This is a genomic window from Nocardia sp. NPDC052112, from assembly GCF_040680135.1.
Taxonomy (GTDB): domain Bacteria; phylum Actinomycetota; class Actinomycetes; order Mycobacteriales; family Mycobacteriaceae; genus Nocardia.
This window is the reverse complement of record NZ_JBFAWD010000002.1, coordinates 448,309-505,979: the sequence shown is the minus strand read 5'-3', so window position 1 is coordinate 505,979 and position 57,671 is coordinate 448,309. Positions and strand designations below refer to the sequence as shown.

The window sequence follows — 57,671 nt, the reverse complement described above, 5'->3', positions numbered from 1 at the left end:
CCGGGCTCGGAGTAGCCCTGGCACCACAGCTCGGTCACATTCCGGACGCCCGGCAGGAACCGCTCCTTCTGCGCCTGGGTGCCGAAGGCCAATACCGTCGGACCGAGCAGTTCCTCACCGACATGGGAAACCCGCGCAGGCGCATTCGCTTTGGCGTATTCCTCATGGAAGATCACCTGCTGGCGCACCGAAGCCGCGCGCCCGCCCCACTCCTTGGGCCAGCCGAGGCAGGTCCAGCCGGCGGCGGCCAGATGCCGGTCCCAGGCGAGGCGTTCCTCGAATGCCTCGTGTTCGCGGCCGGGCCCGCCGAGTCCGCGCAACGCACGGAACTCGCCGTCGAGGTTCTCGGCCAACCACTCGCGCACTTCTGCGGAAAACCGCGCGTCCTGTGCGGCAGTGTCGGAATCTGAGGTCTGGATAGCAACCACGCCGGTAGGATAACCTACCAAGCACTTGCTTTGTTAGAGTCCGACCGCTTTTATCGAGCAAGAGCAGCAAAAGACCCCGCCGACGGTGAGGACAACCGTGACAACCCCTGCACAAACGACACCCATGGCACTGCACGATGCCGCGCGCATCTTCGGCACCGCGCCCGCCCTCGGCGACGGCGCGACGCGGCTGGACTGGGCGCAGTTGCTGACGGCGGTGCAGGAGGTGGCGCGAGCACTGATCGCTCGCGGCGTGCAGTCGGGCGATCGGGTCGCCATGTGGGCGCCGAATACCTACCACTGGGTGGTCGCCGCGCTGGGCGCCCACTACGCCGGCGCCGCCTTGGTGCCGCTGAATACCCGCTACGTCGCAGATGAGGCCGCCGACGTACTGGAGCGGGTCGAGGCCAAGGCACTGTTCATAGCCGGCACCTTCCTCGGCCGGGACCGGCTGGCCGAATTACGCGCCGCCGCACCGGAATTGCAGATCGACACAGTGGTGATCATTCCGGTCGAGTCGGATACCGCCGATCCCACCGTGCTGAACTGGTCGCAGCTGGCGGAAATAGCCGAATCCGTCCCGATGGCCGATGCCGTCAAACGCGCCGAAGCCGTTGACCCCGAGGATATTTCCGACATCCTGTTCACCTCCGGCACCACCGGACGCAGCAAGGGCACATTGGTGGCGCATCGGCAGGCGCTGTCGGTGGTGCGGGCGTGGGCCGAATGCACCACGCTGCACGGCTCCGATCGATATCTCGTGGTCAGCCCGTTCTTCCACAACTTCGGTTACAAGGCGGGCATTCTCGCGTGCCTGGTGACCGGCGCGACGATCATTCCGCAGGCGACCTTCGATGTGCCGGTGACCATGCGATTGGTCGGCGAAGAGCAGGTCACGGTACTGCCCGGACCGCCGACCATCTACCAGACGATCCTGGACTTCCCGGACCGGGACAGCTATGACCTGAGCACCTTGCGAGTGGCCGTCACCGGCGCCGCGACCGTACCGGTGGTGCTGGTCGAGCGCATGCGTTCGGAACTCGACTTCGACGTCGTCATCACCGGCTACGGACTGTCCGAGGCCGCCGGATTCGGCACCATGTGCCGCGCGGACGACGATGCCGAGACCATCGCGGGCACCTGCGGCCGACCGATCGCCGATTTCGAACTGCAACTGAGCCCGCAGGGCGAAGTGCTGCTGCGCGGCCCGAATGTCATGCTCGGCTACCTCAACGATCCGGAGAGCACCTCCGAAACCATCGATACCGAAGGCTGGCTGCACACCGGCGATATCGGCACGATCGACGAGCGCGGCTATCTGAAGATCACCGATCGACTCAAGGATATGTATATCTCCGGCGGATTCAATGTGTATCCGGCGGAGGTGGAACAGGCGCTGGCCCGGCTCGACGGGGTGGCCGAATCCGCGGTCATCGGGGTGCCGGATACCCGAATGGGCGAAGTGGGCAAGGCATTCGTGGTGCGCAAGCCCGGTGCGGCGCTCACCGAGGAGCAGGTGCGCGCGCATGCGAGCACCGTGCTCGCGAATTTCAAGGTGCCCCGCTCCATCGAATTCCGCGACCAATTGCCCTATAGCGCCGCCGGGAAAGTGCTGAAACGTGAACTACGTGAGGAGAAGTCGTAATGTCCGAGGAAGCCGGGATCCCCTACGAGGCGGACGTGGTCACGTACGAGCGGCGGGGCCGGGTCGCCATCGTGACGCTCAACCGGCCCGACTACCGCAATGCGCAGAATTCGGTGATGACCTACGCCCTCGATGCCGCCTTCGAGCGCGCGGTCGAGGATTCCGAGGTCGGCGTAATCGTGCTGGCGGGCAACGGAAAACACTTCAGCGCCGGACACGATATCGGCACTCCCGGCCGTGATCACCATGTGCGCTACCAGAACAAGGCCGCGCTCTGGTGGGATCACGTCGACAAGGTCGGCGGCGACCAGCGTTTCGCGCGCGAGGTCGAGGTATACCTCGGCATGTGCCGACGCTGGCGCGAAATCCCCAAGCCGACCATTGCCATGGTGCAGGGTGCCTGCATCGCGGGCGGGCTCATGCTGGCCTGGGTCTGTGATCTGATCATCGCCTCCGATGACGCGTTTTTCTCCGATCCCGTGGTGCGCATGGGTATTCCGGGCGTGGAGTACTTCGCGCATCCATGGGTGATGGGTCCGCGCGCGGCGAAGGAGTTCCTGTTCACCGGTGACCGCTTCGATGCGGCGCAGGCCAAGGAATGGGGCATGGTCAATCGCGTCGTACCGCGCGACCAGCTCGAGACCGAAACCCTCGCACTGGCCGAAAAGATCGCCACCATGCCGCGATTCGGGCTCGCGCTGACCAAGAAGGCGGTCAATCAGGCCGAGGATCTGATGGGCATGCGGGCGGGTATGGATTCGGTATTCGGCCTGCACCACTTCGCGCATGCGCACAATGCCGAGGTCGGCGCGGATTCGCTCGGCGGTATGAACGCCAAGTCGATGAAGGCCACCGCGACGGCGGCCGCCGAGTCGACGTCCGAGCAGAACGGGACAACGTAGTGGATCTGGATCTCGATCAGGCGACTCAGGAATTCCAGCGGGAAGTTCGCGAATTCCTCACCGCCAATAGGCCCGCCGAACCGCTGCCATCGATGGATACCAAGGCCGGGTTCGAGGCGCATCGCGAATGGGAGCGCAGGCTCGCCGAGGCACGGCTGTCGGTCGTCTCCTGGCCGCAGGAGTACGGCGGGCGCGATGCCTCGCTGCTGGAGTGGGTGCTCTTCGAGCAGGAGTACTACGCCGCGGGTGCGCCGGGGCGGGTCAGCCAGAACGGCATCTTCCTTTTGGCGCCAACACTTTTCGAGCACGGTACGCCGGAGCAGCTGGATCGGATCATGCCGCGGATGGCACGCGGCGACGATATCTGGGCGCAGGCCTGGTCCGAACCGGAGGCGGGCAGCGATCTGGCCGGTATCCGCTCGACCGCGCGGCGCACCACCGGTGGCTGGCTGTTGAGCGGTCAGAAGACCTGGAGTTCGCGAGCATCGTTCGCGGACTGGGCATTCGGGCTGTTCCGCAGCGATCCCGAGGCCGAGCGACACCGCGGACTAACCTACGTCATGTTCCCACTGTCCGCGGATGGTGTTTCGGTACGGCCGATTCCACAATTGGACGGGGAGCCCGGATTCGCGGAGATCTTCCTCGACGATGTCTTCGTGCCGGATCGCGATGTGATCGGCGCACCCGGTGACGGCTGGCGGGTCGCGATGAGCACGTCGAGCAATGAGCGCGGACTGTCGCTGCGGGCCCCCGGCCGCTTCAGCGCCACCGCGCAGCGGCTCATCGATCTGTGGCTGGATACCGGCGACCGCACAAATACCGCGCAGCGGGATGCGGTGGTGGACGCCTGGATCGGCAGCGAGGCCTACCGGCTGCATACCTTCGGCACGGTCACCCGGTTGAACGAGGGCGGCAAGCTGGGCGCGGAATCCTCGATCACCAAGGTGTTCTGGTCCGAACTGGATATCGCCATGCACGAGACCGCGCTGGAGGTGCTCGGTGGTGCGGCCGAACGGTCGGGGCCGTGGACCGACGGCTATCTGTTCTCGCTATCCGGCCCGATCTACGCCGGTACCAATGAGATCCAGCGCAATATCATCGCCGAGCGGCTGCTCGGACTACCGAGAGGGACCAGCCGATGAGATTCGCGCTCAGCCCGGAACAACTCGACTTCGGCGCCAGCCTGCGCAAGCTGCTCGACGCCGGACGGACGCCCGCCGCCGTACGCACCTGGGCCACGGGCGATCCCGAGCCCGGTCGCGCGCTCATCCGGCAGCTGGCCGGTGCCGGTGCGCTGGGTCTTGCTGTCGAGGAGCAGCACGGCGGGATCGGCGCGGAGCCGATCGATCTGGTCGTCGCATTCCAGGAGATCGGCCGGGCCGCCGCGCCCGGACCGCTGGTCGAGACGGCGGCCGCGATACCCGCACTGCTGCAGGCCCTTCCGGACACCGCACCGGCCGCACGCTGGCTGCCCGGTTTCGCGGAGGGGGCAGCGCTCGGCACGCTGGCATTCACCTCCCCCGAGCAGGGCACGGTCGCATTGGATGCCGACACCGCCGAGGTGGTGTTGATCGCCGACGGTAATCGGCTCCGCACCGGACATCGCGCGGGATCGGTGCGATCGGTCGATCCGGCGCGGCGGCTGTTCGCGGTCGAATCCGATGCCGTTGTCGCCGAGGGTGAGCAGGTACTCGAGGCCGTCGCGGCCGCGTTCGATGCCGGTGCGCTGGCCAATGCGGCGCAGCTGCTCGGTGCGGGACGGGCGCTGCTGGCCGCGGCGACCGAATATGCCAAGCAGCGCAAGCAGTTCGGTAAGCCGATCGGCGAATTCCAGGCCGTCAAGCAGAAGTTGGCCGATGTGCTGATCGGCCTGGATCTGGCCGAGCCGCTGCTCTACCGGGCGGCATTGACAATGGGGGAGGTCACCCGCGGCCGTGATGTTTCGGCGGCCGTGATCGCCTGCGGTGATGCGGCCTATCGGGCGGCGCGGGCGGCGCTGCAGGTACACGGTGCGATCGGGTACACCGCCGAATACGACCTGTCGCTGTGGTTGACCAGGGTGACCGCGCTGCGGTCGGCCTGGGGCACACCGGATCTGCATCGTTCCCGGATTGCCCGCGCGCTGCGCGACGAGGCGGTTCGGGACCGGGCCCTGCGAGGTGCGAAATGACCACATCGCGTAGCGATTCGATGCGGGGTAGCGGTCCGGCGACGGGTGGGCTGAGCACCGAACATCAGGAATTTGTCGCCTCGGTCCGAGCGCTGCTCACCAAGCACGCCGGATCCGCCGCGGTGCGCGCGGCAATGGATACCGAGCTCGGCTATGACGAGACGCTGTGGCGGCTGTTGTGCGAGCAGGTCGGCGTCGCCGCGCTCGCGATTCCAGAGGAATACGGCGGGTTCGGTGCGAGCCTGGTCGAATCCCTGTTGGTGGTAACCGAATTGGGACGCGTACTGGCCGGGGTGCCGATGCTGGGCTCGGCCGTGCTCGGTGCGCAGGCGGTGCTGCTGTCCGGTCACGACGAGGCCTGCCAGCGGCTGCTGCCCGAGGTTGCCGAAGGCACTCGCACGATCGCGGTGTGCTGGGCCGGCACCGCCGGCTGGGATCAGCCCGGTGTGCGGGCAGAGGACGGAATACTTTCCGGCACAGCGCATTACGTGCTCGACGGGTTGCACGCCGACACACTTGTCGTGGTGACTTCGGACGGCCTGTTCGAGGTCGAGTCGGGCGCCGCGGGCGTCACCCGGCGTGCCGTCTCGACCATGGATCCCACTCGCAAGCTCGCCGAAATCTCGTTCGCGGCGGTCGCGGCGCGGCGGCTCGGTTCGGCGGATCCGGCGCAAATCGCCCGCTTGCATGAGATCGCTTGGGCCGCAGTGGCTGCCGAACAGGTCGGGGCCGCGCAACGGTGTCTGGAAATGACGGTCGAGTATGCCAAGTCCCGCGTGCAGTTCGGACGGCCGATCGGCAGTTTTCAGGCGCTCAAGCACCGCATGGCGGACATGTATGTGCTGGTGGAGTCGGCTGAATCCGCATCGTATGCGGCGACGGTCGCCGTGGCGGAGCACCGTCCTTCCGCCGCGGAGGATGTCTGGGTGGCGCGGACGCACTGTTCGGAGACGTTCACGACCATCGTGGCCGAGATGGTGCAGTTACACGGCGGCATCGCCATTACCTGGGAACACGACGCGCATTTGTTCTTCAAGCGCGCACACGGTGATGCCCAGTTGTTCGGGCAACCCCGCAGGCCGCGCACGCAATCCACCTGACAGTCGCACGCCCCGGCGGAGTCCCGCTCCCCCGGGGCGCTATCGTTCGCGCAGTTCGATGGCTCGCGTGCCCGCCCTGGCATATATAGTTAGCGTATGCAATAATATTGTGTGCAGCATGCTCAGGTGGCAACAGCAGATGACATCGTGGTCAACCTTCTCGTCACCGCGGGCCGGCTGACCCGGCTGGCCGGGGTGATCAGCGGCGACGATCTGCCGCGAGCCGTGATGCGCGCACTTGCGGTGCTCGACGAACACGGCGCGGTGCGCGTCAGCGAATTCGCTCGCATCGATCGATGTTCACAGCCGGCGGCAACGGCGCTGATCGGCAAGCTCGTCGCGGATGGATACGCCTCCCGGCGCAAGGATCCGGATGATTCCCGGGCCGTCGTCGTCGAACTCACCCCGGCCGGACGCACCCGCTTGACCCGCGCCCGCGGCGCCTTCGGCGAAGCGATGGCGGCGGGGCTCGCCGGTTTCGACATCGAACGGCTGGCTCGGATGGAAAGCGATATGAAGGAGCTGCTGGACGCGCTGAAGCAGTCGGTGCCACAGCAGCTGCCCACGTCGCGGTAGCCGAATCGGCCGGCCGGATCGCGGAGTACGGTCGGAGAGTATGACCGATGAGAACCGTGGCCGGGTCAAGCTAGCGACCAGCCAGAAGCGAGTCCGGGTCTACCTCGGCGGCCAGTTGGTCGCCGATACCGTCCGGCCGGTCCTGGTCTGGGAAAGTCCGTACTACCCGACCTACTATCTGCCCGTCGCGGATCTGCACGCGAAACTGGAGCCGAACGGCACCAGCGCGCATTCTCCGAGCCGCGGCACCGCGACCGGATACGACGTGGTCGTCGACGGCACCACCGCGGCCGGAGCCGCGGTGCGCTATCACGACTCCCCGTTCACCGAACTGAACGACCTGGTCCGCCTGGACTGGAACGCCATGGACGAATGGTTCGAAGAGGACGAGCCCGTCTACGTCCACCCGCGCGATCCCTACACCCGCGTCGATATCCTGGCCAGCTCCCGCCATATCCGGGTTGAAATCGACGGCACCACCATCGCCGACTCGCACTCACCCCGCATCCTCTTCGAAACCGGCCTCCCCGCACGGTATTACCTCCCCATGACCGATGTGCGCCTGGATCTACTGAAACCGTCCGAGACCCACACCAGCTGCCCCTACAAAGGCACCGCCGAATACTGGACTGTCCACATCGACGGCAAGGAATACCCGGACATTGTCTGGGGCTACCGCACCCCGCACCCGGAGAGCCAGAAGATCGCGGGCCTGGCCTGCTTCTACAACGAGAAGGTCGACATCTACCTCGACGGCGAACTCCAGGACCGCCCCAAAACCCCCTTCAGCTGAACCCCCAGCCGCACCGGCCCGCGGCCGGCTGGGCACCCTTTGTGTGAGCCGGGCACCCCGTGTGTGGGGTGCCCAGCTCCGACACAGGGTGCCCGGTTCCGTACCGGACCTATCGGTGCTGGGGTCGAGTGGGGTTAGACGGCGATCAGTGGGGGGTGGTCGGCGGCGCGGCGGTATTGGCCCGGGGGTTGACCGTATTCGCGTTTGAAGGCCTTGGCGAAGGCGAATTCGGAGGTGTAGCCGACCTTTCGGGCGACGGTGCCGAGTGGGCTATCGGTGTCGCGGAGTAGGCGGGCAGCGGTGAGCATGCGCCAGCGGGTGACGTAGGCCAGGGGTGGTTCGCCGACGGTGGCGGTGAAGCGGCGGGCCAGGGTGGCGCGGGAGACGCCCGCGATATCGCTGAGGTCGGGGACCGTCCAGGGACGGGCGGGTTCCTCATGTACAGCACGCAGTGCTGCCGCCACCGCGGGATCGGCGAAGGCACCCGCCCAACCGGTGGCGGGTTCGCCGACGGCCTGCTCATCGAACCAGGCACGCAGGATGAACAGCAGCAGCGTCTCCAGGATGGCGGGGACGGCGGCATCGCTGCCCTGTTTCGGTTCCGCGACTTCGGCGGCGAGCAGGTCCACGGCGGCACGCAAGGACGGGTGCCGACCGGGACGTGCTGGGAGATGGATGAATTCGGGGAGTTCGTCGAGCAGCGGGTGGCTGCGCTGCCTGCCCAGTTCGTATGCGCCGCAGAGCAGCGCCGTGCGGGCGCCGGGTCCGGTGATCTCGCGCGGCTCCCCCGGCTGTGCCTTCTCGGTGACCGGGCTGTCGAGGCGGTCGAGCAGATCGTGGTCGGCGCCACGCGGCATGAACAAGACGTCGCCGACTCCGAGGGCGATCGGTTCGCCGCCGGTCGGCACCACCAGGCACGACCCCTGCAGCACCACATGGAAACCCGCGCCGGGAACGACCGGATAGGCGCGGCCCCACGGTGCGTGCCGGATGAACAGGCCGGAGGTCGGGTTGCCGGTGCGGATGGCGGCGATGGTTTCGCTGAGGATATCCACATATTCACCATACCTCTCGAATCGTGAGCGTTTCAGGCATCAAACTGCGGCAATCAGCCATTTTTTTACTCATGATCCAGCCATAGCATCTTATTCATGACAACGACGAAGATTGCCGTCTACGGCGCGACCGGCCACACCGGCAGCTACCTGCTCACCGAGCTGCATCGACGCGGGATTACCCCGATCCTGGTGGGTCGCAGTACATCTCGGATGCGGGCGGCGGCCGTAGCCGCGGGCGTGCCGGATGCCGAGATCCGAGTCGCGGCACTCACCGACCACGACGCACTGGTGGCCGCATTCGAAGGCGCGGACGTCGTCATCAGCAGCCTCTCCGCGTATGTGGACAATGGCGAGCCGGTGCTCGCGGCAGCCATCGCGGCCGGGGCGCATTACACGGATCTGTCCGGCGAACAGCTTTTCCTGAAGCGGGTTTTCGACGAATACGGCGCGCAAGCCGAGGCCGCGGGCGTGACGGTGATCCCCGGCGTCACCGATAACAATGTGGCGGGCGATCTGCTCGCCCACCTCAGCGCGCGCCGACTGACCGGGCCGGTCGAGATCGTGCTCAGCCACCTGAGCAAAAGCGGCGGCAACGGTTCCAAGGGCAGCGCGAAAACGGTGTTCGCCAGCCTCGACTGGTTCCGCAGCGGCGGCTGGCACTTCCAGGACGGCGAACTGCGCACCGGCCCCACGGCACGTCATGCCGAGATGACATTCCCGGGTCACACCGCGCCCACCGCCGTGGCGAAATTCCCACAGCCACCGGTGCTCACGATCCCCAGACACACCGATGTGTCCTGTGTGGCAGGCGTGCTGGACACCGCCATCCTCGACCTGCTCGGTTCGTTCACCGAGGAGATCATCGAATCGCTCCCCGACGATCCGAGCTCCGACCTCCGCTACGACGTAGTCGTGGATGCCTATGACGCCAACGGACATTCGGCGCGCGGCGTCGTGAGCGGGGTCGATTCCTATCGCGATTCAGCTCTGGCAGCGATAGAAATCGCACTCCGACTGGCGAAGGGAACCACCGAACCCGGCACCTTGTCGGTAGCCGAAGCCTTCGATGCCGAAGAACTCCTCGATGCCCTCGCCCGCTTCGACATCACCTGGCACATCACCGATCAACATCGCCATCCCGCTCCGACCGACTGAACTACGCCCGCCCTGCTTCGACCCGAAGGAGCGCGCGGCAGGCCCTCGGATTCGGCCGCGGCGCAACGCGGGTGTGCTCGTACCGCCACAGGCCGGGGCGAGAAGGTTCGCGGCGGCCGCGGATTCGAGGAGACGGCGGCGGTACCCACGCATTCATGCGTGGATGCGACATCAGTCCTGAGACCATGGCACCGACGTCGGCGCGGCGGTCCCCCACGCGTTCATGCGCGGATGCGACATCAGCCGCCGAGACCATGGCACCGACGAGCTCATGTCCTCGCGGATAAGTCCGCGACGGATCAACTGGCCCCGTCGGAGGAGTCACCGCGCATCAGCGCGCCGAGGGACTCGCGGTCGGTGACATCCATCTTGATGCAGGCGCGGTAGAGGTGGCCTTCGACCGTACGGACCGAGACGGTGAGGCGGTCGGCGATCTGGCGGTTGGACAGGCCTGCCGCAACAAGATTCGCGATTTCACGTTCGCGGGCGGTCAGCGGCAGGGGCTGGGCCGCCTGGCGCAAAGCGGGCGTGCTCGCACCGCCGCAGGCCGCGGCGAGACGGTTCGCGGTCGCCGCGGATTCGAGGAGACGGCGGCGGTCACCGGCGCGTTCATGGGCGGATGCCGCCTGGGCGGCGGCATCGGCTGCCGAGAGCATGGCGCCGATGCGCTCGAATTCGGCTGCGGCCGCGTCGAGACCGGGTCCGTCGTGGGCGGCGAGTGCCACCGCGTGGCGGGCCTGGACCTGCACCAGACGGCCGTCGACCCTGGCCGCCAGATCGGCGAGTCGACCTGCCACGGAATGGTCGCCGAAGCGGGCCGCCGCGTGCAGCGCCATGGCCTCGATGGCGTGCTGATGTGCGCGCGCCGCCGCGTCGGCGGCACCCATGGCAAGTCGGATGGCGGGAGTGACGGTGCCCTCCGCGGCGGCCGCGCAGGCGCGCGCGACCTCCAACTGCGGGTCGTAGACCGCGCTGTGTCTGCCTCCGCGCGCGACCGCCTCGGCAATGGATTCGGCCGCCTCCGCGGCCCGACCGAGTGCCGAATACGCCTCGGCCAGCCGGATTCGCGCCGGAATGTGCCATGCGGCGGCACCCTCGGCGGTGAGCGCGGCCAATGCCTGTTCGAGATGTTCGATCCCGTCCAGGAAGCGCCCCTGTGCCACGTCGACGGTGCCCTGCAAGATCTTCGACATGCCCCACGCCAGATACTGGCCCGGCGCGGAGTAGCCGAAATACCCTGAGGCGCAACGGCGTGCGGCCTCGAGATCACCCGTACAGATCAGTGCGAGGACTTCGGCGTGGGTCGAGATGAACCGGTTGAGCCCGTCGATATGCGACTCCACCTGATGCCCGCGGGCCGCGTACTGGCGCGCCGCCTCACCCTTACCCATCAGCGCCAGCGCCAAGCCGCCGCCGAAGGCTGCCCACCAAATCGCCCACGGTGGCGCGCCTTCGGTCTCCATCACCGCCTCGGCCCCGGAAAACGCGTCATCGAGGCGATTTTCATTGACAGCACACGCCGAAGCCAATCCATCGAAGGTCGCGATGATCTTCGGATGATGCACCTTGTTCCGCAGCATCGTGAGCACCTCGTCGGCGCGCTCGGCATCGCCCATGGCCCAGAACAGATTCGACACCCGGGTAGTGCCCCAGCGGGCCAGCTGCACCTCGTTCATCTGATCCGGATCGAAGCTGGCCAGGGTGCGTTCGGCTTCGATGCGATGGCCCTGCCACAGTAACGCCCGAGCCAGCAGATCCGCGGCCTCCACCCCGCCGCGACGTTCCACCGCGGCCCGAGCGAACCGCTCGCCGAGCGGCAGATTGGCCAGTCCGATCGCATCCGCGGCGGCGGCCTCGAAGAGTTCGAGGTCGGCGGATTTGTCACTGTCCAAAGCCAATTCGGCCAGCCGGATGCGGTCCGGCGCGGAATTGACCGGCCGTTCCCTGAGCGAGGAGTACAGCCGCCCGCGCAGCCGCCGGGCCGAGGCGATGCCGAGCCTGCGCCGGATGACCTCACCGAACAGCGGATGGTTGTAGCGCACGGTCAGCTGGTGGGTGTTCTCGACAACCCTGATGAGACCTCGGGTTTCGGCGGCCTCCACGGCCTCCTCGCCCGCCAGTTCGGCAAGTACGTCGAGATCGATGGGTTCGCAGAAGGTGAGCAGTTCGAGCACCCGCAGCACCGGCTCGGGCAGCTGCTCGACCCGATCCTCCAGTAGCGCAGCCAATTCCGAGGTAACTGCCGCCCGACCGCGCAACTGCCAGACGCCGTTCACTTGCCGCAGCGCACCCGCCTCCTGCGCGCCCTCCACCAAATGCCGAAGGAACAGGGCGTTTCCGCCGGAGGACTCCCACATCAGGTTGGCCGTGAAGCCTTCCAACTGCCCGCCGAGCATCGACTCCACCAGATCGACGCTCTGCCGCTGCGTGAACGGAGTGAGATCGATCCGCAGCAGATGGCCGTCTTTCCATAACGAGGTGACCGCGTCGGGCACCTGCACCCCGCTGCGCACGGTCGCGACGATATGCGCGGCCTTGTCGATGGCCAGCTGCAACAGCAGTGTGGCCGAGAGTTGGTCGAGCAGATGCGCGTCGTCGACACCGATGATCGCGTGCCCGTCGGCGAGCAGCGCCTCGCGGGCGGCGGACATGAATGTCACTGGATCGTGCGCCGTATAAACGCCGACCATATGGGCGAATACGCCCAAGGGGATGCTGCGGGCCGATTCCGTGCCCGCCACCCACCGGATATTGCCGCCTACCGCGGCCGTCGCCTGTCTCGCCAGCGTCGTCTTCCCGACTCCGGCGTCGCCCGTCAATACCGCACCGACATATTCAGTTCCGGTGAGTGCCGCGCGGATCGCTTCGAACTCGGTCTCGCGCTCGATCATCGGCCAGTTCCGAGCCATAGCTCTTACTTTAGTTCGTCACGGATCATGATCGACGACAACGAACGATGAACGGCCGCACCGGCTCAGCTGTTTCGGCTCCTAACCGAGCACGTCGTGGCGGACAATGGTCTGGTCACGCCCCGGTCCGACGCCGATACAGGAGATGCGGGCGCCGGATAGCTCCTCCAGGCGCAAGACGTAGGCCTGGGCGTTGGCGGGCAACTCCTCGAACGTCTTGACATGTGAAATGTCTTCCCACCAACCGGGCATCTCTTCGTAAATCGGCTTGGCGTGGTGGAATTCGGTCTGTGTGGTCGGCATCTGCTCGACCCGCTTGCCATCGATGTCGTAGGCGACGCAGATCGGCACCCGCTGCAGACTCGACAGGACGTCCAGTTTGGTGAGGAAGTAGTCGGTGATGCCGTTCACGCGGGTCGCGTAGCGCGCGATGACCGCGTCGAACCAGCCGCAGCGCCGGGCCCGGCCGGTGGTCACACCGACCTCACCGCCCTGCTTGGCCAGGAATTCACCGAAGTTGTCGAATAGTTCGGTCGGGAACGGACCCGAACCGACGCGGGTGGTGTAGCACTTCAGGATGCCGAGCACCGTCGTGATCTTGTTGGGGCCGACGCCAGCGCCGACCGCCGCACCACCCGAGGTCGGGTTGGACGAGGTCACATACGGGTAGGTGCCGTGGTCCACATCGAGCAGGGTGCCCTGCGAACCCTCCAGCAGGACGGTCTCACCGCGCTCCAGCGCCAGATTCAGTTCCAGGCGGGTGTCGGCGATGCGATGCTTGAAGCTGTCCGCCTGTCCGAGTACCTCATCCACCACCTGCTGCGGATCCAATGCGCGACGGTTGTAGATCTTCACCAGGACCTGGTTCTTGAACTCCAGCGCCGCCTCGACCTTCTGGGTCAGGATCTTCTCGTCGAGGACATCGGCGACGCGCACACCGACCCGGGCGACCTTGTCCTGATAGCACGGGCCGATGCCGCGGCCGGTGGTGCCGATCTTCTTATTGCCGAGAAAGCGTTCAGTGACCTTATCGATGGCCACGTGGTACGGCATGATCAGATGCGCGTCGGCCGAGAGCAGCAGTCGGGAGGTGTCGACGCCGCGCTCCTCGAGTCCGGCCAGCTCGGCGAGCAGGACGCCGGGATCGACCACGACACCATTGCCGATGACGTTCGTCACGCCCGGGGTGAGGATGCCGGACGGAATCAGATGCAGAGCGAACTTGTCGCCACTGGGCAGGACGACCGTGTGACCGGCATTATTACCACCTTGGTACCGGACCACCCACTGCAACCTGCCACCGAGCAGATCGGTTGCTTTGCCCTTACCCTCGTCGCCCCACTGGGCGCCGATCAGGACGATTGCCGGCATGGTCGTGTCTCCTACGGTTCGACGCGCAACAGTCATCTGTTGCAGCTACCTGCCGTATTGAGGCGGTGGCCGGAAGCACAGTCTACCCAATGCCCAGTTGTGTTCCGGCCTGCGTCCGGATCGCAGGTGACGGTCGATGTGTAGGCACCCACAACGGAGCGAGTCTTACGAGCGACGTTCGCGGCCCGTCTCGCGGCCGAGTGGCCGAAGCGCATGCGCCGCAGGCGCTGCCGATCAAACACAGCTATGGTTGCGTGGCACTGGCGGACCGGCTGGGGGTCCGCCGACACGTGGCGAGGGTGACCGACGGGTTGTCGGCCGAACCGAGGAGGGTGTACGGCAGTTTGAGTACCCACGTTCTCCGTTGCGACGGCGCACCGGTACCCATCGCCCTCGCGCCGCTGCCGCTCTCGCAGACGACCGCAATCCCCGAAAACAGCGTCATCGATGAGCTACTGCCCATTCTCGCCGCCGACAGCCTGCCCCGGCTGATCGTGCTCGGCGACGATGCGGCCCTGGCCTCGGTACTGACCCACCTGATGCGGACCGAGCGACTGCATGTGGAGATCGGGTACGTACCCGTAGACAAGACCTACGGCTCGCGCGCCTACCAGACCGGCACCGGCAATGCCGCCGCCAAACGGGCGGTGGAGGGCAGGGCCGTCGCAACCCCGCTGATACGCGACGACACCGGAACCGTACTGGTCGGACGGGCTGAGATCACCGGCCCCAGTGGCGAGAAGCTCGAGGGCGAGGCCTATGTGGATGACGCCCTGCTGTTCTCCGGCAGGGTCAACGCGATGGTCGTCTCCCCCATGTTGGAAATGCCGGGAGTCCGGGCGAGCGTGCAGAAGAACATCATTCGCAGGCGGCGCTGGCTGGAAGGGCGGGCCGCACAACTCGGTACGCCGGGGGCCGTGGTGACCAGGGACGGCATCGCCAACGATCGAGTGCTACCGCGATCGTCGTTCTATCGGCATCACGAAGACTGGCTGCTGGTGCGTTGACGATGCGGTTCCCGAGAGACGGCCGCCCCGCACTGGGTGTTTCACGGCGGCCGAGCCCGATATTCCTACTGGTGATCGCGATCGCGGTGGCCGGCGGCGTGCTCGCATGGGACGCCGATGTGCAGTCGACCCGGGCGAAGTTCGGCGTATTTCTGCTCGTCGTATTCGGCTGGATCGTCACGCTGTGTCTGCACGAATTCGCGCATGCGTATACGGCGTGGCGGGCGGGCGATCGCGAGGTGGAGTTGCGGGGCTATCTCACGCTGAATCCGCTGAAATACAGCCATCCGCTGCTGTCGATCGTGTTGCCGATGGTGTTCATCGCACTCGGCGGCATCGGCTTGCCCGGCGGTGCCGTGTACGTGCACACACACAATGTCAGCGCACGCATGCAGCGGATCATCAGCGGTGCAGGGCCCGCGGTGAATGCGCTCTGCGCGGTGCTGTTGTTGGTGGTCGTGCGGTTCTTCGGCAGTGACACCTCACACCGCGCCTTCTGGTACGGCCTGAGCTTTCTGGCGTTTCTGCAAATCACGGCAACGCTTTTGAACATTCTGCCGCTGCCGGGGTTGGACGGGTACGGCGTGATCGAGCCGTCGCTGAGCTATCAGACTCGGCGGGCGCTCGACCAGTTCAAGCCGTTCGGCATGCTGATCCTGTTCGCGCTGCTGTTCACGCCGTCGATCAACAAGGTGTTCTTCGACGCGGTGTACTCGCTGTACGAGTTGTCCGGGGTCGATGCGGACTGGTCACGGTACGGCAGCTGGCTGACGCGGTTCTGGACCTAGCCGGTCGCCCGGTCCAACCTCCCGGACCGGGCGACCTCTTCGCACGACCGCTGCGCGCCCTCACCCGCCCGGCCACCACACCTATGGCCGGTAGGGCGGTTCACCGTCGAGCGAAGCGTCCCAACCGCGCTACCCCTCGAAACCGCGGTTGCCTCTCGAGGCTATGACCGCGCGCAGGGGTGAACACGAGTAGCGGACTACGTGAAGATCATGATTCGGGTGCCGGGCACCGCGTTCGCTGTCCCGCACCGGTACCAAATGTCCGAAATCCGCTGAGTAGTCGGCTCATACCTCCGGCGGCACATGCGGATGCGGGACCGTCGGAGGCAGCAGGGCCATGGCCGAAATGCGCTGCATGCCGCAGACCTGCATGAGATCGACCAGCATGGAACGCATCTGCGCGAAGACCACATGGGCCGAAAGTCCCGCACCCACAACGAGTTCCGGCCGCGCACCCTTGGCGATACCGCGCAGCACCCTGGCGGCCTCGGCCTGATCCGGCTGCTGGCCGGGATCGGCGAGCATCATCCGACGCACCACCTCGACGGCCTGGGCCAGGCGTTCCATTTCCTCGATCAGTCGCGGATCCAGGATTTCGTCGTCCTGGACCAGGGTCAGCGAACGGCGCAGCAGCACCCGCGTATTGCGGACAGCATTGTCGAGCGGATCGGCGGTGGCGCGGATGCGATCGAGGCGCTGACGCGAATTCCAATACAGCGGGGAGATCCGGCTGATCTCGCGGCCGCCCTCCAGACTGGCGCGCAGGCCATCGATGTGGGGCTGGGTCGCGCGGGCCGCGGTCAGGGAGGCACGGATCTTCTCCGGGTCCTGTTCGAGGAGGCCGTCGGCACACTCGTGCAGCGCTTTCGCCATGACCGCAAGGACTTCCGCGGCTTGCTCGCGGGCCCGGCGCACCGGATGCAGCGGTATCGATGCCACCACCACAACGCCGACCAACCCGCCGACGAGTGCGTCGATCATGCGGGAGAAGCCACCGCCCGCCGACGGCGGCAGCAGCGTCGCGACCAGCACCGCCGAACCGGCGGCCTGCATGGTGATGATCGAACCGCCGTCCAGGAATACCGCCAGCGCCATGGCCACCGCGACGACCAACGCGATCTGCCAGACACCGGTGCCCGCGCGGGTGATGAACAGATCGCCGATGCCGATGCCGACCGCGACGCCGACCACCAACTCAACCGACCTGCGTAGCCGGGCGCCGAACGAAATGCCGATCGAGACCACAGCCGCGGTCGGGGCGAAAAAGGGCACCGCGTGCCCGACTATCTTGTGTGCGATAAACCAGGCCAGCGCCGCACCGACCGCGCACTGCAGAATCGGTAGCGCGGACAGTCGCAATCGCGCCCACGAACCGCGCAGCTTCTCCATACTGCTGGCGCGGGCGACGCCAACCGGTGAATTCGGATCAATCAACTCTTAGTCGAGGCCCAGCTCACCCGCGGCGCGTGGGTCGCAGTCTTCCAGCAGGTCGAGGCAGCGTGCGTATTCCTCGGTCTCGCCGACCGCCCTGGCCGCCCTGGCCAGTGCGGCGACACTGCGCAGGAAGCCGTGATTGGGTTCGTGGCTCCACGGCACCGGCCCGAAACCCTTCCAGCCATTGCGCCGCAACAGGTCCAGGCCGCGGTGGTAGCCGGTGCGCGCGAACGCGTACGCGGCGACGATGTCGTGATTGACCACCTGGATATCGCCCTCGGCCCCGCCGCGCTCCAACGCGGCCTCGGCGAGGTGCGCCCAGGCGATCGAAGCCGCCGGATGCGCGGCCGCTACCTGCACCGGATCGGCTTTGTTCAGCAGCGCCTCCTCCGCATCGGAGTCTTCGGGCAGGAGTACCGGTTGCGGTCCGAGCAAGTCACCGAACGAGGTCATGCGGTTCATTGTGCACCGCGCGCGGATGCCGCGCCGACACCGCGTTCCCCTGGCTGAGCAGTGTCCAGCCCGCCGCGCCCGCGCACGCGCGGCCATAGCGGCGGACAAGGCGGAGTACAGCGCAGGGATTCGTCACAGTTGACCGCATTGCTGGCTAGGCTGGCCGTCGAGTTCAACTGTTCCGCCCGAGCGAGGGGTTATAGGTGTCCGACCCGAACGACGAGAAGAGCCCGGCACGAAATCCCGGCCGCCCCGCCGAAGCTGACCCGCGCTCAGCCGCGCCCGCGGACCGGACACCCGCATCACCCAACCCTGCCGAACCGGGATCGGGCGCACCCTCGCGACCCGGTTCCGCCGACGGCTCGGGTACCGCTTCGGGAGCCGACGCCGCCGCGACTCGACGCATCCCCGCCCCATCCGGTCCCAGCTCGACCTCGGGCCCGAACGCACCCACCCGCCCCGGCCCAGCCGAAGGCACCGGCACCCCCGTCGCAGCTGGCGCGCCGGAAGGCGCAGCGGATGCGACCCGACCGTTCCGCTCATCGTCAGTGCCGAGCTCGTCGGGATCCAACGCACCCACACGCCCCGGTCCCGCCGGCTCCGGCACCCCTTCGCAACCCGGTACCGCTTCGAGGCCGGGCACCTCCTCGGGATCCGCTGCTTCGGGCGGCGCAGCCTCCGGGACCGCCGCACCCCGACCGGCATCCGCCGCATCGGGGCCGAGCGTGTCCCCAGGATCCGGTGCGTCGTCGGGAACTGGTTCGGAAGGCGCGGCCAACGCACCGACGCGGCCGGTTCCTACGGCATCGTCCGGGTCGGGATCCGGAAAAGTCACGGATGCGCGCGGGGCAGCCTCGCCTACTCAGCGGATTCCGGCACCGCCGTTGCCGAAGCGGCCGTCGACCGGAACCGGGCAGTCGGGCAGGTCGAGTGCATCCACCGGAGATATCGCTGCGCTCGGCAAACCTGCGGCCCCCAGCCCGCCGGCCGATACCCCGTCATCAGCAGCCGCTCCAAGCGGCGTCGGCCAGCGAGATCGCGGCACCGCCGTGCCCGCTCCTGCCCCCGGCAACCCGGCCGAGCCGAGCAGCACAGCACGCGACAGCAGCGCAGCTAGGCCGAGGCCGGGCAACGCAGGACAACGCAATAGCGGCGCAACCTCGCCCGCTCCCACGCCAAGCGGCGCCAGGCCGGGCGGCACGGGACAACGCGACAGCAACACCACACCCGCTCCCACGCCGAGCAGCACGGTCAGGCCTGGCGGCGCGGGACAACGCGACAGCAACACCAACACGCCCGGTTCTGCGCCGGACGGTGCAGCCGAACTGGGCAGCACGCGAGGCGCGGCTGCGCCTGCTCCCACGTCAGGCAGTGCAGCGAGACCGGGCGGCGCAGGACAACGCGACAGCGCTACAACCCCGTCGGCTCCCACGCCGAGCGGCCCGGCGAAGCCCGGCAGCGCTGGCCGACGGGATGGCGGCGCAACCTCGTCCACTCCCGCGCCGGGCGGTGCAGTCAAGCCGGGCAGCGTAGGACAACGCGACAGCAACACCAACACACCTGGTTCCACGCCGGGCGGCCCAGCCGAGTCGGGCAGCCCAGCACAACGCGACAGCGCTACAACCCCGTCGGCACCCGCGCCGAGCGGCCCGGCGAAGCCCGGCAGCGCTGGCCGACGGGATGGCGGCGCAACCTCGTCCACTCCCGCGCCGGGCGGCGCAGTCAAGGCGGGCGGCACAGCACAACGCGACGGCGGCGCGACCACACCTGGTTCCACGCCGGGCGGCCCAGCCAGGTCGGGCAATGCAAGCGCGCCGGGTGCTGACCAGCCAGGTGCGGGTTCAGCCTCATCTGCGGGCGGCGGCGAAACCGGACCGGATGGCGTGGGGCAACGGAATGTCGGCGCGACCTCGCCCGGTTCCGTGCCGGGCAATGTCGCCAGGTCGAGCGGCGCGGGGCAACGCGACACTGGCGCGACCTCGTCTGCGCCGACGCCGGGCGGCCCAACCGCGGCGGGCGGCGCAGCCAGGTCGGGCAATGCAAACGCGCCGGGTGCTGACCAGCCAGGTGCGGGTTCAGCCTCATCTGCGAGCGGCGGCGTAACCAGGCCGGGCGGCACGGCCTCGGCTACGTCCGGGGCCGCGGCACCGGGTGCGGTTGCCGATTCCGCGCGGTCCGGGGGTTCCGCGGAAAAGACCACGGAGATCTCGCGTGGTGACGTCGCGGGCAAGGACAAGTCGGCCACCACGAAGGTGCCGGGGGCAGCGGCTTCGGGTAGGGCGACGCCAGGTGCTGGTTCCACATCGGGCGGAGCGGCCGATGCGGCCTCCGGGCCGAATGCACCGACCGCCGTGATCAAACGGGACGGTCCCGCCGCCGGGTCCGCCGGCGGTGCTGCGAAGCCCGCCGCGGCTGCTGCGGCAGGCGGAGCTGCCGCCGCGGGTGACGCAGGATCCGGTGCCGGCCGGGCCGATGCGGCAGCCGACAAGGCAGCGGCACCGACCAACGCCGAATCCGCCGCGAAAGCGACGGGAGCTACGCCCGAAGGCACCGCCCCGGCACCCGGTGACGCTCCCATCGCCGGATCCGCTACGGAAACCGTGGTGATTCAGCGGGATTCGGGCGCGACCAAGTCTGGGGCACCAGATGAAGTCGACGATGCCGCGGGTGCGGATGCGGCGACGATGGTGATGCGGCGGGTCGATCCGAAGGCCGAGCCGGCGGGCGGCAAGGGTGCGGCTGCCGCTGCGAAGCAGCCGGATGAGCCGGATCTGGCGGGTGCGGATGACAAGACCGTCGCCATGCCGGTCGTCTCGAAGCTGGATGCCGAACAGACCGTCGCATTGCCGATTCAGAAGCCGGCCGATAGGCCAGTCGACAAGGACGCCACACAGCGGATGCGGACCGATGCCGGGACCAAGCCCGGTACCGACCGGGTTGTTGCGCCGACCGCGCGACCCGCACCGATCACCAAGCCGCCGAGCACGCCGCGTCCGCCAGCCGGTCCGAAACAGGCTGGGGCGCAGGGGCCTGCGCAGACCGGACCGGGGGTCGAGGAGACCGCGCCGTCGGCACCGCGCGGGCCGGGTCGGCCACGTCAGGTCGCATCGGCCCCGTCACCTGCCGATACCCAGCAGACTCGCCCCGCCCAGCCGGTTACCGGGCAACAGCCGCCGCCGGCGATGGCCCAGCCACAGCGATACACACCGCCGGTTCGGCAACCGGCGGACGACGAGGTACCGGCCCTGCCCTCGAAGCGCTGGTTGTTCCTCGGGGCGGCCGCGGTCGTGCTCATCGCGGTGATCGGGCTCGCGGTCGTGCTCGTCGGGAACCGGGCCGACAACTCCCCGGAGGCCAAGGTGCGCACCACCATCAGCGATTACACCGAGGCACTGAAATCCGGTGATCTCGCGGCGCTGCGCCGAACCACCTGCGGACAGCTGCACGACTTCTATCAGGGCATTCCGGCGGACCAGTTCGCGAGCGTGCATCAGCTGTCGATGGATCGCAAGAATATTCCAGTGGTGGCGAGCGTCGACGCGATCAAGATCACCGATAAGACGGCGATCGCGCAGGCCAACGTGTACACCGACGCGGATCCGACGAAACGCTCGGCGCGGACCTTCGATCTAGAGCAGACCGCCGATGGCTGGAAGGTCTGCGATCCGCCGAGCGCCGGGACGCCCTAGCCGAACGGTGGCACCGAATCCGGCCCGACATATCCAAAAGGTCCGCCCCCTAATCGGTAGCGAACGTCACACTTACCTGGTCATGGGACCGGTTCGCCAGTAGCATGGCCCGGATCATGGTCAGGGAGCAGACAATCGAAAAACCGGAAGTCGAAGCGGTCGAGCAGACAGCCACGCTGGCCGGAAGCCGGTTCCGGGTGCGCGAACACTATTCGGTCGGCCGGGAGAAAGTCCGCGAGTTCGCCCGCGCAACGCAGAGTCGGCACGCCGCGCATTACTCCGAACTCGATGCGCGCGAGCTCGGCTACGACGGCATCATCGCGCCGCCGACCTTCGCCTCGGTTATCGGCATCAATGCGACCAGGGCGCTGCTGGATTCGGTGCTCACCGAATACGACCTGTCCCAGATCCTGCAGACCGACCAGGTCTTCGAGCTCGCCCGCCCGATCGTGGCGGGCGACCGGCTCAGCACCGAGATCGTGATCGATTCGATCCGCCAGTTCGGCGACAACGACTTCATCCTGGTGACCTTCTCGCTGACCAACCAGCACGGCGAGATCGTGCAATCGGGTTCGACCACCATCGTGGCGCGCCGCGGTGTCGAGGTTGATCCGAATATCGCGGCCGCCGTCGAGAACATCATGATGCACGCGCGCCCGGTCACCGTCGGTGATATCACGGTCCCGGACCGCGGCCCGCTGGTCGCGTTGCCCGAGGCTGCCCCGGCCCCGGGGCAGCCCGCGGTGCGCAGCGCGTCCGTCCGCTCCCTCCCGAACTTCGACCGGCTATCCGCCGGCGATCAGCTCCCGACCGAGATCGCGCAGGTGACGCGCGGCGATCTGGCCAACTACGCGGGAGTTTCCGGCGACCCCAACCCGATTCACTTCAGCGAGCGCGCGGCCCAGTTGGCCGGACTGCCGACCGTGGTGGCGCACGGCATGCTGACCATGAGCCTGGCCGGTGATTATCTGACCTCCTGGCTCGGTGATCCGACGGCCATCGAGAAGTTCAGCGTGCGGTTCGCCGGATTCGTTCCGGTGACCGCTGCCGCGCCGAGCGCCGTCGAATTCAGCGGGAAGATCAAATCGCTCGATCCGCGCAGCCGGACCGCGACCATTCTGCTCGCGGGTAGTTCGGAGGGCCGCAAACTCTTCGGGCGGGCCATTGCCGAGGTTCGGTTCGCTTAGCGAAGCAACCTCATTCGATGGTCGCGTGCACGAGATATACGTTGTAGTCGCTCCAGGTCGAAATATTGAAGTACAGGTCCGAACCCGAGGACCAGGGGTGGATGAATCCACCGTAGAGCTCCGGGTATTCGCGGACCGTCACCGTCGGTGTGCCATCGGACCAGATCCCCTGCGGTGAATTCGCTTCGCGGACGACCAGTGCCGCCTTCGCGGTATCCAGATAGCTCATCTGCCATACGTTCCGGGAGGTGTCGAAGCGCACCGACAACTCACCGGCGGGCGCGTCGACGATCGGGCTCGCGGAGCCGAACCCGCCTACCGGAGTCCAGTTTCCGTCCCGCCAGTACTGATAGGCGGTGGTGTTGAGGAGCTGATCCTTCGGTACTCGTGCGAGTCCGACCGAGCCCAGCCGGGTATTGGGCGTGCCGAACATGTACACGTAGTCGCCCTGCGGAACCATTGCGCTCACTTGGAAATTCGCGAGTCCGAAGATGTTGTCCCAGCGCGCGTAGGGATCCTTGGTCCAGGTCTGACCGTGATCATCGGAATAGGCGATTCCGCCGTAATTGGTGAAGAACGTGCCCGGAATGCTGTTCCAGGTGCGAATCGACATGTAGCTCAGGTACTGCCGTACGCCGAGTGCGAATCCGGAGGTCGGAATGGTGGTGACCTCGATATTGTCCAGCTTGCGGCTGGAGAGCACCTCGGCCGCGTGACAGCGGTCGTCGGTCACCATCCGGTCATAGGTCATCCCGTCGGTGAGATCGCGATCGGTGCTGAAGGCGAGCACATTGCTGCGCCAATCCGAGCCCATCCCGCCCGGCGGGTGGAAGCCGCGGCCGACGGTGTCGCCGAAGGCGGTCGCGATCTCACCCGGTGCGCTCTCCCACATGATGCCGAGATCGGTGCCCTCGACCTGCCAGCGCTTGTCGGTGCGATTGACCGAATGCGCGCCGGTCTGCTTGGCCACCTCGGTGACCCCGCTGATCCGCGGCGTCGGCCGAACCGCGGACAGGGGTGCGGGTTCGGTCGGCGGATCGACGGGCGGCGGAGGCGGCGGCGGACCGGGATCCGGACTTTGGCCCGGAATCGCGAAGTGGAAGGGCTTGGGGCTCAACAGAATTTCCGGAATGCCGAGTTGGCTCGCCGGACTCGGTGGCGGTGCGGGTAGATCGGTCAGATCCGGGCACGGATTCGTGCACGGATCCGGCGGCAACTCCAGCTCCGTCCGGACCGGCGCGGGTTCGGCCGGAGCTGGCGGCAGCGCGGTGATCACCGGATACGGAATCGGCACATCGAACGTCTTGGGTACCAGGCCCGCATGCGTCGGGGGCGGATCCGTCGCGCATGGACCGGCGGCCGGCGCGGCCCCGGCCGGACGCGCCGCGCACGTCAACGCCCCGGCCGCGCACACAACCGCACCCAATACCGCCACCCACCGCCGAGTCATCCGCAACCCCTCGATATCTCGCGCACAATGGACACCCATCTCCGGCCACCACGCAGCATCGATGCTCTGCGCAATGCCACGCACCAGCGCCCGACCATACCCGTTTTGCCCCCTTTGCCCCGCCCGACTTACCGACCGAATCACCCGCACCGCACAGATATCCAGAATTAACAGGAAATTCCTACTGCATTTCCCGGACCGCGGCCCTGCCGGCTGCTACCGTCCACGACACGACAACTCGAGTCGGGGTGAGTGGCCGTCCACCGGGGGAGCAAAGGGCCTCCGGTGGTTCTCTCCGACCAGAGGACACCCATGAAACCTGCTTTGCACCCGGGTCGCTGCTCGCTTCGGCGGTCCTGATCGCTTGTGCCGCCATCGCATTCGCGACACCCACTGCCACCGCCGATCCGCTCACCGACCTGCTGTGCAACTCCGGTTCCGCCCAGTTCTGCGCGCCCGCACAACCACAACCGAGCGTGCCGTACAACCCGCCGCCCCAAGCGCAACCGCCGCAATCACCACCGCCCCAGGCACAACCACCCCAGACCCAACCGGCGCCCTACTACAAGAACTGCGACGAGGTCCGCCGAGCCGGAAAGGCCCCGCTGCACCGCGGTGACCCGGGATACGCCTCCCACCTGGACCGCGACAATGACGGAATCGCCTGCGAATAAGGCACACTGACGCCGGCGCGGAAAGCGGAGCAGGATGGAGATTGTGAACGCTTCAATGATCTATCGCCGCGCTGTACCCGCGCTTGGTGCCGCCTGTCTGGTGGTCGGCGGCCTCGCGATCGCGTCGCCGATCGCCGCCGCCGATTCGTCCACAGTCCGATTCGTTGCCGGGCCGGACAGTTCGCTCCCGGTGCCCACCTATCGGCCGGGCCCGAAGGGGTCGAATGTGCCGCCGCCGGAAGAGCCGAAAGAGCAGTCGCCGAGGTATTACACCGATTGCGATCAGGCTCGGGCCGACGGGGCGCTGCCGCTCTATCGAGGCCAGCGTGGGTACGCGTCGTATCTCGATCCGGATGGGGACGGCATCGCCTGCGATTGAGCGGTTACTGGACGGCCTGGAACACCAGAATCGTTGCGCCGATGCGGATATTGTCGCCGTCGGCGAGCAGCGCACCGCTTTCGATCGCCTCGTCGTTGACGTAGACGCCGTTGGCCGAATGCAGATCCTTGATCAGCAGACCGGCTCGGCTCGGCATGATATGCGCGTGGTAGCGGCTGGCCTTCGGATCGTCGAGGACCAGATCGTTATCGGTCATCCGGCCGATTCGCATGCCGCCCTGCGCGATTGTGGTGACCCGACCGTCCGGCATGCGCAGTTGACCGCTGCGGACCGCACGCGGCATCTCGGTAACCGTCTCGGTCATCGCCGCGGCGAGCCGCTCGGTGCGCTTGAGCTCCATCGTGTTCAGCGGTTCCTGCCGCAGCACCCGCTGTTCGAGATCGACCAGGACCGGGCCCGGATCGATACCGAGTTCATCCGCGAGCACCGTGCGCACCCGACGGCACGCGTCCAGCGCATCGGCCTGCCGCCCGGATAGATACAGCGCGGAGATCAGCTGACCCCACAGCGGTTCGCGCAGCGGATGTTCATTGGTCATCGAGACCAACTCGCCGATCACCGATGACGCACGCCCACAGGCGATTTCGGCATCGATGCGCGCCGAGGCGGCCTGCAGCCGCTCCTCGTCCATGGCGGTGGCGAAACCGTCGGCGAACTGCAATCCGGCCAGGTCGGCCAACGCACGACCGCTCCACTCGCGCAACGCATTTCCGAACAGTTGCGACGCGCCCACATGGTCGCCGACCTCGGCGGCACGTGCGCCAGCATCCCTGGCCGCCTCGAAGCGGCCGAGATCGCAGGCATCTTCGGCGATCTCGAGTCGATAGCCGGACGATTCGGTCCGCAGCACCATGGCCGGATCCACACCCGAGTTACGCAGCGCCTTACGGATATTCGAGACGAATACCTGCAGGCTGGCGGCGTAGGAATCGGGTGGATCCTCGTTCCAGACCATATCGGCCAGCGCAGCCGAGGCCACCGCGCGCCGTCGATTGACGGTCAACGCGGCGAGCAAGGCTCGCGGCTTGGGCCCGCCGACCGCCACCGGTTCACCACCGACCAGCAGTCGCACGGGCCCGAGCACGCGCACATCCAGACTCATGTACTAAAAGCCCCTGTATCCATTTGCGGTGTACGCGGGCGCTGCAGCCAATGTGCGACGCTCTCGGCGCCCTCCGTGGTTAGCTCCGCTACCTCCTCCGGGCGCGTCGATCGCGCCACCGTGTGGTTACGCAAGCTACCGCCTCCGGCCCTGACGCGTACACCACGAAAAGGGTCAGGCGCTGATCGAGCGACCCGCGGACTTCAGATCATTGCACGCCTCGACGACACGTGCCGCCATGGCCGACTCGGCCTTCTTCAGGTAGCTGCGCGGATCGTAGGTCTTCTTGTTGCCGACCTCGCCGTCGATCTTGAGCACACCGTCGTAATTGGTGAACATATGCGCGGCGACCGGCCGGGTGAACGCGTACTGGGTGTCGGTGTCGACATTCATCTTCACCACACCGAAGCGCAGCGAATCATCGATCTCCGACTTCAGCGAGCCCGAACCGCCGTGGAAGACGAAATCGAACGGCTGCGCATCCGCCGCCAGACCCAACTTGGCCGCGGCGACCCGCTGTCCCTCGGCCAGCACCTCGGGCTTGAGCACCACATTGCCCGGCTTGTACACGCCGTGCACATTGCCGAAAGTCGCGGCGAGCAGGTACTTGCCGTTCTCGCCCGAACCGAGCGCGTCGATGGTCTTCTCGAAGTCCTCGGGGGAGGTGTAGAGCTTCTCGTTGATCTCGGCCTCGACACCGTCTTCTTCACCGCCGACGACGCCGATCTCCACCTCGAGGATGATGTTGGCGGCGTTGGTCGCCTTGAGCAGCTCCTTGGCGATCTCCAGGTTCTCGTCGATCGGGATCGCCGAACCGTCCCACATATGCGACTGGAACAGCGGGTTCTTGCCCGCGTTGACCCGCTCCTGGGAGATGGCGAGCAGCGGCCGCACGAAGGTGTCCAGCTTGTCCTTGGGGCAGTGGTCGGTGTGCAACGCGATGGTCACGTCGTAGCGCGCGGCGACCACATGCGCGAATTCGGCCAGTGCGGCCGCGCCGACGACCATGTCCTTCACACCCTGACCCGAGCCGAACTCCGCGCCGCCGGTGGAGAACTGGATGATGCCATCACTGCCCGCGTCGGCGAAGCCCTTGATGGCCGCATTGACGGTTTCCGAGGAGGTGCAGTTGATGGCCGGGAAGGCGAAGGAGTTCGCTTTGGCCCGACCGAGCATCTCGGCGTAGACCTCCGGAGTCGCGATGGGCACTGTGAAGACCTCCGTGTTGATGGGGCAGAAGACAATTCTGTCAGGTCACTACAGTAATCCAGCCACTTTTCGCCGTCTCGGACGGGCACGGCAAGGCACCGACCCCGCCGATGGCCACCTAACGCAGCAATATCCGCTGGCAATCGGCAGCAACGGCACCAGACATACCCAGCTACCACGGAGCGAGTCTTACGAGCGACGTTCGCGGCCCGTCTCGCGTCCGAGCCGTCGAAGCGCAGGCGCCGCAGGCGCGAGTCTCGCGTCCGAGCCGTCGAGACTCGCGCCTGCGGGCGCATGCGCTTCGACGGCTCGGACGCGAGACGGGCCGCGAACTCCTCGCTCGTAGGACTCCGTTGGGGTCGCTCATGGCGGGGCGTTCGGCACCTGATGTACACGCGCCGGACGGGGCGAGCCTTGCGCCTCTGGCGCGGCGGTTCGGCCATCTGGACGTGAGGTGGGTCGCGAACGGGTCGTTCGTCGGACTCGCTCCGTTGTGGTCGAGTGAGGTGGGTGGCGGACTCCGGCCGTACCCGGGCCGGTCAGGTGGCGGGCACCGGGGGGTCGACCGGCATGATCGGCAGTCGCAGTGCGCCGGGTGCGGAGGCGGGCACCGTTGGATGCTCGGGGGCGACGGGGGCGATCCGCCGATACGGCGAACCCAATTCCGGGCGCGGATCGGCCTCGTTCTTATTGGGCCAGAAGGCCATTGCGCGCTCGGCCTGTGCGGTGATCGTCAGCGACGGATTGACGCCGAGGTTCGCCGTCACCGCCGAACCGTCCGCGACATGCAGTCCAGGATGTCCGAATACCCGCTGATACGGGTCGACCACACCAGCCTCCGGACTCTCGCCGATCACACAACCGCCGATGTAATGCGCGGTGGCTGGGATATTCAGTACATCCATGATCAGACCGTGGGTATCGCCGTTCACTTTGGCGCCGAACCGCCTACCGATATCGTGCGCCAGCGGAATCCAGGTCGGATTAGGTTCGCCGGTGCCCTGTTTGGTCTTCAACTGCCCGCGTTTGCGGTAGGAGGTCAGTGAATTGTCCAGGGACTGCATCACCAGCAGGATCACCGACTTCTCCGAGGCATGGTGGGCATTGAGACTGCGCAGGAATACCAACGGGTGCAACACGATTGCCAGCAAGAAGCGCAGGAATCGGAACGCCCCGCCGTCCACGATCGGCACCGTCATCGGGAACAGCGCATTCTGTCCCTTGCCGTAATGGCAGACCTCGATGTGGGTATCGGCCTCCGGATGGATCGAGGAGGTGATCGCGATGCCCTCGGCGAAATCGCGACGCGAGCGGCTCACCACATTGAGGATCGCTTCGGAATTGCTGCGGGTCAGCTCGCCCAAGCGCGGAGACAGATTCGGCAGTATCGCCTCGTCGCGCATCTTGTGCAGCAACTTCTGCGTGCCGAGCGCCGCACCGGCGAATACCACCTGTTCGGTGGTAAAAGTCTCGCGCTGCTTGCGGATCCAGCGGTCCGAACGTTCGCTCTCGACCGCGTATCCGCCGCCGGACAGCGGCCGAACCGCGGTCGCGGTGGTCAACGGATGCACCTCGGCTCCGGCCTTTTCGGCCAGGTAGAGGTAATTCGTCGTGGTGGTGTTCTTGGCATTGTTGGGGCAGCCGGTGAAGCATTGCGCGCAATGCACACCGGCGGTGCGGACCGGCGCCGCCGAAGTACGGATCCTCGACCTCGGTGCCCGGGTCGGCCTCGTTGAAGAAAACGCCCACATTGGTCGGATGGAAGGTATCGCCGACGCCGAGATCATCGGCGATCTCCTTGATGACCGCGTCGGCGGGCGTCATCCGCGGATTCGGCGCCACGCCGAGCATGCGCTGGGCTTGGTCGTAATACGGTGCCAGTTCGGCCCGCCAATCGGTGATATGGGCCCATTGTTTATCGGTGTAGAAGTTCGGCAGCGGCTCGTAGAGGGTATTGCCGTAGATCAGCGAACCACCGCCGACACCCGCGCCGGAGAAGACCGCGCATTTGCCGAGCACACTGATCCGCTGCGGTCCGGTCAAACCGAGCCGCGGCGCCCAGATAGATTTGCGTACATTCCAATTCGTCTTCGGAATATCCTCGGCGGGCCAGCGCCGTCCGGCCTCGAGCACACCGACCCGGTAGCCCTTCTCGGTCAGGCGTAGCGCACTGACGCTGCCGCCGAATCCAGAGCCGATCACTACCACGTCGTAGTCGAATGCTGGCATGGTTTCCCTCTCTGAACCGCGCGATAACCGTGTGAGATGGTTCCACACTCATTCTGTCACCCAGGTCGGTGCGGTGTATCCCACAGCGGATAGGTACCCGAAAGTGGCGTGACCGGCGTGCCCGGATGGCGTGAACCGGGGTCGGTGCGGTATGCACGGGCTGTGACAACCGAATCGGGGAGAACGGAACCGGGCGAGCGCGCCGGCTCCGGCGCGGGCAACCCGGGGCATGCGGGTCGTCCGGCCGCGGGCGGCATCTTCGCCGACCGCATCTTCACCCTCCCGAATGTCTTGAGTGTGCTGCGCCTGGTCGGTGTGCCGCTGTTCCTGTGGTTGCTGCTGGTCGTACGGGCCGACGGCTGGGCATTCACGCTGCTGGTGCTCAGCGGTGTGACCGACTTCCTGGACGGCAAACTGGCCCGGCTGTTGGACCAGTCGTCGCGACTCGGCGCACTGCTCGACCCGTTCGTGGACCGGCTGTACCTGGTGACCACCCTGGCCGCATTCGTGATCCGCGGGTTGCTGCCCTGGTGGGTCGCGGTGATCCTGATCGGCCGCGACGCCGTCCTCACCTTGACTCTTTCGGTGTACAAACGTCGCGAACTGGATCCGCCCGAGGTCATCTACCTGGGGAAAGCCGCCACCTTCGCCTTGATGTCGGCGCTGCCGTGGTTGCTGGCCGGTCAGATGGATTGGGCGCTGGCAGGTTTCGGCCGCGCCTTCGGTGGGGCATTCCTGGTCTGGGGCACGGCGGTGTATGTGTGGACCGGCGTGCTCTACATCTGGAAGGCTTTCGCCGTCGCGCGAGCGATACCGGCTGTGCCACACCGCAGCGAGTAGCGATTAGAGTTGCGTCGAGTAGACGACGAAAGGACGGCCTGTGACCCAGACCCCCGAGGATCTGCGCTACACCGAGGAGCATGAATGGGTGCGCCGGATCGGCCCGACCCGGGTTCGGGTCGGCATCACCGATTACGCCCAGTCTCAACTCGGTGACGTTGTGTTCGTGCAGTTGCCCGAGGTGGACAAGGAGGTGGCCGTCGCGGACAGCATCGCCGAGGTGGAATCGACCAAGAGCGTGTCCGATATCTACGCTCCGCTGGCCGCGAAAGTCGTTGCGGTGAACGATGTTCTGGACTCGGCGCCGGAGACGCTGAACACCGATCCCTATGGGGACGGATGGATCTTCGAGCTCGAATTGAGCGACGAGACGAGTGTGGATGCCGCGCTCGGCGGACTGCTGGATGCGGCAGGTTATCAAGGAGTTATCGGGGGCTGACCCAGCCTTCCCAGTTCTACCTGCACGGGTACGCCCTGGCAGGGTACGGTCAATGCCAACAGATGTGCCGGTGCTTGGCAGCCGGTGTTCTAGCGCCAGGATCCCCAGGTCGTGGCGGTGAAGGCAGCACCTGCTTGCATGGATAATCAGGTTCGAGGAGGAGAGAAACGGTGAGCGAGAACAAAGACCCGGGTTACGGGGAGACCGCGGCCGAGACGACGTCGGTCTTCCGCGCGGATTTCCTGAACGAGGTCGACGCGTCGCGCTCCGCTGAGGTGACCGGCGAACAGCCGGTCCAAGGGGTCGAGGGTCTGCCGGTCGGTGCTGCCCTCTTGGTCGTGAAGCGAGGCCCGAATGCAGGCTCGCGGTTCCTGCTGGATCAGCCGACGACGTCGGCGGGCCGCCATCCCGACAGTGACATCTTTCTCGACGACGTCACCGTCAGCCGTCGGCATGCCGAATTCCGGCAGGACGACGATTCCTTCCAGGTGGTCGATGTGGGCAGCCTCAACGGCACCTACGTCAACCGGGAGCCGGTGGACTCCTCGGAGTTGCAGAACGGTGACGAGGTTCAGATCGGCAAGTTCCGCCTCGTTTTCCTCACCGGACCTCGGGCCCAGGTGAACGAACCGTCGGCGGGTGCGGGCAGCCTGTGACATCAGCGGCACGGATTTCGCGTGTCGACGGTGTTGACAGGAATGAACGCTGTGTCATGAAAGACTCGGTGCTATGACGGGCGCGGCGCAGTGGGCTCGCGGAGGCATGTCGATCGGCTCCGTGCTGGACCTGCTGCGACCGGACTTTCCGGATATCACCATCTCGAAGATCCGTTTCCTCGAGGCCGAGGGGCTGATCCGACCCGAGCGCACACCGTCGGGTTATCGCAGGTTCTCGATCGCGGACTGCGAGCGGCTCAGATTCGTGCTGACCGCACAGCGCGATCAGTACCTGCCCTTGAAGGTGATCAAGGAGCAGCTCGAAGCGATCGACAGCGGTGCGGCGACGCTCGGTGTGCGGGAAGCCCGCGCCAGGGCGCATTCCGGCCGCAATGGTGCGCCGGAGCCTGGGCACGCCGTGCCCGACTCCGAGCCCACCGCACCACCTGCGGTGCACAGCGCCGCGCGCACCGTGGCACCGCGCAGACTCGGCGTGGTGCCCGGTGAAATCTCACCCGACGAGCTGCGATTCGATCACGAAATCCGGCTCACTCGGGCAGATCTGCTTGCTCGGGCCGAGATCGACGAGAAGTTCCTCGCCGATCTGATCCGGGCCAATCTGATCACCCCGGGTGCCGCCGGTTTCTTCGACGAAGATGCGGTGACGCTGGCCAAGACCGCCAAGGCGATGGCCGAATTCGGCCTGGAGGCACGGCATTTGCGCGCCTTCAAGCTGGCCGCGGATCGCGAGGCCGCACTGGTGGCGCAGATCGCCGCCCCGATCGCGAAGAGCCGCGACGCCGGCGCACGGGCCCGTGCGGAAGAGACGGTGCGGGAGTTGGCGGCATTGTCGCTGACATTGCATACCTGCCTGGTGAAGGCGTCGGTGCGGTCCTCGCTCGGCGGCTGAGTTCCGGCGGGCGCATCGGAAGTTCGCTTTGCGTTCCAGACGCACAACACGCCGATTTCGGCTGTGCACAGGGAATGCTGCGCGCCACGAGGTTCGCTTAGACTCGTGGGTACGGCGAGCTCTGCAGCGGTCATGCCGGGCGGCCGGCGAGTCATTGGGAGGCAGTGCGATGAGTGAGATGCGCGTAATCGGCATTCGTGTCGAGCAGCCACAGAACCAGCCCGTGCTGTTGCTCCGCGAGGTGTCCGGAGACAGGTATCTGCCGATCTGGATCGGGCAGGCCGAGGCGACCGCGATCGTGCTCGAACAAGAGGGGGTGACTCCGATCCGTCCGCTGACCCACGATCTGATCAAGATCTTGATCGCCGACCTCGGGCACACCCTCAAGGAAGTGCGAATCGTGGATCTGCAGGAGGGCACCTTCTACGCGGATCTGGTCTTCGAGAACGATCTGCGTATCTCGGCGCGGCCTTCGGATTCGGTAGCGATCGCCTTGCGGGTCGGTTGCCCGATATATGCCGAGGAGCCGGTGCTCGAGGAGGCGGGGCTGGTCATGCCGGACGAACGCGAGGACGAGGTGGAGAAGTTCAAGGAGTTCCTGGAGTCGGTCTCCCCGGACGACTTCAAGGCCACCGATAGCTGAATTCTTGGCCGCGCCTCCGGCACGGCATGTTCGCGGCCCCCTGGCTGCCTCGCGTCCGACCCTTTCGAGCGACCCGCACGGCGTCGCTAGCGGCGCTGTCGAGACCCGCGACTTCATCGCATGCGCTTCGACGACTCGGCTGTGTCCGATGGCCGCGCGTTCGGCGCGGCAGCGAGACGGGTCGCGAACGGGTCGCTCGTAAGACTCGTTCCGCGGTGGTCGAGTTCGTGGGAAACGCGAATTGTCTACTGGCCCTAAAGTAGAGGTCGAGAGTCTTACCGCGCGTCGCGTTTGGTCGGATGATGCGGCTCCCGAGACAATCATGGGGAGTAATCTCGATAGTTGGGCCACGTCCGTTACGGCCGGTCGTTGGTCGTTACGGAGCCGGGTCATCGATGAGGCAAGGCGTCGGCGAAGCAAGGGAGTGGTCAGTGGCAGAGCAATCGCAGGATGTGGTACAGCCAGGCCTGTTCCCGGATGATTCGGTGCCCGACGATTTGGTCGGCTACCGCGTTCCCAGCGCATGCCAGGTCGCCGGGATCACCTACCGGCAGCTCGACTACTGGGCACGGACCGGACTGGTCGTGCCCTCCATCCGAGGTGCCGCCGGATCGGGCAGTCAGCGGCTGTATTCGTTCAAGGACATTCTGGTCCTGAAGATCGTGAAGCGACTATTGGACGCGGGCATCTCGCTGCAGAACATCCGTATCGCGGTCGACCATCTGCGCAGCCGCGGTGTGCAGGATCTGGCGGGTATCACGCTGTTCTCCGATGGCACCTCGGTGTACGAATGCACCTCACCCGAGGAAGTAGTCGATTTACTGCAGGGTGGGCAGGGCGTCTTCGGAATCGCGGTCAGCGGCGCCATGCGGGAACTGACCGGAGCCATCGCCAACTTCCCGGCCGAGCGGGCGGTGAGCGGTAGTGCCAGCGAACGTCCGGAGGACGAACTGTCCTTCCGACGCAAGGCTCGGATGAACCGGAAGACCGGCTAGAAATCGTCTCGAGTGCCCGTCGCTATCGCGGCGGGCGCTTGTCGTATGTAGCGGGAGTGATGAGCGCTACACGCCCATCCGGGGTCCAGTGACGTCATTCGTTGCGCGCGCGGCATAAACTGGCGATGCGTCGCCGCCGTGCGGGAGAGTTTCGGACTTCACAAGAGTTCGGGCGCCGAAGGAGCAGCACCTCCCCGTCAATCTCTCAGGCAAAAAGGACCGTACGGGCTTCGACGTCTCTGGAAAGTGGTGACCGGCGCACAACGCGGCGATCGCCCGCCCATGGGGAAAGGGGTCCCGGGCCCTGTCCATTCGAGGCAGGGGGTCGTGGCGTCCGAATCTCTCAGGCTCCACGACAGAGGGGGAGGGCTGGAACCGGTCGACCGCCGTTGGTCGACCCCGCCCGACCTTGGAGCTGCCGTGACTCGATCATTCGCCGACCGCCATATCGGACCCGACTCGGACGAACTCGCCCGGATTCTGGACGTCGTGGGCGTCGGTTCGCTGGACGAGCTCGCCACCGCGGCACTTCCCGCGAGCATTCTGGACGGCTCCGGCCTCGAGGTGCTGCCGCCCGCGGCCACCGAGCACGAGGTGCTCACCGAACTCGCCGAGCTCGCGCACGCCGATACCGTCGCCAGCTCGATGATCGGGCTCGGCTACTACGACACGCTGACCCCGCCGGTGCTGGTGCGCAGCCTGCTGGAGAATCCGGCCTGGTACACCGCCTACACGCCGTACCAGCCCGAGATCAGCCAGGGGCGGCTGGAGGCGCTGCTCAACTTCCAGACCATGGTCTCGGATCTGACCGGGATGGAGGTGGCCAATGCGTCCATGCTGGACGAGGCCACCGCGGCCGCCGAGGCGATGACGCTGCTGCGCCGGGCGGGCAAGTCGAAGTCCGTACGTCTGCTCATCGATGACGATCTGTTCCCGCAGACCAAGACCGTGCTGTACACCAGGGCCGAGCCGCTGGGCATCGAGATCGTCTCGGCGGATCTGTCCGGTGGCGAGTTGCCCGAGGGTGAGTTCTTCGGTGTGCTGGTTCAGGTTCCGGGTGCGTCGGGCCGGATCGTGGACTGGCGGCCGGTGATCGAGGCGGCGCACGAGCGTGGTGCGCTGGTGGCGGTCGGCGCGGATCTGCTCGCGCTGACCTTGATTACACCGCCGGGGGAGCAGGGTGCTGACGTATGTTTCGGTACCACACAGCGTTTCGGGGTGCCGATGGGCTTCGGTGGTCCGCATGCCGGATATCTGTCGGTGCACACCAAGCATGCGCGGCAGCTGCCCGGCCGGTTGGTCGGTGTCTCCGTGGACGCCGATGGGAACAAGGCCTACCGGCTCGCACTGCAGACCCGTGAGCAGCATATTCGCCGGGAGAAGGCGACCTCGAACATCTGTACCGCTCAGGTGCTGCTGGCCATCGTGGCCGCGATGTACGCGAGTTACCACGGTGCCGACGGGCTGCGTGCGATCGCCCGCCGCGTGCATGCTCGCGCCGCCGCCATCGCGGCCGGGCTCGACGGTGTCGTGGTGCACGAGAATTTCTTCGATACGCTGCTGGTGCGCGTGCCCGGCGGCGCGGAATCCGTTGTCGCGAAGGCGAAGTCGAGCGGGATCAACTTGCGGCTGGTGGATGCCGATCACGTCGGCATCGCCTGTGACGAGGCCACCACCGAGACGCATGTCAGCGCGGTGCTCGAATCCTTCAGCACCGGACTGCCATCGGGCGTCAGCGATCCGGTCGGTGCGGCGGGCCTGCCCGGCGGTTCGATCGAGACCCGTACCTCGGACTTCCTCACCCACCCGGCCTTCACCTGCTACCACACCGAAACCGCGATGCTGCGCTATCTGCGCAGACTGTCCGACAAGGACATCGCACTGGACCGCAGCATGATTCCGCTCGGCTCCTGCACCATGAAGCTCAACGCCACCGCCGAAATGGAGGCCATCACCTGGCCCGGGTTCGCACGGATCCATCCATACGCGCCCGTGGAGGATGTGCCCGGTCTGCTGCGGGTGATCACCGATCTCGAGGGCTGGCTCTCGGCCATCACCGGATACGACCGGGTGAGCCTGCAGCCGAATGCGGGCAGTCAGGGGGAGTACGCCGGGCTGCTCGCGATTCGGCGCTACCACCTGGATCGTGGTGACACACACCGGGATACGTGCCTCATCCCGTCCAGTGCGCACGGCACCAATGCGGCCTCGGCCACCATGGCGGGGCTGCGCGTCGAGGTCGTGAAGTGCCGGGAGAACGGCGATGTCGACCTCGACGATCTGCGCGCCAAGATCGCCGACCACGCCGACCGGTTGGCCTGCATCATGATCACCTACCCGTCGACGCACGGTGTGTACGAGCACGAGGTCGCCGAATTGTGTGCCCTGGTGCACGATGCGGGTGGCCAGGTGTACGTCGACGGTGCGAATCTGAATGCCCTGGTCGGTCTTGCTCGTCCGGGACGGTTCGGCGGTGATGTCAGCCATCTGAACCTGCACAAGACCTTCTGCATTCCGCACGGCGGCGGCGGTCCGGGTGTCGGTCCGGTGGCGGTGCGCTCGCATCTGGCGCCGTACCTGCCCGGTGATCCGCTCGAACAAGGTTCACACGCGGTGTCGGCGGCAAAGTACGGTTCGGCGTCGATCCTGCCGATCACCTGGGCCTACATCCGGATGATGGGTGCGGATGGCCTGCGCAAGGCCACCTTGACCGCGATTGCCTCGGCCAATTACATCGCGCGCCGGTTGAACGAGCACTTCCCGGTCCTGTACACCGGTGAGAATTCGATGGTCGCGCACGAGTGCATTCTGGATCTGCGCGAGATCACCAAGCGCACCGGTGTGACCGTCGACGATGTGGCAAAGCGGTTGGCGGACTACGGATTCCATGCGCCGACCATGAGCTTCCCGGTGGCCGGCACGCTGATGGTCGAGCCCACCGAAAGCGAAAACCTCGCCGAGCTGGACGAATTCATCGACGCGATGACCGCGATCCGAGCCGAGATCGATCAGGTCGCCGCGGGGGTGTGGCCGGTGGAAGACAATCCGCTGCGCGGTGCGCCGCATACCGCGGCCTGCCTGGTCGGGGAGTGGGAGCATCCGTACAGCCGGGAGGTCGCGGTGTACCCGCAGGGGCTCGAGCCGGCGCGGGGCAAGGTGTGGCCTGCGGTACGGCGCATCGACGGCGCCTACGGTGACCGCAACCTCGTCTGCTCCTGCCCGCCGCTGGACGCGTACTGACGGCTGCCGAGCCGCATCTCGACCCCGTTGCAGATGCGGCTCGGTAACCATCTTCACTGTGCGGCAGCCGCTTTGGCGTAGGTACTGGCCAGATCTGGCCAGCCGCCCTCGCTGCCCACGCTGTCACGCATGGATTCCCAACCGGCGCCGTAGTCAGATCGCGGCGGGCACCACCCGGGGCGCGAGACGGCGCTGCGCACTTTCCGGACGCAGGCGGGACCGCGACGGCCGCGGTCGTTCTGCGCCGCGGGAATCCAAGAGTGCCGTCCCGGTCCGAGATGGCGTCGATTGTGTCGTATGCGGTCGCAGGCCGAATCGGTCAGGCCGAGTTCGGCGGTGAATCGAGGGAGGGGCCTGATGGTTCATCCGGGCGAGAAGGCGCGCGATCTTGTTGTGGGGCAGCGGGTTTGTCTGGTCCGCGCGATCCGCTGCGCCTTTCCGACCAGAGTCTGAGCCGCCCCACGCGGGATTACGCCGGTTCCGGAGCTGCCTCGGTTTCGAGTTCCGGGATCTCGCTGAGGGCTTCGATGCCCAGTTCCGAGCGCGTCGCGTCGATAACAGCGCGTTCGTCTTGGACGGTATTGGCGATTGCCTTGTGCCACAGTGCGCGGATCGCGTTGACATCGTCCATGGTCGCTTCCTGATCGAGTTCGACCTTGAGGCGTTGCACGGTGATGCTCTCGGCTGCGGTGAGGGTACGCAGGAGATCTTCGCACCGATGCGGGATCTTGGGGTTCGACAGGACGCGGAGTCGGGTGATGTAGCGGTTGGACGCGGAGATGCTCTGGTGTACCTCCTTGCCGAAACTGTCCACCTCCTCGACGGATTCGGCCTTCCAATCGAGGGTGTCCCACAGGGTTTGGCGGACGTCGGCGGCGGAGAGCAGTACCGAGGAGATCGCGGTGAGAACCGACTCGCGTCGCCATCTGTCCTGTTCGCGGCGTTCGGCTGCGGCGTTCGCGTTGTCGATGTTGCGTTGCACGGCGGCGTTGGTCGTCTCGATATTGCGCTGTGCGGCATCGAGTGTGGTCCGGTTGCGCTCGTCGGCCGCGGTGATCGCGTTGCGATTCGTCCGGTTGTTGATCAGGACGCCGATTAGCGCCGCGGCGGCGACGATGAGCGAGCTGAGAAGCGGAAGCCAGGAAGTCACCGGGTCATCATTGCATTGCGAGGCGCACCGCTGTGCCCCGATCGGCCGTCAGAGTGCCGCAGGCGCGTGCGCCGGCCCGCGCGGTATGGGCCGCGCGGAGGGTGTCTTGCGTGGTCACCGGCTCGCAAATGATGAACGGGCGGTAGTAGATCGGCGCCACGGCCAACCGAATTACCTCGTCGTCGACCGGACCGGGAACTCGCCAAGGGGGCGATCGCGCGCCGAACGCCCGCGGCGGACCTGGCGTGCCTGGCGTATCGAAATCTCCGGCGCACGATACGGACTGACGACCGGCGGATGGCGCGATCTGGTTCAACCATGGTCGCGGAGCGTGCGATCGTCCTCACGGCGTCGTCAACGCATGCATCACCGCGGTCCCGAAGCTGATGTCATCCGAGGTCGGCAGCCGCGTGTACGTCCCGCCGGTTCGCTGCGCGGCGGACTGCAGGGTTTCCGTGCCATTGCCGCCGATGACGATCACATCGATGCGAACCGGGTGGGCCGGATCGGCGGCCGAGGTCAGATCGGTGAGCAGTTTCGCTCCGGTGGTGGTGGAGTCGTCATCCGGGCCGTCGGTGATGAGCAGAACCGAATTGGTCAGCCCCGCGGTATATCCGCGAACAGCCGACCGATAGGCGGCGATCAGTGACGGATACGCCTGGTCGGTGCGGGATTCGGTGGACTGCACCGCCTCCAGCGCCGTATCCAATGCGGTGCGCTGCTGATTATTCAGTGGTGCGGTGGGTGTTTGGATCTTGTACGGCGTTGTCCCGTCCAGGTTCTTGCCGAACGTCCATACACCGAGTCCGAAGTCCGGTGGCATCACATTCATCGTGGAGCGAATTGCGCCGAGGGCATTCGAGAGCCGGGTGGCGGATCCGTCGCTATTGCCCATCGAGGACGAAACGTCGAGCAGCACCGTAGCCTGCACGCCGAGAACAGGATTGGCAAGGGTGGCACGGACCTTGTCCAGCGCGGTACGTGACGGCGCGGGTGCGGCGATGGCCGGTGCGGCGGCGAATCCGGCGGCGGTGAACGCCGCGGACTGTTGCGGTGCGCGCAAGTAGTCGGCGAACAGCGATGCGATCAGATTCTGGGTCTTGTCCACCCAAGCTCCGGACATCAGCGCCGCGGGATGGTCGGCGACCGGGGCGGTCCCCGCGGGCCGGAATGCCGACGTACCGCCAAGAGCCTTCAGTTGCTGCTCGGTAGCGGCTACCGCATGTATGGGCGAATTCGACCCACCGATCGCGGCCAATGCGGCCGTGGTGTCCGCCGTCTGCGGTGCCTTCGCGGCGAGCCCGGAGATCGCGGCGACGACCTGACCGGACTGTGCGACCTCGTCGGTAAGCGGATCGGTCCCTGACACCGCGGAGCCGACGGCAGCCGCGACTGCAAGTGTGGCATCCCCGGTCGGCAGCGCCATCCGCAGTCCGCCCCATCCGGACAGCCCGAGCTCATCCAGCGAACCCTGTTGCAGCCGTGGCAAATCCGCCCAAGTGATCTTGGCCTGCTCGAGCGCGATGCGCAGATCCTCGGGCACCGCGACCACGATCGGACTCATCGCGACCGGCGCGGGCGTGCCCTCGATCAGGCCGGGCACCCGCATGGATTCGATGGACCGCATCGAATCGGCGATCCACAGCCCCGGCTGCGGACCGAGCGCACCGTTCCACGCCTTGCCCGCGGTGAACCCGGCGACGATCGCCGCCGACGGCTGGGTCGTCACCACCACTTTCGCGCAATGATCGCGCACCTTCGGATTGGTCGCGTTGTAGTGCTCTGCCGCGGTCCGCACCGGATCGGCGATATCCGGATCGACCGTCACGAACAGCGTCGACGCGCCCTCCTTGCATTCCGCCGCGGCCGACTTGTCACGGTTCGCGGCGCGATCACTGAGTTGAAGAAACGCGAAGACCGCCGCGACCAGCAGCAGAACGGCGATCACTGCGATAACCGGACCTTTGCTGACGCCCCGGGACCTGGTTCCGCTGCGATGTGTGCCCACGGTCCTCAGTGTATGTTCACGCGAGATTTGCCGTACCGGTGTGTCCGGTGCGGCGCACCGGCACGGCGTGGCGCGAACGTCCGCCTAGGGTCGGATCATCCGTCCGCGGTCGAACTCGTGGCCGCCCCAAACCCCGGACTGTCCGGTGCGCGCGGCGAATTCACCGCAGGCATCCCGGATAGGGCAACTCGCGCAGACTCCGCGCGCATACTCGAAGTCCTGCGAAGGGTACGGGAACCACGCCTCGTGATTCGGATCACCGCGGCAGGCCGCCCGATGCCACTCTCGGGAATCCGAGAGCGGGAGCAGGTCGGTCAGATCGACAAGTGCGCTGGTCTCCAATTCGACGGTCATTTCGAGCCTTCTCCTTTCTCTCTCGGCTCAGGTGGCGGCCAGTTGCTTCCAGATCCGCTGCTGGCGCTTGGCCAGGTGGTCGGGCGCCTTCGGCTGCCACAGCAACCGCATACCCGCCTCCTCCGGCGTGCGGTCGGCCTTGCTCGAGTTGCAGGGTGCGCAGGCGGCGATCAGGTTGTCCCAGGTGTTCGGGCCGCCGCGGCTGCGGGGCCGGATGTGGTCGACGGTCCGTGCCCAGGACGCGCAGTATCCGCACCGGTGGTTGTCCCGGCGCAGCACACCGGCCAGCGTCGCGCGACTGCCATCGTGTACTCGCGTCACCTGGTCGAGGTACACGTACCGCAGCAGCCGAATCGTCTCCGGCAGCGCGAGCTCGAGGTGCTTGGACCGAATCGGGAAAAGCGGCTCCCGATCCGCGATCGACTCGGCGGCGCCGCCCATGAGCAGCACCACGGCCCGGTCGGCACTGATCTCCGTGAGCGCCTCGTAGCTGGCGTTCAGCACCAGTACCCGGGTGTGTATCCAGTTGTCGACGGTCGACACCACCGGATCGGTGGCACGGTGGAACATCATGGGAGTCACCATGTTTCGAGAGAGCGAGCGGATTCGGAAAGCGAGGGTCGGTCAGTTACCGGCCGAGAGGCGGCGCGGTCCCTGCTCGACGCCCGCGTCATACCGACGCGGGCTCGATACGACAATGGACATGGCCGCCGCCTCCTTCCCCATGCTCGTGAGCACCCGCGGAATCGGGTGATCATCATCGAAATCCATGGTGGCACAGCGCACCCGCCGCTGGCGACGGGTTTTTCAGGCCAGCCCGATCAGCCACCGACGCAGCCACGAGGTGGCGGTGGCCCCGGTGGAATCCACGACGTACGTCGGATAGTTCTGATGTACGAACGAATTATAGAACCGCTCGAATTCCCGCTTGCGCTCGTTCATCTCCGGATCGGCGAGCTGGTTCTGGACGAGCGGGGCCACCCCGGTCGCCATCAGGTCGTTGAAGATCGCGAACGCTTCCTGCTGATAGCGCCACAGCTGGGCCGGGTCCGGATCGGAGGCCTGGGCCAGGAATCCGGCGGCGCGGGTCGCGAAGTCGGTGGGCGGTGCGGCGCAGTAGAGGTCACCGATGGCGCAGATGGTCCGGGTCTGCTGGGTGAGGAAGCCGAAGCCGCCGATGCGCGGGCCGCCGGCACCGGCGCCTTCGACCGGCGGACCGATGAGTGCGTCGGTCGGGGAGCGGCGCGGATCCGAGATGAGACCGACCGCGGCGATGCGTTCGGGCCGAATGGGACTCAGTCCGGTGCCGATTTCGGCGGCCAGATCGCCCGCCGCATCCGCGCCCTGGCTGTAGCCGATCAACGCGATCCTGGTCTCGGCGCACTCCTGGGCCATGCCCATGACCAGGCCGCGGGCATTATCGATGGCCTGTCGCTTGGACCGGCCGTAAACATCGGTCTCCCAGGGGAAGGCGGTCGCCGCGTAGGTCACGTAGTCGGTGCGGGTATTTCGCGGCAGGTTATCGGTGACGCTCGCCAGCATGCCCTCGCCGGGATTGGTATCGGAGGTCTCCCACGTGCCCGGTATCGCCACGACATAAAGGTCGGGGCAGCCACCGGGGGCCGCCGTTGTCGGGCCGGCGCCGCCGACGGCGCCCACCGCACCTACCATGACGGTTCCCGCCACGGCGCCGATCATCTTGCGCATAAGCATGGTCCACACCTCGGTGTTGCTAGTTCCGAAGCGGCCGGGGGCCGTACGCGACTGCCTGTCGTCGCGTCGGAGACAACCGTACGGTCTGACCAGGGATTTATGCGGGGACACCCCATGACATACGCCGAACATTTTTACACAATGCGGCAATGCCGACGATTCGCCCGTTGCCACGGGGATGAAGGAGCCGCGGGCGAGGGGGTGCGCGGCTCCTTCATCGTGTCCGAGGGGCAGTCACCGCCTCGTCCACGGTTGTGGTGGTGATCAGGACACCAATGACTCCCTCCCGTGCATCATCGTGTGAGCATCTATTGAACCCTGCCAGGCCGGCGCGCGTCCCGACTTCGAGCATCGCCCTTCGAGACGGTCGGGTCAACCGATCGGCGTGCGGCCCAACAGAACTCGACCGGTGAATCGCCTCTGCTCGGCCCGTGGCAGCCGGGGGGCACAGGCAGCCGTGGATGTCGCGTGCACTCGATGTGCTCGGCGAGCGCTGGTCGCCGCTGATCCTGCGCGATCTGCTCATCGGCACCACCCGCTTCAACGATCTGGCACGCGGCCTGCCCGGCCTTTCGCGCAGTCTGCTCGCCAAGCGGCTGCGCCAATTCGAGCGCGCCGGACTGATCGACAAGGTGGGCAGCGACGACTTGCGCCGCTATTGGATCGTCATCGAATCGGGTGTGCCTTCGGTATGCGATGCCGATTCCGGCTACCAGGTCGATGTCACCATCAGCTCCGATGTCGAGTCGCTGTACCAGGTGTGGCTCGGGCGCATTCCGCGCTCGCACGCAATGTGCACCGGCCGAGCGGAATTCGCCGGGCGGACGGCGCTCACCCGGCGGATACCGTCGGTGCTACAGCTGAGTCTGGTTGCGCGATATTCGGATCCGGCCGCACGCGCCTCGTGACCGTCACGCGTCGCCTCGCGCGTAGATGTAGTAGCGGTAGACGCCGTCCCCGGGATCGGCGCAGAGTGGCCACTCACCGTCAACGGTGAACCAAGCCCATGCCATGGTGAGACCAGCGTCGCGTTCGGCGATCGACTTCGCCCGGTCCAAGGAACTGTCGGTGCCGACGCGCTGGTCGTCGGTGCCACAGAATTCGCAGCTGTGCACCCGCCGTACCTCGTACGCGATCACTCGGTTACCTCCGAGCATCCACGTTAGACCTGGTTATCCAGGTATGCACCGATAACGTTCGGTGAGTGCGGCCGATAGACAGCTCGACAGGCCCGTCCGCTCGGGGGACCACGTGTCGAATGGGGAGTTCCGGAAGTGGCGTCCGCAACGAATCGGTGGGGGCACCAGTTCGAATCGAATACGCAAGGGATGTGTACCGATGTCGATCTCGACGGTGAAATATCTAGTGCCGCTGGGCTCCTGCGTGGTTCTCGCGTTGGCCGGATGCGCGGGTGGTGATGACGGCCAGGGTAAGGCCGCGGGTACCAGCGCGGTCCCGACCAGCGCCGGAACCCGGGTTGCCGGGCCGAGCGAGGCAGGCACGAGCCATGCGGGCACGAACCAACCGACGATGGCTCAGCCGTCGACCGGCGAACCGGTTTCGCCGTTGCCGCCGATACCGCCGTGCGTCGGCAGCCAACTCATCATCGGCGTCGAGAAGATGTCGCCCGGCGCGGGTCACCGCGGTGTGCGCGTGCGTTTCTCGGTCGTGGGTGCCAGCGGTGCGTGCGTACTGGCCGGATATCCGGGCGTCGATACCGGGCCCGGCGGGCCGCTCCTGCATGCCGAGCGCACCTTGCGCGGCTATATGGGCGGTCTCCCTGCGGATGTGGATACCCCGCCGACCGTTGTGCTGGACCACGACCACAATGCCGAGGCAGTGGTCGAGGGCGGCGCGGTCGACGCGGAAGGCAACCAATGTTCCACGTATACGGGGCTTCTGGTCACCGCACCGAATACCACCGACACGCACGCGGTCAGCACCACGATCGACACCTGCACCCTCAGCGTCCACCCGGTGACCGCCGCCCAGTAAGCGCCGCGATTTTCAGAGGTTGCCGACAATGTGCTCGAGGCGACGGGCCACCAGTTCGCGGGCCTGTTCGCGCAGGGTGGGACGGTAGCCGCTCGGGTACACCGGGTCGCCGGGGGTGTAATCCTTCAGCACTTCCTTGGCGAGGGTGATCTTGTGGACCTCGGTGGGGCCATCGGCGATCGCCATGACCTCGGCGTAGTTCATCATGTCGACAAACGGCAGGTCCTGGCTGACACCGATGGCGCCATGCAGATGCAGTGCGCGCTGGGCGATATCGTGCATCACCTTCGGCATGGCCACCTTGATGGCGGCAATGTCCTTGCGCACCTTCAGATAGTCCTGCTCCTTATCGATACGCCAGGCGGTGCGCAGGACGAGCAGGCGGAACTGTTCCATCTCGATCCAGCTGTCGGCGATGCGTTCCTGGGTCATCTGCAGCCCCGCGAGTGGCCCCTTGCGCATCGGCCGCGAGACGGCGCGTTCGGCCATCATGTCGAAGGCCTTGCGCACCAGAGCGACTGTGCGCATGGCATGGTGCACCCGACCGCCGCCGAGGCGGGTCTGCGCGACGATGAAACCCATCCCCTCCTGGCCGAGTAGGTGGTCGGCGGGTACCCGGACATCGGTGAAGCGCAGATGTCCCTCGTGTTCGCTGAAACCGTGCACGTGGAAGTTCTTGACGATTTCCAGACCGGGGGTGTCGGCGGGCACGATGAACATCGACATGCCCTGGTACGGACTGACGTCCGGATTCGTGACCACCATGACGATATGGAAGCTGGCGAACTGCGCGTTCGAGTTGAACCACTTCTCGCCATTGATGACCCAGGAGTCGCCGTCGCGCACCGCGCGGGTCTTGAACAGCGTCGGATCCGAGCCGCCGGTCGGCTCGGTCATGACATAACAGGAGCCGATCTCACCGGCCAGCAGCGGCTCCAGATACTTGGCCTGCTGCTCCGGGGTGCCGTAGTGTGCGAGGATTTCGGCGTTACCGGAATCCGGTGCCTGGCAACCGAATGCCGACGGCGCCCACACCGAGGTGCCGAGCACCTCGTTGAGCAGGCCGAGTTTCAGCTGCCCGTAGCCGGGGCCGCCCAGCTCCGGTCCGAGGTGACAGGCCCACAGTCCCTGTTCCTTCACCTTCTCCTGCAGCGGCCGCATCAGCGCCATCGCCTCGGTATCGGTGCGGTCGTAGGGATTCGGGTAGAGCAGATCGAGGGGCTCGACCTCGGTGCGGACGAACTCCGCGGCCCAGTCCAACTTCTGCTGATATTCCGGGTCGGTTTCGAAATCCCAAGCCATGGTCAGCCTTTCGTGTCGGTAATGCCGTCGAGAATGGTGGACGCGAGGATGTCGGCGATTTCGTCGGGCGAGTGCCCGCCCTGCGGGCGGTACCAGAAGGTGACCATGTTCAGCATGCCGAGCACACTGTTGGTGACCACGTGGTCGTCGGTGCGCAGCAGACCTGACGTGTGGCCCGCGTCGATGACACGTTGCCAGCAGGCCTGTACCTCGTCGCGCATTTCCTGCAGTTCTTCGCCGCGGCCGCCGGTCAGTGCGGTGACGTCGCGCAATTGGATGGCGACCTCGCGGCGATGCTCGATGATCAGTCCGACGTGGCTGTGGATCAGCTTGCGCAACTTGACGATCGGATCGTCGGTGCTGCGCGCGATCCGCTGTGCGTCGGTGAGCATGAGCTGGATGTAATCGCGCAGGATCTGCCAGAGCAGTTCTTCCTTGGAACCGATGTGGTAGTACAGCGCCCCCCGCTGTACTCCGGCCCGATCACCGATTTCGGCGACGCCGGTGCCGTGGAACCCCTGGTCCGCGAACAACTCCACCGCGGCCGCGACGATGCGCGCCCTGGTTGCCTCGGCGGTGGTCTCCGCGGCCGGTGGACGCCCACGACGACGAGGCGGCGCCGATTCGGGCCCGCCCCGCATCGAATCGCGGTCCGATGCCGCGGTCATTTGCGCGGATCCAGCACGACCTTGGAAACCCCATCGGCCCGGTCGGCGAACATGCGATAGGCGTTCGCGCCATTCGACATCGGGAATCGATGTGTGACAACGGCTTCGGGCCGAATTCGCCCGGCCGACGTGAGCCGCAGCAGCGCCGGCAGTTCGTATTGGATCGAGCAGAGCCCGATATGGAATTCGAGCTCCTTGACCTGCGCCAACTGCATATGGAATGGGAAGGCTCGATTGTGACTGACGCCGACCACGCCGACCCGGCCCCGATGCCCGACGGCGCTGATGGCGAGATTGATGGTCGTATCGGCGCCGACCGCCTCGATGGCGACATCCGCACCGCCGCCGAGCATTTCGCGGATGACGGCCTTGGGCTCGTCGGATTCGACCACCTCCGCGCCCAATTCGGCGGCGCGCTTGCGGCGCTCGGCCACCAGATCCACACCGAGCACCCGTGACGCGCCCATCGCGAATGCCGACTGCACGGCCATCAGCCCGACCGGTCCGAGTCCGATCACCACGACGGTTTCACCCGGTGCGATACGGGTGCGGCGCGCGCCGTACCAGGCGGTCGGCGCATTATCGGTGAGCACGATCGCGGCTTCATCGCTGACCGTATCGGGCAGCCGCACCAGATTCCCCTCGGCATGGGGGACCGCGAGAAATTCCGCCTGCGCACCCGCGAGTGCTCCGCCCAATCCGTAGCAGGCATCGGCGGGCAGCGGATGGCGTTCGCAGGCCGCCACGATGCCCGCCCTGCACTTCGCGCAGCGGTTGCAGCCGACGGACGCGGAGACGAGTACGCGGTCACCGACGGCGAATCCTCGGATATCCGAACCCAATTCGACGATCTCGCCGACCGCCTCGTGTCCGACGCTGTACCCGGTTCCGTCGGTGAAGCCGTGCCCGGCATAGATGTGCAGATCACTACCGCAGATTCCGGCGGCGGTCACGCGAACAATTGCCCCGTCGCGGCCGGGCAGCGCGGGATCGGGGACCTCGGCGTACGAGATCTGTTGTGGTCCTTGGTAGGTCAGGGCCTTCATCGCCAACCGCCGTCCAGTGCCAGGGTGGCGCCGGTGCAGTACGCCGAGGCATCGGTCGCGAAGTACAGTGCCGCGCCGACGATCTCATGCGGGCGGCCGACCCGCCCGAGGGCCATATGTCGTGTCAGCTCCGTCCGCAGTTCATCGGGCCATGCCTTCGAAATATCGGTCTCGAACGGACCGCATTGAATCGTGTTGACCCGCACCGACGGTGCGAAGCCCTGCGCGAGTCCGCCGGTGAGATTGGCCAATCCGGCCTTGGCGGCCGCATAGGGGATCGCGAGCGGTTCGGGCCGCGCCGCCTCGATCGACGAGATATTGATGATCGACCCGCCACCGGCGGCGACCATGCGCGTACCGATCAAGGTCGACAAACGGAACGGCCCCTTGAGATTCACCCCGACGACCTTGTCGAACATGGCCTCGCTCACCTGATCCAGGCTCGGATACAGCAGCGACATCCCGGCGTTGTTGACCAGCACATCGACCTTGCCGAACTCCGCGTAGGCAGCATCGACCAGGGCATCGCACTGGGCCCAATCGCTGACATTGCACGCCACCGGCAAGGCGCGCCGACCGTGGGTGTTCTTCACCTCATCGGCCAGCTCGACGCACCCGTCCAACTTGCGGCTGGCGATCACCACATCCGCACCGGCCGCGGCGAAGGCGAGCACCATCTCCCGCCCGAGCCCGCGGCTACCGCCCGTGACCAGCGCGACCTTCTCCGCTAACGACTGTTCTGGCATTGCGCTCCATTGCTTCGGCGGCCGTAAATGTTCCAATCAGTACATTAATTCCGCCGAACGATACAATCAAGGCCCCGACACACCGTCATGTCACTACCGATGGGTAACATTGGTTGCGATTTTCCCACCCGGCTTTCTCAAAAGTGAGGCAGTAGATGACAGAGCGGATTCAGGTCGGCGGGCTCCAGGTGGCCAGCGTTCTCCACGAGTTCATCGAGAACGAGGCGCTCCCGGGAACCGGCGTAGATTCCGCCGCGTTCTGGGCCGGAGCCGAGCAGGTCATCAATGACCTCGCTCCGCGCAACCGCGCCCTGCTGGCCGAACGCGACGAGATCCAGGGCAAGCTCGATGCCTGGCACGCCGAGCACCCCGGCGCGAACTATGACAAGGCCGCGTACAAGAGCTTCCTCGGCGATATCGGCTACCTGCGTGCGGAACCGGCCGACTTCGAGATCGCCACCGAGAACGTGGACGCCGAAATCGCCACCACCGCGGGCCCCCAGCTGGTGGTGCCGGTGATGAACGCCCGCTTCGCGATCAATGCCGCGAATGCGCGCTGGGGCTCGCTCTACGACGCCCTCTACGGCACCGACGCCATCTCCGAGGCCGACGGCGGCGAGAAGGGCACCGGCTACAACCCGGTCCGCGGTGGCCGCGTGATCGAGTTCGCACGCAAGTTCCTCGATACCGCCGCGCCCCTGGCCAACGGCTCGCACCGCTCGTCGACGCATTATGCGATCGATGGCGGCAAGCTGGCGGTCACGCTGAGCAACGACGAGGTCACCACGCTGGCCGCCGATGGCGCGGAACTGGTCGGCTACCTGGGCGATCCGGCCTCGCCGACCTCGATCCTGTTGAAGCACAACGGTTTGCACGTCGACATCCAGATCGACCCCGCCTCGCCGATCGGCAAGACCGATCCGGCGGGTGTCAAGGATGTGGTGCTGGAGTCCGCGGTCACCACGATCATGGACTTCGAGGATTCGGTCGCCGCGGTGGACGCCGAGGACAAGGTGCTCTGCTACCACAACTGGCTCGGCCTGATGAAGGGCGAGCTGGCCGAGAAGGTCACCAAGGGCGAGAAGACCTTCATCCGCACCATGAACCCGGACCGCGTCTACACCGCGGTCGGCGGCGGCGAACTGGTACTGCACGGCCGTTCACTGCTGTTCGTGCGCAATGTCGGTCACCTGATGACCTCCGACGCGATCATCGACGCCGAGGGCAATGAGGTGCCCGAAGGCATCATGGACGGCCTGATCACCTCGCTGATCGCCAAGCACAGCCTGCTCGGTGACAGGGAGCTGAAGAACAGCCGCACCGGCTCGGTCTACATCGTGAAGCCGAAGATGCACGGCCCGGACGAGGTTGCCTTCACCAATGAGCTGTTCGGCCGGATCGAGGACGTTCTCGGCCTGACCCGCAACACCCTCAAGGTCGGCATCATGGACGAGGAGCGTCGCACCACAGTCAACCTCAAGGCCTGTATCCAGGCCGCCGCCGAGCGCGTGGTGTTCATCAACACCGGCTTCCTGGATCGCACCGGCGACGAGATCCATACCTCCATGGAGGCCGGGCCGATGGTCCGCAAGGCCGAGATGAAGGCCCAGCAATGGATCCTGTCCTACGAGGACTGGAACGTCGATACCGGCCTGGCCGCCGGCCTGCCCGGTAAGGCGCAGATCGGTAAGGGTATGTGGGCCATGCCGGATCTGATGCACGACATGCTCGAGCAGAAGATCGGTCACCCGCGTGCGGGCGCCAATACCGCCTGGGTCCCCTCGCCGACCGCGGCTACGCTGCATGCGACGCACTACCACCAGGTGGACGTGTTCGAGCGCCAGCAGGAGATCGCCGCTGGTGGCCGTCGCGCCACCGTCGACCAGATCCTGGAGATCCCGCTCGCGGCCGCCCCGAACTGGACCGAGGAGGAGAAGCGACAGGAGCTGGACAACAACTCCCAGGGCATCCTCGGCTACGTGGTGCGCTGGATCGACCAGGGCGTCGGCTGCTCCAAGGTGCCCGATATCCGGGATGTCGGTCTCATGGAAGACCGGGCGACCCTGCGCATTTCGAGCCAGCTGATGGCGAACTGGCTGCACCACGGCGTGGTGACCGCCGACGAGGTGGTGGCCAGCCTGCAGCGGATGGCACCGGTGGTCGACAAGCAGAATGCGGGTGATCCGAATTACCGGCCGATGGCGGCGGACTTCGCGAGCAGCATCGCGTTCCAGGCCGCGAAGGAGCTGGTGCTGGAAGGCACCAAACAGCCGAACGGGTACACCGAGCCCATCCTGCACCGGCGTCGGCGCGAGGCCAAGGCGCTGGCTTGCGTCTAAGCCGTTGCGCGTCTGAATAACTCGTGAATCCCCCGCCCGGGAGCGTGCCGGGCGGGGGATTCCTGTACCACACGACAGCCGTTGACGGGGCGGATGACCGGTTTCGACCCACATAACGATCCGTTACCCTGGGCGCTGCACGAGATAGTCGGATGTGAGGAAGGTTTATGGGAAGCGTTGTCCTTGATGTATTCGCCCTGGTTGTGAATCGCGCGGCGATGTTCTGGAACTGGATGGCCACCGGTTCGGCCGGTTTCCCGCCGCTGTAATAGCCGAGCCGAACGTCTGGTACGACGCCCCCGGTCCCGGTCCCTTCGATGGGATGCCGAGGCCGGGGGTTTCCTTTGCCCGGTGCGAGATCTCCACACACGGTGAACCGATTCCCTTCGGGGACAGGGCGGATCGACGTATCTTCTTTGGCATGAGCAGCGGCAGCCCCCGAGTGACACCGTTGTGGTTCGAACTGTGGATGGGTGCCATCACCACCGTCATCGCGCTACTTTGTGCCGCGCTGTGCTGGGAATTGGCTGCTCAGGGCAGCTTTCCGAGCAAAGTGCTGCTGTGGGTGGGGCTTTCGGTGGTCGGCCTGGTCGCGGTCGTATTCGCCATTGTCGGTCTGATCCGCTATCACGCCGTCCTCGTCAGCCTGACCGCGCCGCTGCTGATTGCCGCCCTCGCGGCGTTGGTGTGGTACGAGGTGCCCGAGACCACCGGTTGGCGACTGTCCCGGCCGATCCTCGAAGATCAGGCTGCCGCCTGTACGAACCCGGGCCAGCGCACCCGGCTCGGCGTCTACACCGTCACCTATATCACCCGCCGCAACGGCGCCTGCCTGTTCTATGTCACCGGCGGAGCCACCAATTCCGAAGGCTTCGCCTATTTCCCGGACAGTGCCCCGAGCATCGGCCCCGCCGGACCGGGCGGCACCGAATACCGGCCCTTCCACGGCCCCTGGTACCGCTTCACCGAGAACGCCTGATCTCAGGGTTTGGGTTGGATCCAGAGGGCCTCCGCCACGGCGCACAGCTCGCCGGAGGGGGTGGCGAGGGCTATGCCGACGATGTGCTTGCGGCCCCCGTGGGAGATCGGCCAGGCGTAGGAGATATAGGGGGAGTCGGGGTAGATGGGCTGGAGTTGGGTGGCGGTGAGAGCCGCGGTGACACCGCCGAAGCCCATACCCTGTTTGCGCATGGCGGTCCAGCCGCCGGGGCAGTCGAGGGCCGACCAGACGACTTCCGGTGGCAGACGGCCGGATTCGTCGGCCAAACCGGGATCGGGGATCCAGGCGGCGATGACGAGGTCATGATCCGGTGTGTCCCAGGTGAGTAGGCGCAGGCCGCGGCCGGGTGCGCAGGCGGCGCCGCAGCCGTAGCAGTCTGTGACACGGCGCGACACCATCGCCGCGTCGGTGACGGCCTTCGCGTCTGCCCAACTCGGGGCGGGTGGCGGATCGATGGTGAGCACCGCTGGAGTCGATTCGGCGAGTAGCACACCGTCGGCACCGGTCACCGCATATCCACCGGATCTGGTGGGGCGCAATGACATCGGGGTCTCGAGCGGCACCCTTGCGCGGAAGTCGACGTGGATCTCGGTCGCCTCGCATGGTCCGGCCAGCAGACCCGCGACGTAGCCGCCGAATGCGACGCCGGGGTATCCGTGCACGTATTCGGGGACGGTGACTGTCTCGGTCCGGATCACGTGTCGCTCGAGCCTTCCTGTGCCGTCGATCTGGATCGACCATACCGTTACTGCGCGGCCCGACCACCGAGTTGGGTGAGCAGCACGCTGATCACTCCGACTTCCTGGCTCTGGCTTTGGAACATCGAGCGCACGGTTTCCTTGACCGGGCCGGATGTGAGCAGTTCGTCGGCGGCGCGAGCCATTGCCAGGCCGCCCTGGTGATGGCGGAACATCAATTGCAGGAACAGGATTTCGGCGTCGTGGCCGCGGGCCGCGGCCAGGGCATCGAGTTCGGCGGTGGTCGCCATACCGGGCATCGCATCGTCGGCCGACGGCACCGCGGTCGGATGATGTTGTGCGGCGGCCGCATCCGCGTGCATCCACGCCATCGGATGCGACGACAGCGGCGACGCATCGGCCAACCGCAGCCACCCGAGCATGGTCCCGATCTCGATGCGCTGCGCATTCGAAAGCTGTTGTGCCAAACGCAGTACGGCGGGGTCCACGTCACGATCCAAGCGTTGCACCATGATCAGCGCCTGCTGATGATGTGCGGTCATATCCTGCGCGAATCCGATCTCGACCGCATTCAGAACCGGTTCGGCCGAATGCTTTTCGGGCAACGCGAGTGGGCGCAGCGCCGCCCCGAGCACGACCAGGACGAATGCCGCGCAGGCGAGCGCCGCGATTCGGAACCAGCGGGACACGGCTACGATCCGACGGTCGATTGCTGATTCTCGGGCACCGCATACACATCGTTCTGCAGTTGCAGCACCATGAATCCGTTATCGGAGCAGGCGACATACAGCTGATTGCCGCGCCACTCCGGCGGCGAGAAGCACCAATCGGTGGAGACGTCACCGAAGGCGAGGTTGCCGGTGCGCGGGGTCAGCGCGTCCCATGGATTGAACTGCCCCTCCAACACCGCGCGTACGGCGGGCGGTGTGCTCATCAGGGGTACGCCGATGATCGAGGCCAACGCGTGTGGTGAATTCCACAGGCTCAGGTTCTGGCCGGTCCGTGCGGGCGGATTGAAGTAGGCGATCTCGCGGATATCGTGCGGGTCCCGAACGTCGAAAACCCTGATGCCGGACGAGATCCAGCCGCACGCGAGTGCGGTGGGGTTGTCCGGGCGGTCGGCCGCACAGTAGTGCGATTCGTAGGCGAAGGCCGAACCGCCCATCGAGCTGCCGATATTGCTGTCGATGTGCTGCAGGAGGTTGATCTCCAGCTTCACCTTCCCAGCGACCTTCGGCGCGGTGTCGTTGGAGATATCGATGAGCTTCACGCCGCCGGAACCGCCTTCGTCGACGGTGTAGAGATAGGGCTTGCCGTCATAGGTCACCGGAATGCTGTGCTGAGTGGCCCAGCCGTCGGTCCAGAAGGTGCGGCCGATATGGGTGACCTGCGGGGTGGGATCGCGGCGCTGAACCGCGCTGATATCGAGCACGGTGAATCCGCCGAGCGCGGACAGGTACATGCGGTTGCCGTCCGGACTGATGCCGAAGCCGTGCGCCTCGATTCCGGTCAGCCCCTGCCAGATAACGTGCGGGTCGGTCGGATCGGTGAGATCGACCGCGCTGACGAACCCGGGTGCGACGCCCGAGGCCCAGTAGGTGCGGCCGTCGGGGGACCAGCCGCCCTCGTGTGTGGTGATCGGCAGCGGCATCAGCAGATTCGTGCCCGGTCCCGGATTCAGCAACTTCGGATACGCGCAATCGGAAATGTCGTAGACCGACAAATAGCCGACGCCCTCGCCGACCGGTACACCGGTGCCGACCAGCAGTTTGCGCTCGGTATTGACCTTGAGGCTCTCCCAGGTGCCCGCGAGCATTGCCGGTTCGGTCAGGGTGACCGTAGGGCGCGGGTGCGCCGGATCGGAGACATCCAATACCTGGACGCCGCGGCCTTCGCTGATCAAATCGCCGGGGAAGAACGATCCCATATACGCGCAATGATCGAAGCTGGTCGACGTGATGCCCGCGCCGCGTCCGGCGTAATTGCCGACCATCGACACATTGCAGCTGTAGCCCTGGGTGCTGCGCCGACTGTCGCGGTCGGCGGCCGGAACATCGCCCTGCAGTCCGGTTTCCGGCATCGACCCCGGTCCGCAGTCCGCCCGGGGTACCGAGGTTCGGCCGATATCGAAGAATTCCTGAACCGCGGTGGCGATATCGGATTGCAGATCCGCCGATGCGCTGCCCGGCAACATCATGGCGGCCACGACCGTGGCAACGAACAAGGCCAAGGGCCGGGCCCGGCGCAGTCTCAGCTTCGGGTGCATCGTTGCATCCCAACTTTCCTCATCACGGGCACAAACCGCGCCGACTCAGACGGAGCATGCGCTGACTGAATGGTAGTAACAGGCAGTAACTTAGCGGAAGGTTTTGGCGAAAATGCCACGTACTCGGCGTGATACGCAGAGACGCTCAGCGTGCGGTGAGCGCCTCGGTGTCGCGCGTCAGCAGCGATGTGCAGACCTCGAGCAGGGACTGTCTGAGTCCCGTCGACCGCTCGGCCAATGCCGACTGTGCCCGGACGTATTCGGCGCGTCCCGCCGGAGTTTCGATGCGAACCGGCTCGTAGCCGTACTCGGTCAGGTCGTAAGGGCTGGCGCGCATATCGAGTTCGCGTGCGGCGCAGGCAAAATCGAAGTAGTCCAGCAATAGGTCGGACGAAATGAGCGGGGTCAGCTTGAAACCCCATTTGTAGATGTCCATATTGGCGTGCAGGCAGCCGGGCTGTTCCCGGGCGACCTGGTCGGCGCGGGTCAACGGTTCCGCGTTGCGGCCGACCGCGTCCGGGGTGAAGAAGCGGAAGGCGTCGAAGTGGGTGCAGCGCAAGGACATCGATTCGATAACCGCGTCGGTACCGGGACTGCCCAAGCGCAGCGGTACCTGTTGGTGGCGGATCTCATCGGTTTTGTAGACCATGGCCCACTCGTGCAGGCCGAAGCAGGACAGCTGCGCCGGGCGAGATGCCGTGGCACGTAGCAGTTTCGCGATGAACTCGATGGTGTCGCGACGCCGCCGAATGAATGCCGGGTCGGCGGTGTAGGCAACCGCGCCGGTTTCCTCCGGCGCGATGCGGTGATACCCGCGAGCACCGTCGTACTCCCGCGCGCCCGCCAAACCGACCCCGAATCCTGGGTGCCAGCGCCGCAACTGGGCGGGCTTATGTCCGTAGTAGGTGAACAGGAAGTCGATCACCGGATGTGCGGAACCGGCCGCGCGCCGATCGAGATACGGTCCGACGAGCTCGTCCAGCCGAGCCCGGTGTTCGGCGGCACTGGTCCGCCACTCGGACTCGGCCAGCACGATCATTCGATCACCCGGTGCGTCCCGTCGCGCACGGTGCCGACGAACTCTTCCACCAGATCCTCCAGCGCCACAATGCCCACCGTATTGCCGCGGGTGTCCACGACGCGGCCGAGGTGGGAGTTGGTGCGCCGCAAGCGGGCGAGTGCCTCGTACAGGGGTGTACCGGCGCTCACCGTCGGCAGCGGGCGAATATCCGTGCGCGGGATGGGCGTATTCGGTCCGGCGCTTTCGTCGGCGACCTTGTCGAGCACATCCTTCACATGTAGATACCCGACCAGCGAACCATCGCTCGCGCGCACCGGATACCGGGAGAAACCGGTTTCGGCGACCGCGGATTCGATGTCGCCGAGCGTGGTGCCATTGCCGCGCAACGGCACCGAGCGGGTTGTCGCCAGCGACACCATCACATCGCCCACGACGCGATCGGAGGTGCCGAGTGCCTGGGTGAGGCGGCGGTGCTCCTCTTCGTCGAGCAGCCCCTCCGAACGGGATTCGCCGATCATCTCGGCGAGCTCCACACTGGAGACCGTCGCCTCCAGCTCATCCTTCGGTTCGATCCGCAACATGCGCAGCGACAGATTCGCGGCCAGGTTGTAGAGGGCGATGAGCGGACGCGCTAAGCGCAACCACACCAGATGCACCGGAACCAGCAGCAGCGCACTGCGTTCCGGTCCGGCCAGCGCGATATTCTTCGGAATCATCTCGCCGAACAGAATGTGCAGGATCACCACGATCGCCAGCGCGATGGCGAAGGCCACCGGATGCAGCAGCTGTTCAGGCAGGCCGACCAGCTCGAACGGCGCCTCCAGCAAATGCGCGACCGCCGGTTCGCCGACCCGGCCGAGCAGGATCGAGCAGATGGTGATGCCGAGCTGTGCGGCGGCGAGCATCATGGACAGGTTCTCACCCGCTCGGATCACCGTGTCCGCCTTGCGCTTTCCCTGCGCGGCCAGCGCTTCGAGACGGTCGCGGCGTGCCGAGATGAGCGCGAATTCGGCGGCGACGAAGAAGGCGTTGCAGGCCAGCAGCACCACCGTGAGCAGGACGCCGAGGAGATCACCCATGGCTGTTCTCCTTCAGCGCCGCGGCCGCGACCGGGACCAGCCGGACCCGATCGATGCGCCGCCCGTCCATCCGTTCGACCTTGGCGATCCAGCCGCCGTCGTCATCGTTCGGATAGCGGTGCGAGGACCGTGGATTCGGCAGGATCACCACGTCACCGGTGACCGGGATGCGGCCGAGCCGGGTGAGCACGAGACCGCCGAGGGTTTCGTATTCGCCCTCGGGCGCGTCGTAGCCGGTGGCCCGGGAGACCTCGTCGATGCGCAGCAGCCCGGAGCAGTCCCACCCGTCGGCGACTCGGCGGACCTCGCGTTCTTCTTCATCGTGCTCATCGCGGACATCGCCGAGGATCTCCTCGATAAGATCCTCCATGGTGACGATGCCCGCGGTGCCGCCGTATTCGTCGACCACCAGCGCCACCTGCATGCCGTCGGCGCGCACCCGCTCGAGCACCTCGTCGCCGTCGAGGCTGGCGGGCACGATCGGCACCGGCCGGGCGAGCAGATGCAGCGGGATGGTGTTGCGGACATTCGCCGGGTGGGTGAACGCCTGTTTGACGTGCACCACGCCGAGGGTGTTGTCCAGATCGCCATCGATGATCGGGAAGCGGGAGTAACCGGTGCGGCTGGCAGCCGCGATCAGATCGGCAATGGTGTCGGACTTGTCCAAGGATTCGATCTTGACCCGAGGTGTCATCAACTCCTCGGCGCTGCGCTCACCGAACTGCAGCGAGCGATCGACCAGCTGCGCGGTGCGGTGGTCCAGCGCGCCGCGCAGTGCGGACGTGCGCACCAGTGATCCGAGTTCCTGCGGGGAGCGCGCCGAACGCAACTCCT

The 57,671-nt window shown here is 66.4% G+C and carries 53 protein-coding genes, 1 pseudogene and 1 riboswitch (2 of these 55 only partly in view); of the genes and pseudogenes, 25 read left to right on the top strand and 29 right to left on the bottom strand.

All coding sequences use genetic code 11. From position 1 onward, the window contains the following. Positions 1–428 carry the start of an acyl-CoA dehydrogenase family protein gene (locus tag AB0L58_RS05705; RefSeq protein WP_364381592.1) on the bottom strand. The gene continues 760 nt to the left of window position 1, outside the view, so only the first 428 of its 1,188 coding nucleotides appear in the window; the start codon lies at positions 426–428; the stop codon falls past the left edge of the window. Positions 429–525: 97 nt separating this feature from the next. Between AB0L58_RS05705 and AB0L58_RS05700 the strand changes: the two genes are divergently transcribed. The 7 genes from AB0L58_RS05700 to AB0L58_RS05670 all read left to right on the top strand — a co-directional run bounded on the left by AB0L58_RS05700 (position 526) and on the right by AB0L58_RS05670 (position 7,614). Beyond that, complete coding sequence (locus AB0L58_RS05700; protein ID WP_364381589.1) at positions 526–2,073, top strand: FadD3 family acyl-CoA ligase; 1,548 nt, start codon at positions 526–528, stop codon at positions 2,071–2,073. After that, a complete protein-coding gene (locus AB0L58_RS05695; protein ID WP_364381586.1) occupies positions 2,073–2,975 on the top strand; it encodes an enoyl-CoA hydratase in 903 nt (300 codons plus the stop codon). The genes AB0L58_RS05700 and AB0L58_RS05695 overlap by 1 nt, the downstream gene beginning before the upstream one ends. Beyond that, positions 2,975–4,117: an acyl-CoA dehydrogenase family protein gene (locus AB0L58_RS05690; protein ID WP_364381583.1), complete on the top strand. Its 1,143-nt coding sequence runs from the start codon at positions 2,975–2,977 to the stop codon at positions 4,115–4,117. Before AB0L58_RS05695 ends, AB0L58_RS05690 begins: the two co-directional genes overlap by 1 nt. Continuing rightward, positions 4,114–5,145, top strand: coding sequence for an acyl-CoA dehydrogenase family protein (locus AB0L58_RS05685; protein WP_364381580.1), 1,032 nt, complete (start codon positions 4,114–4,116; stop codon positions 5,143–5,145). The genes AB0L58_RS05690 and AB0L58_RS05685 overlap by 4 nt, the downstream gene beginning before the upstream one ends. Positions 5,146–5,165: 20 nt before the next feature. Further along, positions 5,166–6,245 (top strand): acyl-CoA dehydrogenase family protein, encoded by a 1,080-nt coding sequence (locus tag AB0L58_RS05680; RefSeq protein WP_364381802.1) that lies wholly within the window; start codon positions 5,166–5,168, stop codon positions 6,243–6,245. 126 nt (positions 6,246–6,371) lie between these two features. Next, on the top strand, positions 6,372–6,821 hold the full coding sequence (locus AB0L58_RS05675; RefSeq protein WP_364381577.1) for a MarR family transcriptional regulator: 450 nt from the start codon (positions 6,372–6,374) through the stop codon (positions 6,819–6,821). A 40-nt stretch (positions 6,822–6,861) separates the two neighbouring features. After that, positions 6,862–7,614 carry a DUF427 domain-containing protein gene (locus AB0L58_RS05670; RefSeq protein ID WP_364381574.1) on the top strand — a complete coding sequence of 251 codons (753 nt, stop codon included), beginning with the start codon at positions 6,862–6,864 and terminating at the stop codon, positions 7,612–7,614. Positions 7,615–7,748: 134 nt separating this feature from the next. On the opposite strand, the gene AB0L58_RS05665 is transcribed toward AB0L58_RS05670, so the two are convergent. Further along, positions 7,749–8,669 (bottom strand): AraC family transcriptional regulator, encoded by a 921-nt coding sequence (locus tag AB0L58_RS05665; RefSeq protein WP_364381571.1) that lies wholly within the window; start codon positions 8,667–8,669, stop codon positions 7,749–7,751. A 96-nt stretch (positions 8,670–8,765) separates the two neighbouring features. Between AB0L58_RS05665 and AB0L58_RS05660 the strand changes: the two genes are divergently transcribed. Then, a complete protein-coding gene (locus AB0L58_RS05660) occupies positions 8,766–9,827 on the top strand; it encodes a saccharopine dehydrogenase NADP-binding domain-containing protein (protein ID WP_364381568.1) in 1,062 nt (353 codons plus the stop codon). A 299-nt stretch (positions 9,828–10,126) separates the two neighbouring features. Here AB0L58_RS05660 and AB0L58_RS05655 read toward each other — a convergent pair whose 3' ends face one another. Together AB0L58_RS05655 and AB0L58_RS05650 are read right to left on the bottom strand one after the other, a co-directional pair. Beyond that, positions 10,127–12,736: a LuxR C-terminal-related transcriptional regulator gene (locus AB0L58_RS05655; RefSeq protein ID WP_364381564.1), complete on the bottom strand. Its 2,610-nt coding sequence runs from the start codon at positions 12,734–12,736 to the stop codon at positions 10,127–10,129. A gap of 81 nt (positions 12,737–12,817) precedes the next feature. Further along, on the bottom strand, positions 12,818–14,107 hold the full coding sequence (locus AB0L58_RS05650; RefSeq protein ID WP_364381561.1) for an adenylosuccinate synthase: 1,290 nt from the start codon (positions 14,105–14,107) through the stop codon (positions 12,818–12,820). A 344-nt stretch (positions 14,108–14,451) separates the two neighbouring features. Here AB0L58_RS05650 and AB0L58_RS05645 point away from each other — a divergent pair, with 344 nt between their 5' ends. Both AB0L58_RS05645 and AB0L58_RS05640 read left to right on the top strand, forming a co-directional pair. Next, the gene (locus AB0L58_RS05645) at positions 14,452–15,114 is read left to right on the top strand and encodes a hypothetical protein (protein ID WP_364381558.1); all 663 of its coding nucleotides are present in this window, start codon (positions 14,452–14,454) and stop codon (positions 15,112–15,114) included. A 2-nt stretch (positions 15,115–15,116) separates the two neighbouring features. Next, a complete protein-coding gene (locus AB0L58_RS05640; protein ID WP_364381555.1) occupies positions 15,117–15,902 on the top strand; it encodes a site-2 protease family protein in 786 nt (261 codons plus the stop codon). Positions 15,903–16,187: 285 nt separating this feature from the next. Here the strand turns inward: AB0L58_RS05640 and AB0L58_RS05635 are convergent, their stop codons facing one another. The 4 genes from AB0L58_RS05635 to AB0L58_RS05620 form a co-directional block, all read right to left on the bottom strand. Beyond that, a complete protein-coding gene (locus tag AB0L58_RS05635; protein ID WP_364381552.1) occupies positions 16,188–17,291 on the bottom strand; it encodes an FUSC family protein in 1,104 nt (367 codons plus the stop codon). Positions 17,292–17,339: 48 nt separating this feature from the next. Further along, positions 17,340–17,789, bottom strand: a complete 450-nt coding sequence (locus tag AB0L58_RS05630) for a DUF3151 domain-containing protein (RefSeq protein ID WP_364381549.1) — start codon at positions 17,787–17,789, stop codon at positions 17,340–17,342. A 172-nt stretch (positions 17,790–17,961) separates the two neighbouring features. After that, on the bottom strand, positions 17,962–18,624 hold the full coding sequence (locus AB0L58_RS05625) for a hypothetical protein (RefSeq protein WP_364381546.1): 663 nt from the start codon (positions 18,622–18,624) through the stop codon (positions 17,962–17,964). Between the two features lie 27 nt (positions 18,625–18,651). Next, a complete protein-coding gene (locus AB0L58_RS05620; RefSeq protein ID WP_364381543.1) occupies positions 18,652–20,148 on the bottom strand; it encodes a hypothetical protein in 1,497 nt (498 codons plus the stop codon). Between AB0L58_RS05620 and AB0L58_RS05615 the strand changes: the two genes are divergently transcribed. Continuing rightward, positions 20,141–21,478, top strand: a complete 1,338-nt coding sequence (locus tag AB0L58_RS05615) for a hypothetical protein (protein ID WP_364381540.1) — start codon at positions 20,141–20,143, stop codon at positions 21,476–21,478. The genes AB0L58_RS05620 and AB0L58_RS05615 overlap by 8 nt on opposite strands. 116 nt (positions 21,479–21,594) lie before the next feature. Beyond that, complete coding sequence (locus AB0L58_RS05610; protein WP_364381537.1) at positions 21,595–22,665, top strand: fused (3R)-hydroxyacyl-ACP dehydratase subunits HadA/HadB; 1,071 nt, start codon at positions 21,595–21,597, stop codon at positions 22,663–22,665. 10 nt (positions 22,666–22,675) lie between these two features. Here AB0L58_RS05610 and AB0L58_RS05605 read toward each other — a convergent pair whose 3' ends face one another. Next, positions 22,676–24,115 carry a DUF4185 domain-containing protein gene (locus AB0L58_RS05605; protein ID WP_364381534.1) on the bottom strand — a complete coding sequence of 480 codons (1,440 nt, stop codon included), beginning with the start codon at positions 24,113–24,115 and terminating at the stop codon, positions 22,676–22,678. A 248-nt stretch (positions 24,116–24,363) separates the two neighbouring features. On the opposite strand from AB0L58_RS05605, the gene AB0L58_RS05600 reads away from it, so the two are divergent. After that, entirely contained in the window at positions 24,364–24,789 is a 426-nt protein-coding gene (locus AB0L58_RS05600; protein WP_364381531.1) for an excalibur calcium-binding domain-containing protein, read from the top strand. 43 nt (positions 24,790–24,832) lie between these two features. Next, a complete protein-coding gene (locus AB0L58_RS05595; protein WP_364381528.1) occupies positions 24,833–25,168 on the top strand; it encodes an excalibur calcium-binding domain-containing protein in 336 nt (111 codons plus the stop codon). Between the two features lie 4 nt (positions 25,169–25,172). Here AB0L58_RS05595 and AB0L58_RS05590 read toward each other — a convergent pair whose 3' ends face one another. From AB0L58_RS05590 to AB0L58_RS05580, 3 genes and pseudogenes are all read right to left on the bottom strand, one after another. Beyond that, entirely contained in the window at positions 25,173–26,291 is a 1,119-nt protein-coding gene (locus AB0L58_RS05590; protein WP_364381525.1) for a BTAD domain-containing putative transcriptional regulator, read from the bottom strand. Between the two features lie 174 nt (positions 26,292–26,465). Then, a complete protein-coding gene (fbaA, locus tag AB0L58_RS05585; protein ID WP_364381522.1) occupies positions 26,466–27,500 on the bottom strand; it encodes a class II fructose-bisphosphate aldolase in 1,035 nt (344 codons plus the stop codon). A gap of 539 nt (positions 27,501–28,039) precedes the next feature. Continuing rightward, positions 28,040–29,729 (bottom strand): annotated as a pseudogene (locus AB0L58_RS05580) (GMC family oxidoreductase). A 255-nt stretch (positions 29,730–29,984) separates the two neighbouring features. Here AB0L58_RS05580 and AB0L58_RS05575 point away from each other — a divergent pair. The 7 genes from AB0L58_RS05575 to gcvP all read left to right on the top strand — a co-directional run bounded on the left by AB0L58_RS05575 (position 29,985) and on the right by gcvP (position 37,452). After that, positions 29,985–30,569, top strand: coding sequence for a CDP-alcohol phosphatidyltransferase family protein (locus tag AB0L58_RS05575; protein ID WP_364381799.1), 585 nt, complete (start codon positions 29,985–29,987; stop codon positions 30,567–30,569). Positions 30,570–30,609: 40 nt separating this feature from the next. Further along, positions 30,610–31,008, top strand: coding sequence for a glycine cleavage system protein GcvH (gene gcvH / locus AB0L58_RS05570; RefSeq protein WP_364381519.1), 399 nt, complete (start codon positions 30,610–30,612; stop codon positions 31,006–31,008). Between the two features lie 170 nt (positions 31,009–31,178). Then, on the top strand, positions 31,179–31,664 hold the full coding sequence (locus tag AB0L58_RS05565; RefSeq protein WP_354956478.1) for an FHA domain-containing protein: 486 nt from the start codon (positions 31,179–31,181) through the stop codon (positions 31,662–31,664). A gap of 73 nt (positions 31,665–31,737) precedes the next feature. After that, positions 31,738–32,574, top strand: a complete 837-nt coding sequence (locus AB0L58_RS05560) for a MerR family transcriptional regulator (RefSeq protein ID WP_364381514.1) — start codon at positions 31,738–31,740, stop codon at positions 32,572–32,574. A 169-nt stretch (positions 32,575–32,743) separates the two neighbouring features. Next, positions 32,744–33,217: a bifunctional nuclease family protein gene (locus AB0L58_RS05555; protein WP_063037414.1), complete on the top strand. Its 474-nt coding sequence runs from the start codon at positions 32,744–32,746 to the stop codon at positions 33,215–33,217. 431 nt (positions 33,218–33,648) lie between these two features. Next, positions 33,649–34,212: a MerR family transcriptional regulator gene (locus tag AB0L58_RS05550; RefSeq protein ID WP_364381510.1), complete on the top strand. Its 564-nt coding sequence runs from the start codon at positions 33,649–33,651 to the stop codon at positions 34,210–34,212. A 131-nt stretch (positions 34,213–34,343) separates the two neighbouring features. Further along, positions 34,344–34,444: riboswitch (glycine riboswitch) on the top strand. A 188-nt stretch (positions 34,445–34,632) separates the two neighbouring features. Further along, positions 34,633–37,452, top strand: coding sequence for an aminomethyl-transferring glycine dehydrogenase (gene gcvP, locus AB0L58_RS05545; RefSeq protein WP_364381507.1), 2,820 nt, complete (start codon positions 34,633–34,635; stop codon positions 37,450–37,452). Between the two features lie 469 nt (positions 37,453–37,921). Here gcvP and AB0L58_RS05540 read toward each other — a convergent pair whose 3' ends face one another. The 6 genes from AB0L58_RS05540 to AB0L58_RS05515 form a co-directional block, all read right to left on the bottom strand. Beyond that, a complete protein-coding gene (locus tag AB0L58_RS05540; RefSeq protein ID WP_364381504.1) occupies positions 37,922–38,602 on the bottom strand; it encodes a hypothetical protein in 681 nt (226 codons plus the stop codon). Between the two features lie 343 nt (positions 38,603–38,945). Then, positions 38,946–40,610, bottom strand: coding sequence for a substrate-binding domain-containing protein (locus tag AB0L58_RS05535; RefSeq protein ID WP_364381501.1), 1,665 nt, complete (start codon positions 40,608–40,610; stop codon positions 38,946–38,948). Between the two features lie 84 nt (positions 40,611–40,694). Further along, a complete protein-coding gene (locus tag AB0L58_RS05530; protein ID WP_364381498.1) occupies positions 40,695–40,964 on the bottom strand; it encodes a WhiB family transcriptional regulator in 270 nt (89 codons plus the stop codon). Between the two features lie 27 nt (positions 40,965–40,991). Beyond that, positions 40,992–41,534, bottom strand: a complete 543-nt coding sequence (locus tag AB0L58_RS05525) for an HNH endonuclease (RefSeq protein ID WP_364381796.1) — start codon at positions 41,532–41,534, stop codon at positions 40,992–40,994. A 54-nt stretch (positions 41,535–41,588) separates the two neighbouring features. After that, positions 41,589–41,735: a hypothetical protein gene (locus AB0L58_RS05520; RefSeq protein WP_364381495.1), complete on the bottom strand. Its 147-nt coding sequence runs from the start codon at positions 41,733–41,735 to the stop codon at positions 41,589–41,591. A 36-nt stretch (positions 41,736–41,771) separates the two neighbouring features. After that, positions 41,772–42,635: a cutinase family protein gene (locus tag AB0L58_RS05515; RefSeq protein ID WP_364381793.1), complete on the bottom strand. Its 864-nt coding sequence runs from the start codon at positions 42,633–42,635 to the stop codon at positions 41,772–41,774. A 503-nt stretch (positions 42,636–43,138) separates the two neighbouring features. Between AB0L58_RS05515 and AB0L58_RS05510 the strand changes: the two genes are divergently transcribed. After that, complete coding sequence (locus AB0L58_RS05510) at positions 43,139–43,585, top strand: helix-turn-helix domain-containing protein (RefSeq protein ID WP_364381492.1); 447 nt, start codon at positions 43,139–43,141, stop codon at positions 43,583–43,585. 3 nt (positions 43,586–43,588) lie between these two features. Here the strand turns inward: AB0L58_RS05510 and AB0L58_RS05505 are convergent, their stop codons facing one another. After that, positions 43,589–43,816 (bottom strand): hypothetical protein, encoded by a 228-nt coding sequence (locus tag AB0L58_RS05505; protein ID WP_364381489.1) that lies wholly within the window; start codon positions 43,814–43,816, stop codon positions 43,589–43,591. 199 nt (positions 43,817–44,015) lie between these two features. Here AB0L58_RS05505 and AB0L58_RS05500 point away from each other — a divergent pair, with 199 nt between their 5' ends. Beyond that, entirely contained in the window at positions 44,016–44,672 is a 657-nt protein-coding gene (locus tag AB0L58_RS05500; RefSeq protein WP_364381486.1) for a DUF4232 domain-containing protein, read from the top strand. A 12-nt stretch (positions 44,673–44,684) separates the two neighbouring features. Here AB0L58_RS05500 and AB0L58_RS05495 read toward each other — a convergent pair whose 3' ends face one another. Genes AB0L58_RS05495 through AB0L58_RS05480 form a run of 4 tightly spaced genes read right to left on the bottom strand, consistent with a single transcriptional unit; the run spans position 44,685 to position 48,434 of the window. After that, positions 44,685–45,974 (bottom strand): acyl-CoA dehydrogenase family protein, encoded by a 1,290-nt coding sequence (locus AB0L58_RS05495; protein WP_364381483.1) that lies wholly within the window; start codon positions 45,972–45,974, stop codon positions 44,685–44,687. A 2-nt stretch (positions 45,975–45,976) separates the two neighbouring features. Continuing rightward, positions 45,977–46,642, bottom strand: coding sequence for a TetR/AcrR family transcriptional regulator (locus AB0L58_RS05490; protein WP_364381480.1), 666 nt, complete (start codon positions 46,640–46,642; stop codon positions 45,977–45,979). Continuing rightward, on the bottom strand, positions 46,639–47,688 hold the full coding sequence (locus AB0L58_RS05485) for an alcohol dehydrogenase catalytic domain-containing protein (protein ID WP_364381477.1): 1,050 nt from the start codon (positions 47,686–47,688) through the stop codon (positions 46,639–46,641). Before AB0L58_RS05485 ends, AB0L58_RS05490 begins: the two co-directional genes overlap by 4 nt. After that, complete coding sequence (locus tag AB0L58_RS05480) at positions 47,685–48,434, bottom strand: glucose 1-dehydrogenase (protein ID WP_364381474.1); 750 nt, start codon at positions 48,432–48,434, stop codon at positions 47,685–47,687. The genes AB0L58_RS05485 and AB0L58_RS05480 overlap by 4 nt, the downstream gene beginning before the upstream one ends. 155 nt (positions 48,435–48,589) lie before the next feature. On the opposite strand from AB0L58_RS05480, the gene AB0L58_RS05475 reads away from it, so the two are divergent. After that, on the top strand, positions 48,590–50,773 hold the full coding sequence (locus AB0L58_RS05475) for a malate synthase G (protein ID WP_364381471.1): 2,184 nt from the start codon (positions 48,590–48,592) through the stop codon (positions 50,771–50,773). A gap of 421 nt (positions 50,774–51,194) precedes the next feature. Continuing rightward, positions 51,195–51,752, top strand: coding sequence for a hypothetical protein (locus tag AB0L58_RS05470; protein WP_364381468.1), 558 nt, complete (start codon positions 51,195–51,197; stop codon positions 51,750–51,752). Between the two features lie 2 nt (positions 51,753–51,754). Here the strand turns inward: AB0L58_RS05470 and AB0L58_RS05465 are convergent, their stop codons facing one another. The 6 genes from AB0L58_RS05465 to AB0L58_RS05440 form a co-directional block, all read right to left on the bottom strand. Further along, the gene (locus tag AB0L58_RS05465) at positions 51,755–52,471 is read right to left on the bottom strand and encodes a hypothetical protein (RefSeq protein ID WP_364381465.1); all 717 of its coding nucleotides are present in this window, start codon (positions 52,469–52,471) and stop codon (positions 51,755–51,757) included. A gap of 47 nt (positions 52,472–52,518) precedes the next feature. Continuing rightward, the gene (locus tag AB0L58_RS05460) at positions 52,519–53,160 is read right to left on the bottom strand and encodes a DUF305 domain-containing protein (protein WP_364381463.1); all 642 of its coding nucleotides are present in this window, start codon (positions 53,158–53,160) and stop codon (positions 52,519–52,521) included. 2 nt (positions 53,161–53,162) lie between these two features. Then, on the bottom strand, positions 53,163–54,737 hold the full coding sequence (locus AB0L58_RS05455) for a hypothetical protein (RefSeq protein ID WP_364381461.1): 1,575 nt from the start codon (positions 54,735–54,737) through the stop codon (positions 53,163–53,165). Positions 54,738–54,882: 145 nt separating this feature from the next. After that, the gene (locus AB0L58_RS05450) at positions 54,883–55,776 is read right to left on the bottom strand and encodes a 3-methyladenine DNA glycosylase (RefSeq protein ID WP_364381458.1); all 894 of its coding nucleotides are present in this window, start codon (positions 55,774–55,776) and stop codon (positions 54,883–54,885) included. Beyond that, the gene (locus AB0L58_RS05445; RefSeq protein WP_364381455.1) at positions 55,773–56,837 is read right to left on the bottom strand and encodes a hemolysin family protein; all 1,065 of its coding nucleotides are present in this window, start codon (positions 56,835–56,837) and stop codon (positions 55,773–55,775) included. The genes AB0L58_RS05450 and AB0L58_RS05445 overlap by 4 nt, the downstream gene beginning before the upstream one ends. Then, positions 56,830–57,671: the 3' portion of a hemolysin family protein gene (locus AB0L58_RS05440; RefSeq protein ID WP_364381452.1), read on the bottom strand. 532 nt of this gene lie beyond the right edge of the window; only the last 842 of its 1,374 coding nucleotides appear in the window; its start codon lies beyond the right edge, outside the window — the gene reads right to left on this strand; it ends in the stop codon at positions 56,830–56,832. The genes AB0L58_RS05445 and AB0L58_RS05440 overlap by 8 nt, the downstream gene beginning before the upstream one ends.

Excerpts from the sequence above, each read along its gene's own strand:
- AB0L58_RS05630 (WP_364381549.1), bottom strand. The coding sequence starts at position 17,789 with ATGACCTCGTTCGGTGACTTGCTCGGACCGCAACCGGTACTCCTGCCC.
- AB0L58_RS05510 (WP_364381492.1), top strand. The coding sequence starts at position 43,139 with ATGTCGCGTGCACTCGATGTGCTCGGCGAGCGCTGGTCGCCGCTGATC.
- AB0L58_RS05635 (WP_364381552.1), bottom strand. The coding sequence starts at position 17,291 with ATGGAGAAGCTGCGCGGTTCGTGGGCGCGATTGCGACTGTCCGCGCTA.
- AB0L58_RS05520 (WP_364381495.1), bottom strand. The coding sequence starts at position 41,735 with ATGGATTTCGATGATGATCACCCGATTCCGCGGGTGCTCACGAGCATG.
- AB0L58_RS05655 (WP_364381564.1), bottom strand. The coding sequence starts at position 12,736 with ATGGCTCGGAACTGGCCGATGATCGAGCGCGAGACCGAGTTCGAAGCG.
- AB0L58_RS05490 (WP_364381480.1), bottom strand. The coding sequence starts at position 46,642 with ATGACCGCGGCATCGGACCGCGATTCGATGCGGGGCGGGCCCGAATCG.
- AB0L58_RS05590 (WP_364381525.1), bottom strand. The coding sequence starts at position 26,291 with ATGAGTCTGGATGTGCGCGTGCTCGGGCCCGTGCGACTGCTGGTCGGT.
- AB0L58_RS05610 (WP_364381537.1), top strand. The coding sequence starts at position 21,595 with ATGGTCAGGGAGCAGACAATCGAAAAACCGGAAGTCGAAGCGGTCGAG.
- AB0L58_RS05530 (WP_364381498.1), bottom strand. The coding sequence starts at position 40,964 with ATGACCGTCGAATTGGAGACCAGCGCACTTGTCGATCTGACCGACCTG.
- AB0L58_RS05555 (WP_063037414.1), top strand. The coding sequence starts at position 32,744 with ATGAGTGAGATGCGCGTAATCGGCATTCGTGTCGAGCAGCCACAGAAC.
- AB0L58_RS05605 (WP_364381534.1), bottom strand. The coding sequence starts at position 24,115 with ATGACTCGGCGGTGGGTGGCGGTATTGGGTGCGGTTGTGTGCGCGGCC.
- AB0L58_RS05455 (WP_364381461.1), bottom strand. The coding sequence starts at position 54,737 with ATGCACCCGAAGCTGAGACTGCGCCGGGCCCGGCCCTTGGCCTTGTTC.
- AB0L58_RS05445 (WP_364381455.1), bottom strand. The coding sequence starts at position 56,837 with ATGGGTGATCTCCTCGGCGTCCTGCTCACGGTGGTGCTGCTGGCCTGC.
- AB0L58_RS05500 (WP_364381486.1), top strand. The coding sequence starts at position 44,016 with ATGTCGATCTCGACGGTGAAATATCTAGTGCCGCTGGGCTCCTGCGTG.
- AB0L58_RS05480 (WP_364381474.1), bottom strand. The coding sequence starts at position 48,434 with ATGCCAGAACAGTCGTTAGCGGAGAAGGTCGCGCTGGTCACGGGCGGT.
- AB0L58_RS05685 (WP_364381580.1), top strand. The coding sequence starts at position 4,114 with ATGAGATTCGCGCTCAGCCCGGAACAACTCGACTTCGGCGCCAGCCTG.
- AB0L58_RS05660 (WP_364381568.1), top strand. The coding sequence starts at position 8,766 with ATGACAACGACGAAGATTGCCGTCTACGGCGCGACCGGCCACACCGGC.
- AB0L58_RS05640 (WP_364381555.1), top strand. The coding sequence starts at position 15,117 with ATGCGGTTCCCGAGAGACGGCCGCCCCGCACTGGGTGTTTCACGGCGG.
- AB0L58_RS05485 (WP_364381477.1), bottom strand. The coding sequence starts at position 47,688 with ATGAAGGCCCTGACCTACCAAGGACCACAACAGATCTCGTACGCCGAG.
- AB0L58_RS05670 (WP_364381574.1), top strand. The coding sequence starts at position 6,862 with ATGACCGATGAGAACCGTGGCCGGGTCAAGCTAGCGACCAGCCAGAAG.
- AB0L58_RS05695 (WP_364381586.1), top strand. The coding sequence starts at position 2,073 with ATGTCCGAGGAAGCCGGGATCCCCTACGAGGCGGACGTGGTCACGTAC.
- AB0L58_RS05450 (WP_364381458.1), bottom strand. The coding sequence starts at position 55,776 with ATGATCGTGCTGGCCGAGTCCGAGTGGCGGACCAGTGCCGCCGAACAC.
- AB0L58_RS05515 (WP_364381793.1), bottom strand. The coding sequence starts at position 42,635 with ATGGTAGGTGCGGTGGGCGCCGTCGGCGGCGCCGGCCCGACAACGGCG.
- AB0L58_RS05470 (WP_364381468.1), top strand. The coding sequence starts at position 51,195 with ATGAGCAGCGGCAGCCCCCGAGTGACACCGTTGTGGTTCGAACTGTGG.
- AB0L58_RS05680 (WP_364381802.1), top strand. The coding sequence starts at position 5,166 with ATGCGGGGTAGCGGTCCGGCGACGGGTGGGCTGAGCACCGAACATCAG.
- AB0L58_RS05650 (WP_364381561.1), bottom strand. The coding sequence starts at position 14,107 with ATGCCGGCAATCGTCCTGATCGGCGCCCAGTGGGGCGACGAGGGTAAG.
- AB0L58_RS05560 (WP_364381514.1), top strand. The coding sequence starts at position 31,738 with ATGACGGGCGCGGCGCAGTGGGCTCGCGGAGGCATGTCGATCGGCTCC.
- AB0L58_RS05525 (WP_364381796.1), bottom strand. The coding sequence starts at position 41,534 with ATGTTCCACCGTGCCACCGATCCGGTGGTGTCGACCGTCGACAACTGG.
- AB0L58_RS05475 (WP_364381471.1), top strand. The coding sequence starts at position 48,590 with ATGACAGAGCGGATTCAGGTCGGCGGGCTCCAGGTGGCCAGCGTTCTC.
- AB0L58_RS05495 (WP_364381483.1), bottom strand. The coding sequence starts at position 45,974 with ATGGCTTGGGATTTCGAAACCGACCCGGAATATCAGCAGAAGTTGGAC.